Source organism: Bifidobacterium sp. M0404 (genome assembly GCF_016101415.1).
Lineage (GTDB): Bacteria > Actinomycetota > Actinomycetes > Actinomycetales > Bifidobacteriaceae > Bombiscardovia > Bombiscardovia polysaccharolytica.
In genome coordinates this window covers 576,716-627,765 of record NZ_JACFQP010000002.1, presented here as the reverse complement: position 1 = coordinate 627,765, position 51,050 = coordinate 576,716, and the positions used below count along the sequence as shown (strand labels likewise).

General features: G+C 60.3%; 48 protein-coding genes, 2 tRNA genes and 2 pseudogenes (1 of these 52 cut by a window edge). 23 read left to right on the top strand and 29 right to left on the bottom strand.

Annotated elements, in window-relative coordinates; translation table 11 throughout:
* Window positions 1–107: 107 nt before the first annotated feature.
* From H3T93_RS06860 to H3T93_RS06850, 3 genes are all read right to left on the bottom strand, one after another.
* Complete coding sequence (locus H3T93_RS06860; RefSeq protein WP_144178515.1) at window positions 108–647, bottom strand: low molecular weight protein-tyrosine-phosphatase; 540 nt, start codon at window positions 645–647, stop codon at window positions 108–110.
* A complete protein-coding gene (locus H3T93_RS06855; protein WP_144178514.1) occupies window positions 647–1,315 on the bottom strand; it encodes a dihydrofolate reductase in 669 nt (222 codons plus the stop codon). Before H3T93_RS06855 ends, H3T93_RS06860 begins: the two co-directional genes overlap by 1 nt.
* An 89-nt stretch (window positions 1,316–1,404) precedes the next feature.
* Window positions 1,405–2,280 carry a thymidylate synthase gene (locus H3T93_RS06850; RefSeq protein WP_110425686.1) on the bottom strand — a complete coding sequence of 292 codons (876 nt, stop codon included), beginning with the start codon at window positions 2,278–2,280 and terminating at the stop codon, window positions 1,405–1,407.
* Window positions 2,281–2,422: 142 nt separating this feature from the next.
* On the opposite strand from H3T93_RS06850, the gene H3T93_RS06845 reads away from it, so the two are divergent.
* Window positions 2,423–2,836 carry an OsmC family protein gene (locus tag H3T93_RS06845; RefSeq protein WP_144178513.1) on the top strand — a complete coding sequence of 138 codons (414 nt, stop codon included), beginning with the start codon at window positions 2,423–2,425 and terminating at the stop codon, window positions 2,834–2,836.
* 90 nt (window positions 2,837–2,926) lie between these two features.
* On the opposite strand, the gene H3T93_RS06840 is transcribed toward H3T93_RS06845, so the two are convergent.
* From H3T93_RS06840 to manA, 4 genes are all read right to left on the bottom strand, one after another.
* Complete coding sequence (locus H3T93_RS06840) at window positions 2,927–3,973, bottom strand: universal stress protein (RefSeq protein ID WP_046323252.1); 1,047 nt, start codon at window positions 3,971–3,973, stop codon at window positions 2,927–2,929.
* Window positions 3,974–4,145: 172 nt separating this feature from the next.
* The gene (locus H3T93_RS06835; RefSeq protein ID WP_198191428.1) at window positions 4,146–4,874 is read right to left on the bottom strand and encodes a C40 family peptidase; all 729 of its coding nucleotides are present in this window, start codon (window positions 4,872–4,874) and stop codon (window positions 4,146–4,148) included.
* Window positions 4,875–4,944: 70 nt separating this feature from the next.
* Window positions 4,945–5,856, bottom strand: coding sequence for a CHAP domain-containing protein (locus tag H3T93_RS06830; protein ID WP_144178512.1), 912 nt, complete (start codon window positions 5,854–5,856; stop codon window positions 4,945–4,947).
* Between the two features lie 293 nt (window positions 5,857–6,149).
* Window positions 6,150–7,535, bottom strand: a complete 1,386-nt coding sequence (manA, locus tag H3T93_RS06825; protein ID WP_144178510.1) for a mannose-6-phosphate isomerase, class I — start codon at window positions 7,533–7,535, stop codon at window positions 6,150–6,152.
* Window positions 7,536–7,674: 139 nt separating this feature from the next.
* Between manA and H3T93_RS06820 the strand changes: the two genes are divergently transcribed.
* Window positions 7,675–7,962 (top strand): hypothetical protein, encoded by a 288-nt coding sequence (locus H3T93_RS06820; RefSeq protein WP_046323256.1) that lies wholly within the window; start codon window positions 7,675–7,677, stop codon window positions 7,960–7,962.
* On the opposite strand, the gene H3T93_RS06815 is transcribed toward H3T93_RS06820, so the two are convergent.
* Window positions 7,895–9,145: a sensor histidine kinase gene (locus H3T93_RS06815; protein ID WP_232348709.1), complete on the bottom strand. Its 1,251-nt coding sequence runs from the start codon at window positions 9,143–9,145 to the stop codon at window positions 7,895–7,897. The genes H3T93_RS06820 and H3T93_RS06815 overlap by 68 nt on opposite strands.
* A 201-nt stretch (window positions 9,146–9,346) precedes the next feature.
* Between H3T93_RS06815 and phoU the strand changes: the two genes are divergently transcribed.
* A complete protein-coding gene (phoU, locus tag H3T93_RS06810; protein ID WP_046323257.1) occupies window positions 9,347–10,024 on the top strand; it encodes a phosphate signaling complex protein PhoU in 678 nt (225 codons plus the stop codon).
* 181 nt (window positions 10,025–10,205) lie between these two features.
* On the opposite strand, the gene H3T93_RS06805 is transcribed toward phoU, so the two are convergent.
* From H3T93_RS06805 to lysS, 4 genes are all read right to left on the bottom strand, one after another.
* Complete coding sequence (locus H3T93_RS06805) at window positions 10,206–10,946, bottom strand: phosphoglyceromutase (protein ID WP_024626731.1); 741 nt, start codon at window positions 10,944–10,946, stop codon at window positions 10,206–10,208.
* A gap of 63 nt (window positions 10,947–11,009) precedes the next feature.
* Window positions 11,010–11,957, bottom strand: a complete 948-nt coding sequence (menA, locus tag H3T93_RS06800; protein ID WP_144178508.1) for a 1,4-dihydroxy-2-naphthoate octaprenyltransferase — start codon at window positions 11,955–11,957, stop codon at window positions 11,010–11,012.
* 66 nt (window positions 11,958–12,023) lie between these two features.
* On the bottom strand, window positions 12,024–13,004 hold the full coding sequence (menA, locus tag H3T93_RS06795) for a 1,4-dihydroxy-2-naphthoate octaprenyltransferase (protein ID WP_144178507.1): 981 nt from the start codon (window positions 13,002–13,004) through the stop codon (window positions 12,024–12,026).
* 24 nt (window positions 13,005–13,028) lie between these two features.
* Window positions 13,029–14,657 carry a lysine--tRNA ligase gene (gene lysS, locus H3T93_RS06790; protein ID WP_144178506.1) on the bottom strand — a complete coding sequence of 543 codons (1,629 nt, stop codon included), beginning with the start codon at window positions 14,655–14,657 and terminating at the stop codon, window positions 13,029–13,031.
* A 128-nt stretch (window positions 14,658–14,785) separates the two neighbouring features.
* Here lysS and H3T93_RS06785 point away from each other — a divergent pair.
* Window positions 14,786–14,859 (top strand) — tRNA-Pro (locus tag H3T93_RS06785).
* 38 nt (window positions 14,860–14,897) lie between these two features.
* Here H3T93_RS06785 and H3T93_RS06780 read toward each other — a convergent pair.
* Together H3T93_RS06780 and H3T93_RS06775 are read right to left on the bottom strand one after the other, a co-directional pair.
* Window positions 14,898–15,134 (bottom strand): annotated as a pseudogene (locus H3T93_RS06780) (tyrosine-type recombinase/integrase); the annotation flags it as partial.
* A 108-nt stretch (window positions 15,135–15,242) separates the two neighbouring features.
* On the bottom strand, window positions 15,243–15,626 hold the full coding sequence (locus tag H3T93_RS06775; protein ID WP_144178504.1) for a hypothetical protein: 384 nt from the start codon (window positions 15,624–15,626) through the stop codon (window positions 15,243–15,245).
* A gap of 338 nt (window positions 15,627–15,964) precedes the next feature.
* Between H3T93_RS06775 and H3T93_RS06770 the strand changes: the two genes are divergently transcribed.
* From H3T93_RS06770 to H3T93_RS06735, 8 genes are all read left to right on the top strand, one after another.
* On the top strand, window positions 15,965–16,447 hold the full coding sequence (locus tag H3T93_RS06770) for a hypothetical protein (protein WP_232348708.1): 483 nt from the start codon (window positions 15,965–15,967) through the stop codon (window positions 16,445–16,447).
* Entirely contained in the window at window positions 16,444–16,704 is a 261-nt protein-coding gene (locus H3T93_RS06765; protein ID WP_110425697.1) for a hypothetical protein, read from the top strand. The genes H3T93_RS06770 and H3T93_RS06765 overlap by 4 nt, the downstream gene beginning before the upstream one ends.
* Before the next feature lie 364 nt (window positions 16,705–17,068).
* On the top strand, window positions 17,069–17,212 hold the full coding sequence (locus H3T93_RS06760; RefSeq protein ID WP_198214745.1) for a hypothetical protein: 144 nt from the start codon (window positions 17,069–17,071) through the stop codon (window positions 17,210–17,212).
* Between the two features lie 399 nt (window positions 17,213–17,611).
* On the top strand, window positions 17,612–18,814 hold the full coding sequence (locus H3T93_RS06755; protein ID WP_144178501.1) for an AAA family ATPase: 1,203 nt from the start codon (window positions 17,612–17,614) through the stop codon (window positions 18,812–18,814).
* 210 nt (window positions 18,815–19,024) lie between these two features.
* The gene (locus H3T93_RS06750) at window positions 19,025–19,390 is read left to right on the top strand and encodes a hypothetical protein (RefSeq protein ID WP_144178499.1); all 366 of its coding nucleotides are present in this window, start codon (window positions 19,025–19,027) and stop codon (window positions 19,388–19,390) included.
* 187 nt (window positions 19,391–19,577) lie between these two features.
* Complete coding sequence (locus H3T93_RS06745; protein WP_232348744.1) at window positions 19,578–21,557, top strand: DUF4037 domain-containing protein; 1,980 nt, start codon at window positions 19,578–19,580, stop codon at window positions 21,555–21,557.
* A gap of 12 nt (window positions 21,558–21,569) precedes the next feature.
* Window positions 21,570–22,226 (top strand): DUF4125 family protein, encoded by a 657-nt coding sequence (locus H3T93_RS06740; protein ID WP_144178497.1) that lies wholly within the window; start codon window positions 21,570–21,572, stop codon window positions 22,224–22,226.
* Between the two features lie 44 nt (window positions 22,227–22,270).
* On the top strand, window positions 22,271–23,827 hold the full coding sequence (locus tag H3T93_RS06735) for an alpha/beta hydrolase family protein (protein ID WP_144178496.1): 1,557 nt from the start codon (window positions 22,271–22,273) through the stop codon (window positions 23,825–23,827).
* A gap of 355 nt (window positions 23,828–24,182) precedes the next feature.
* On the opposite strand, the gene H3T93_RS06730 is transcribed toward H3T93_RS06735, so the two are convergent.
* Complete coding sequence (locus H3T93_RS06730; RefSeq protein WP_144178495.1) at window positions 24,183–26,087, bottom strand: PspC domain-containing protein; 1,905 nt, start codon at window positions 26,085–26,087, stop codon at window positions 24,183–24,185.
* A 140-nt stretch (window positions 26,088–26,227) separates the two neighbouring features.
* On the opposite strand from H3T93_RS06730, the gene H3T93_RS06725 reads away from it, so the two are divergent.
* Window positions 26,228–27,514: an ATP-binding protein gene (locus H3T93_RS06725; RefSeq protein WP_144178541.1), complete on the top strand. Its 1,287-nt coding sequence runs from the start codon at window positions 26,228–26,230 to the stop codon at window positions 27,512–27,514.
* 98 nt (window positions 27,515–27,612) lie between these two features.
* Window positions 27,613–28,314, top strand: coding sequence for a LuxR C-terminal-related transcriptional regulator (locus tag H3T93_RS06720; RefSeq protein ID WP_046323273.1), 702 nt, complete (start codon window positions 27,613–27,615; stop codon window positions 28,312–28,314).
* 8 nt (window positions 28,315–28,322) lie between these two features.
* Here the strand turns inward: H3T93_RS06720 and H3T93_RS06715 are convergent, their stop codons facing one another.
* Window positions 28,323–29,042, bottom strand: a complete 720-nt coding sequence (locus tag H3T93_RS06715; RefSeq protein WP_144178494.1) for a hypothetical protein — start codon at window positions 29,040–29,042, stop codon at window positions 28,323–28,325.
* A 172-nt stretch (window positions 29,043–29,214) separates the two neighbouring features.
* Here H3T93_RS06715 and H3T93_RS06710 point away from each other — a divergent pair, with 172 nt between their 5' ends.
* The gene (locus H3T93_RS06710; RefSeq protein WP_144178492.1) at window positions 29,215–29,826 is read left to right on the top strand and encodes a Type 1 glutamine amidotransferase-like domain-containing protein; all 612 of its coding nucleotides are present in this window, start codon (window positions 29,215–29,217) and stop codon (window positions 29,824–29,826) included.
* Between the two features lie 10 nt (window positions 29,827–29,836).
* Here H3T93_RS06710 and H3T93_RS06705 read toward each other — a convergent pair whose 3' ends face one another.
* The 7 genes from H3T93_RS06705 to H3T93_RS06675 all read right to left on the bottom strand — a co-directional run bounded on the left by H3T93_RS06705 (window position 29,837) and on the right by H3T93_RS06675 (window position 36,024).
* Entirely contained in the window at window positions 29,837–31,396 is a 1,560-nt protein-coding gene (locus H3T93_RS06705) for a ClC family H(+)/Cl(-) exchange transporter (protein WP_232348742.1), read from the bottom strand.
* 130 nt (window positions 31,397–31,526) lie between these two features.
* On the bottom strand, window positions 31,527–32,126 hold the full coding sequence (locus H3T93_RS06700) for a YbaK/EbsC family protein (RefSeq protein WP_144178490.1): 600 nt from the start codon (window positions 32,124–32,126) through the stop codon (window positions 31,527–31,529).
* A gap of 10 nt (window positions 32,127–32,136) precedes the next feature.
* Window positions 32,137–32,634 carry a hypothetical protein gene (locus H3T93_RS06695; protein ID WP_046323277.1) on the bottom strand — a complete coding sequence of 166 codons (498 nt, stop codon included), beginning with the start codon at window positions 32,632–32,634 and terminating at the stop codon, window positions 32,137–32,139.
* A 190-nt stretch (window positions 32,635–32,824) separates the two neighbouring features.
* Window positions 32,825–32,909, bottom strand: a tRNA-Ser gene (locus tag H3T93_RS06690).
* Window positions 32,910–33,002: 93 nt separating this feature from the next.
* Window positions 33,003–34,289 (bottom strand): serine--tRNA ligase, encoded by a 1,287-nt coding sequence (serS, locus tag H3T93_RS06685; RefSeq protein WP_046323278.1) that lies wholly within the window; start codon window positions 34,287–34,289, stop codon window positions 33,003–33,005.
* A 169-nt stretch (window positions 34,290–34,458) separates the two neighbouring features.
* On the bottom strand, window positions 34,459–35,334 hold the full coding sequence (gene sdaAA / locus H3T93_RS06680; protein ID WP_144178488.1) for an L-serine ammonia-lyase, iron-sulfur-dependent, subunit alpha: 876 nt from the start codon (window positions 35,332–35,334) through the stop codon (window positions 34,459–34,461).
* A gap of 12 nt (window positions 35,335–35,346) precedes the next feature.
* Entirely contained in the window at window positions 35,347–36,024 is a 678-nt protein-coding gene (locus tag H3T93_RS06675) for a serine dehydratase beta chain (RefSeq protein ID WP_144178486.1), read from the bottom strand.
* A 220-nt stretch (window positions 36,025–36,244) separates the two neighbouring features.
* Between H3T93_RS06675 and H3T93_RS06670 the strand changes: the two genes are divergently transcribed.
* From H3T93_RS06670 to rpiA, 4 genes are all read left to right on the top strand, one after another.
* A complete protein-coding gene (locus H3T93_RS06670) occupies window positions 36,245–37,339 on the top strand; it encodes a diacylglycerol/lipid kinase family protein (RefSeq protein ID WP_046323281.1) in 1,095 nt (364 codons plus the stop codon).
* Window positions 37,340–37,401: 62 nt separating this feature from the next.
* A complete protein-coding gene (gene pgm, locus H3T93_RS06665) occupies window positions 37,402–39,075 on the top strand; it encodes a phosphoglucomutase (alpha-D-glucose-1,6-bisphosphate-dependent) (RefSeq protein WP_144178484.1) in 1,674 nt (557 codons plus the stop codon).
* A gap of 83 nt (window positions 39,076–39,158) precedes the next feature.
* Entirely contained in the window at window positions 39,159–40,193 is a 1,035-nt protein-coding gene (locus H3T93_RS06660; protein WP_144178482.1) for a ribonuclease H family protein, read from the top strand.
* Window positions 40,194–40,299: 106 nt separating this feature from the next.
* Window positions 40,300–40,998, top strand: coding sequence for a ribose-5-phosphate isomerase RpiA (gene rpiA, locus H3T93_RS06655; protein ID WP_046323284.1), 699 nt, complete (start codon window positions 40,300–40,302; stop codon window positions 40,996–40,998).
* Window positions 40,999–41,136: 138 nt separating this feature from the next.
* On the opposite strand, the gene H3T93_RS06650 is transcribed toward rpiA, so the two are convergent.
* Complete coding sequence (locus tag H3T93_RS06650; RefSeq protein ID WP_004268639.1) at window positions 41,137–41,226, bottom strand: 30S ribosomal protein bS22; 90 nt, start codon at window positions 41,224–41,226, stop codon at window positions 41,137–41,139.
* Between the two features lie 67 nt (window positions 41,227–41,293).
* Window positions 41,294–41,947 carry a hypothetical protein gene (locus H3T93_RS06645; RefSeq protein ID WP_144178480.1) on the bottom strand — a complete coding sequence of 218 codons (654 nt, stop codon included), beginning with the start codon at window positions 41,945–41,947 and terminating at the stop codon, window positions 41,294–41,296.
* A gap of 90 nt (window positions 41,948–42,037) precedes the next feature.
* Between H3T93_RS06645 and radA the strand changes: the two genes are divergently transcribed.
* The 4 genes and pseudogenes from radA to H3T93_RS06625 all read left to right on the top strand — a co-directional run bounded on the left by radA (window position 42,038) and on the right by H3T93_RS06625 (window position 46,081).
* The gene (gene radA / locus H3T93_RS06640) at window positions 42,038–43,447 is read left to right on the top strand and encodes a DNA repair protein RadA (protein WP_046323286.1); all 1,410 of its coding nucleotides are present in this window, start codon (window positions 42,038–42,040) and stop codon (window positions 43,445–43,447) included.
* A 188-nt stretch (window positions 43,448–43,635) separates the two neighbouring features.
* Window positions 43,636–44,434: pseudogene (locus tag H3T93_RS06635) on the top strand (ABC transporter substrate-binding protein).
* A gap of 25 nt (window positions 44,435–44,459) precedes the next feature.
* Complete coding sequence (locus H3T93_RS06630; protein ID WP_046323287.1) at window positions 44,460–45,317, top strand: amino acid ABC transporter permease; 858 nt, start codon at window positions 44,460–44,462, stop codon at window positions 45,315–45,317.
* Window positions 45,314–46,081, top strand: coding sequence for an amino acid ABC transporter ATP-binding protein (locus tag H3T93_RS06625; protein WP_046323288.1), 768 nt, complete (start codon window positions 45,314–45,316; stop codon window positions 46,079–46,081). Before H3T93_RS06630 ends, H3T93_RS06625 begins: the two co-directional genes overlap by 4 nt.
* 21 nt (window positions 46,082–46,102) lie before the next feature.
* On the opposite strand, the gene H3T93_RS06620 is transcribed toward H3T93_RS06625, so the two are convergent.
* The 4 genes from H3T93_RS06620 to infB form a co-directional block, all read right to left on the bottom strand.
* The gene (locus tag H3T93_RS06620; RefSeq protein ID WP_144178478.1) at window positions 46,103–47,236 is read right to left on the bottom strand and encodes a riboflavin kinase; all 1,134 of its coding nucleotides are present in this window, start codon (window positions 47,234–47,236) and stop codon (window positions 46,103–46,105) included.
* A gap of 118 nt (window positions 47,237–47,354) precedes the next feature.
* Window positions 47,355–48,383 carry a tRNA pseudouridine(55) synthase TruB gene (truB, locus tag H3T93_RS06615; protein ID WP_144178540.1) on the bottom strand — a complete coding sequence of 343 codons (1,029 nt, stop codon included), beginning with the start codon at window positions 48,381–48,383 and terminating at the stop codon, window positions 47,355–47,357.
* A gap of 40 nt (window positions 48,384–48,423) precedes the next feature.
* On the bottom strand, window positions 48,424–48,927 hold the full coding sequence (rbfA, locus tag H3T93_RS06610) for a 30S ribosome-binding factor RbfA (RefSeq protein ID WP_144178538.1): 504 nt from the start codon (window positions 48,925–48,927) through the stop codon (window positions 48,424–48,426).
* Between the two features lie 129 nt (window positions 48,928–49,056).
* Window positions 49,057–51,050: the 3' portion of a translation initiation factor IF-2 gene (gene infB / locus H3T93_RS06605; RefSeq protein ID WP_144178476.1), read on the bottom strand. The gene runs 781 nt beyond the window's last position; 1,994 of the gene's 2,775 nt are visible here — the last part of the coding sequence; the start codon falls outside the window, past its right edge — the gene reads right to left on this strand; its stop codon occupies window positions 49,057–49,059.

Below are 51,050 nucleotides of genomic sequence, written 5' to 3'. Positions count from 1 at the left end.
AGTCAGATACCCCAACACCACACTCTGACCAACACACAACCAAACCCACACACAGAACCTAAAACAACGCGTTTAGTTCCTATAGGCCCATTTCATGCATCTATCGTTCAGGACAACTGTCTGGCCACCCAGTCGACGATGTAGGGCGCGGTGTGCTCAATCTGATCGATGGCCACCTCGAACTCATGTGGGCCGCCATACCAGGGGTCCACCAGATCGATTTGGCTTTCCCGGCCCGGCGCTGGCTTGGGCAGATCCGGGTCGAAGCTGCGGTACAGGTGCACATCGGATCGCTTGCCTGAGGGCAACAGACGCAACAGGGCGCGCATATGGTCGGCCGTCATGGGCAGGAGCAGGTCGGCGTCTTCGGCCTCCTCCCGGGTAATCCGGTGGGCGAAGTGGTCAGCCGGCACCTCGTAGCCCCGCTCGCGCAGAACCTTCTGAGCACGCCGATCTATCGGGTTGCCAAACTCCTCGTCGCTGACCCCGCTGGATTCCACCCTGACCTGGTCCTCATCCAGTCCGCGATCTTGGAAGAATTTACGCAGGATGATCTCAGCCATGGGTGACCGGCAGATGTTGCCGGTGCAGACGGTCATGACGTTGTAAGGGCCCCGTGAAGCCTTTCCTTTAGAATTCTGGGCCATCAACGCACCTTCCCATAGGTGATGTACCGGAAGCGCCGGATGGCATCCGCCTGGTCTGGTTTAGCAGGGGTCATCCAACGGCTCTCGTCGCGCACCTGCCAGAACCGCTTGCTGACAAGCTCCTCCATATCAGGCACAAAGACATCAGCTGGAGTCCGCAGGTCCAGGTCGGTCACATAGGCCGCATCAGCCAGCGGAAAGAAGGTGCTGAAGACCCCTGCGCCGCCGATGATCCAGATTTCGCTACGATCCATCCCATCATCAGGAATGGCTTCCTGCCTAGCCAGTTCCAGAGCATCGTCGGCCGCAGATACCACAGTGGCGCCTGGTGCATGGAACCCTGGGTCACTGGATAGAATGATGTTGTCCCTCTTGGGCAGGGGTCGCTCCCCCATGGAGACCCAGGTCCGCCGCCCCATGATGACAGGATGGGATACGGTCAGCTCCTTGAAGTGCTGCATATCCTCGCTCAGATGCCAAGGCAGCGCATTGTGGTAACCGATGGCGCCACGCCGACCGTCAGTGGCCTGCGCCTGCGCCCAGATCATATTGACCGATGAGCGGCGGCCTATCTCTTCTTCCTGATGCCGCCAATCCTCATCGCCTAGAAGCCCGGCCTGACCGGGCTCGGGTTCGTGATAGCCACTTCGACTATTGTCATGCTCCATCTGTTGCGTTCACTCCTCATAGTGAGTAGATATACGAGAACATTCTAATCTTCGGATTCGACGGTGCCCGTATTCGGCTCAGCGCACCTTCAGACCGCCACCGGGGCCTTGATGGCGGGGTGGCATTGATAATCCACTACCTCGAAGTCTTCATACTGATAGGAGAAGATGGAGTCGGCCTTGCGGATGCGCATGGTCGGGTAGGGATAAGGATTGCGCGACAGCTGCTCCAGAACCTGCTCCACGTGGTTGTCGTAGATGTGGCAGTCGCCACCGGTCCAGACGAATTCCCCAGGTTCAAGATCGGCCTGCTGGGCCATCATCAGGGTCAGCAGGGCATAAGAGGCGATGTTGAAAGGCACCCCCAGGAACATGTCGCAGGAACGCTGGTAGAGCTGGCAGCTCAACTTGCCGTCGGCCACATAGAACTGGAAGAGCGCATGGCAGGGTGGCAGAGCCATGCTGTCAACCTGGGCTGGATTCCAAGCAGTGACGATCATTCGACGGGAGTCCGGATGGGTACGTATCAGATCCAGCACTTTGGCTATCTGGTCAATGGTGTGATGGGGATCCTCCGGCGTCGGTGCGGGCCAGCTGCGCCACTGGACCCCATAGACCGGACCCAGATCCCCGGTTTCCGGGTCGGCCCACTCGTCCCAAATATGCACGCGGTTCTCCTGCAGCCAGCGCACATTCTGCGATCCCTTCAGGAACCAGAGCAACTCGTAGGCGATTCCCCGGAAGTAGACCTTCTTGGTGGTGATCAAGGGAAAGGAATGCGACAGATCGAAGCGCATCTGCCGCCCGAACAGGGATATGGTGCCGGTCCCCGTCCTGTCGGACTTCAGGGTGCCCTCGCGCAGGATGGTGCGCACCAAGTCCTCATAGGGGGTGGGAATGTCCGAGTCAGGACGCTCAGGGATACGTGTACGAATACGCTGCAGTTCTTCGGGAGTCAAGGCCATGCGGCCATACTATCAAGTCCTCGGTCAGCTGAGCGCGCCCCGGTGACGAATTGCACAGTCCGGGTTAGATTGGAGGAACAGGTCCGGCTACAGGGTCGGATCCGGATGACGCACCCATTGGGTGCCGGACAAGGAGGAACAGATGGGCAAGAGACTTTGGGTCGAACGCGACAAGGACGGCACCTGGAACGCCTATGGCGACAATGGGGCCCACATCACCTTCGGCAAGGGCGAGGATCAGTTCAACCCGGGCGATCTGATGAAGATCGCTCTGGCCGCCTGCGGAGCCCTCTCCAGCCAGTTCGCCGTGGAGAGCGCCCTAGGCAAGGGCAAGGGGGCGAAAATCGTGGTGGACGGCACCTATGACTCCGACGACGACGCCTACCTGAGCTTCGACGAGCAGGTGGATGTCGATGCCACTTCGGCCAGGCTGGCCCAGGAGGATGCGGACAAGCTGGAGGAGCGGATCCGCCGCCATATTGCCAAGTCCTGCACTGTGGCGCATACCTATCAGCGGGAGACCCCGGTCAGGATCTCCGTCAAGGTTCGCCACTGATCTGATAGCCATAAAAGAGCGGGGATCCCCAGGTTCATTGAACTCCGGGAGTCCCCGCTCTTCGTCGATGTTGCCGTTGAATCGACCGCCTTACTCCTTATGCTCGGGATCGATGGTCGACTCCAGATCAGCCAGTTGCTCGGGTTTGGCCAAATCCACAGAGATCTTCTCCACTCCGGTGATATCGGCCACATCCGTGCTTTCTGCCGCGTCGGCTGCGGCTTTGAGACCGGATTCCTCGGCCTCCACATATTTGCGCGGCACCACGTAAACGGGGCTGACCGCATGCTGCAGGAGGCCCTGGCTGGTAGATCCCAGCAGGAGCCCAGTGAAGCCGCCGCGGCCCCGCGAGCCGACTACGACCACGTCATGAGTCTTGCTGGCCTGGGTCAAGGCCTCTACGGCAGACCCTGGCACCACGGTCTTGTTGATGCGCAGATCGGGATAGGTCTTCATGAGCGGAGTGATTCGGGTATTGAGATCATCCAGATAGGAGTCCATGACGCTGCGCTCCTCGGCCGAGCCCGTGCCGGTCAGTCCGGAGATATTGGGCACTGCCGACATCACATCCAGCTCGGCATTCCAGCTGTCAGCGAAAGCGGCGGCAATCTGCAATGCCTTAAGACCCCACTTAGACTCGTCGGAACCCACGGCAACCCGCTTGATGTCGTTGCTCAGATGCATCAGGTTGCCATCGTCGTCGGTGTAGGGAACGACCACGATAGGGCAGTAGGCATAGGCGGGCAGACTGGAGCTTGTGGTGCCCAGCAGCCGCTCAGCCAGGCCGCCCTTGCCCCGGTTCCCGATGACAATCAGCCGGTAGTTGCGGCTCAGCTCCACGAAGACCGAGGAGGGATCCCCCGTCACAATCAGCGTGGCTGCACCGACACCTTGTTCATCGGCGATAGCCTTGGCCTTTGAGAGAATCTCCTGGGCGTCGTTGTGAGCCGCTACGTCGTCTCCCATGGTGGTGTAGGTCGCGTCGAAAGAGACAGCCGCATAAGAGGGAAGGGAATATGCGCAGACGATTTGCAGGGTCAACCCTGCATGCTTAGCGTAGTTGGCGGCCCACCACGCCGCCTTGTAGCTGGCGTCCGAGCCATCGACGCCTACCAGAACAGCCTTGTCGTTGCTCATCCGACGACCTCCTTTAAACTTGGCGATGACAAACCGACACCGCTCTTTCTGCCAGAATATCGCATGCAGACCTGATCGATAAGTTGGCAAGGGCCAACACGCGAGGAACTTCGACTCTGAATATGCAAAACGCCCCACAAGGGGGCGTTGAGGTTACATGCACAAATGTGTCTCAGACCAGACGACGATACTCGAAAGCCCGATAAAGCTTCTCAACTGTTACGGTCCGACCGACATCCGGGGCATGAATCATGCGGCCACCGCCAACATAAATGCCCACATGGCTGCCCTCAGGGGTCACAATCAGGTCGCCAGGAGCAGGATCCGTGACCGGCACACCCACTGAACGTTGCGCATCGGCTGTGCGGGGCAGGCCGATGCCGAAGTGAGCAAACACATACTGGGTGAATCCAGAGCAGTCAAAACCCGTGGCCGGATCGGTCCCACCAAACACATAAGGAACCCCCTGGAACTGAAGAGCATAGTTGACCACATCTGCGCCCCTGCCAGTGGCCGGCACTTCAGTGATTGTGCTGACTGTACTGCTACGAGCAGCCGAACGACTGACCTGCTGCGAGGACTGGTGCCGACTGGCTGCAGCCTGGGCCTGTTCCTGAGCCTGCTGGGCCTTGGCTTCCGCATCCTTCTCGGCCGGAGACTTGGTGGCAGGAACGTTCAAAGACTCGATGCCACCCCAGCTGCTGTCCTTTTCGACGGTAGTAGCCGTCGACTCGGTCAACAGGTCGGCACGCACCTTGCTGCCGGGGGTGAATGAACGCGACGAAGTGACTGCGGCTTCACTGCCGTCACTGGCCTGGGCCACGGCGGGTATACCGATGGAAAGCATGCCACAGATTGTGGCAGCTGCCATCATGCTCACATACTTGCGTGTCTTTTTCATTGGTCACAATTCTATCACGTATCTGGCACAGGGATCAAACACAAGAGGACACGATCCGCGCAGTCAAGGATCAGTAGTGGATGTAGTTCAGAGCGTGCACATTGGACAAGGTGCGAGAGTATGTCTTTCCGTTCATGTTGGCACTGCACTCGGAGGTGACAATGGAACCATCGGGATTGATCTTCTCCACGATGGCCACATGGCCATAGGTGGAATCCGAACCCTCCTGGCCGGCCTGGAAGACCACGATGTCGCCGACATTGCGCGGCGTATTGTCCACCCAATAGCCCAGGGTGCGTGCAGAGCCGGTCCAGTCCTTGGCATTGCCCATGTGCGAGCCCACCGGTAGTCCCAACTGGTGACGACGGACGTAGACCCACCATGTGCACTGGCTGAACTCATAGGCGTTGCCCACATCTCCAGTGACATGGTTGGGATTGAACCCTGCCGGCAGTACTGATTGGTTGGCATCCATCAGCACAGCCACGACTGGATTGTTGGCCAGGGATTTGGACATCTGTCCGGCATCGAGTTCGGATTCGCCCAGCTCCCAGCTGCCCTCGTTGCGTTGCGAGGCCGTGGGCAGGGGCTGGCGGTAATCAGAACGGGAGACCCTTGCACCACCAGTTGCGCTGGAGGAGCCGGTAGAGGATGAGGGGGTGACCAAATTGATTGCGACACTGTCGGCCAAAGGCAAGGACCAGTCGCCCCGAGCCTGGCTGACCGCCATAGAGGAAGCGGCAGCACCGACCAGGACGGTCAGGGCCGAACCGGTCATGATATGAGAGCGACGGGCTGAGGCCTTAGCCGCCAGACGGATAGAACGACGGGTCCGAGGGGCTACCTCGTTGAGCTTGGCTGCCAGGGCATCATCAAGACCCTCAATGCCAGCTGCCTGGGTTATGCCCGACGATCGACCGGTCGACCGACTGCCGACACCTGTGCCCCGCCTGGCCGAAGCCCCGTGCGCAGCATGCTTCATCTAGAATCACTCCCGTTTATGTTCCGACGCGACTTTCGTGCCGTACCACGAACCATCACAAGGGAACACCATAACGCAAGCGAGAATCCAGGCCAAATGACCTGAATTGTCCATACTGGTGTACTCAAGCATGGCTTCGGTGGTCGCTCATCTTCGACAACCACGGAATACTCTAGGATTATACGGACATAATGCGGACATGAGCAAACCCGCATGCGTGCCGTCCGCCACGGCGTGTCCCACAGTTTTGAACCCTGCATGGTCCACCCTGAGCGAACCGGACTCATACCAGATCAGACCGGAGTCGAGGCCAGGAGGAAGGATCCGCCGGCATCGTTGGAATCTTGAGGCATGGTGATGTCGACACGGCCGTCCTCGGAGGGAATGAAGAGGGCCCGCCCCTGGTCCAGCACACAGGACTGGTCAGCGGCCGTGCAACGGATCCGGCCATCAGTGCAGACGATGATGCGTGGTCCGCGGCGGGGAATCATCAGGTGGCGGGGCCCCAGACGCTCTATCAGATCCCCGTAGCGCTGCTGAAGCCTATTGAGCAGGGGCCAAGTGGCTCCACCCTCCTCCACATGCCCGTAGACCAGCATGTATTCGTTGATCTTGGGCCGGTAGGTCACCATATTGTGCATGATCAGGGTGGCGATCATGGAGCTCGATGGATCAATGGGGGCCGAAGGCTGGCAGTCCAGGCTACGTAGGAGGTTGGGAATGTCCCGATGTTTGGGGGTCATGCCGGCCCTGAGCACATTGTCGGAGTTGGTCATAATCTCTGCCGCAGTGCCGTGGATGTATGCGTGAGGGGTCCCGGCGGGGATATAGACCGAATCGCCCTCCTCCAGATCCACGGGGTTGAGCATAAGCAAGCAGAGCACAGCGGGGTCATCCGGAAAGGCTCGTGCGGCACACAGGGCATGGTCCAGCACGGCTCCCGCCCGCCTGGACCGCAGCCTCCCGGCAGCAGCCTCCAAGGCTTCCTCCAGGCCTCGGGCTGTTTCTGGCTCGGCAGTCACGGCAGCGTGGAAGGCCCGGAAGATACGTCGGCGGGAGTCCGGCCAAATCAGGGAGGAGACCGGCATCATGGCATCGGCAGAAGCGAAGCGGGCCGGAGGAACCCCCAGGTGGAAGGTGCGGGCGGTCAGCGCCTCGGTCATCAGCTCGGCCAGAGGGTGATCCACGGCGCGCAGGAGAGTCAGCTGGGTGGAGATGGTCGCAAAGCCTACACAGGCCTGAAAAGGCTCCAGGGCCACTACCATTTCGTTCTTGGCCAGACTGTCGTGAAAGGAGCGGCTGGGATCGTCGTCCGGCACTCCCAGGGCATTTTCACGATTGAAGCCGGCACGGGCTTCGAAATCCAGGGGATGCACCTGCAGAGACAGAGGGATGCGGGCCGAGATGATCTTGAACAAGTAGGGCAGGGTGGGGCCGAAGAGGCGAGAGTCGCGCTCCCCCAGCATGGCCATGGGATTGCGGCGGATGGCCACGGTCAGAGGCAGCAGCGAGCCGTCGGGCAAGGTCAGGGGCGAGGGGGATTCGGTGTGTCCGCTGAACCACATCTCCGCCAATGTATCCCCCGGGCATCCGTCTGACTCATCCAGATGGAACATGCGCTGCAGTCGGTCATATGAGCCCCAGGCGTAGTGCTTCTCCACAGCTTGGATCGGATACACGCACTCCCCTTTCCACGGGAAATCCCTCCATGGGCCGGTGCATACGAACCCACCAATCCCCGTCATGATAAGACAAGGGCCGAGGCCTGGGCAAGGCGAGAGGGTCGCCGCATGTCATTGCGAACGGTACAGTAGGGGTATGAAGCTGGCTCCCATTTTCGACCCGGATGCCCGCAGGCCTTCGCCTCGGCCCGTGCAGGTGGACCTGCGACGCATCTTCCTGCTCGGTACTGGCGCATGGATTCTGGCCTTGGCCGTGGTGGGCATTCTGGCCCTGACCGGAATGACGGTCACCAAGCCTCTGATTGTCTGCCTATCCGGGGTTGGCGTTGGCATTCTGCTGTTGATTTGGGAGCATTTCAATCGCTGGGATTATCGCCGCCTTGCCCAGCAACCGGACCCTGAGCCAGAGGAAGCATCAGCGTAAATGTGCTCCCCTCTCCCGGCGCGCTCCAGACCGTGACCGAGCCATGGTGGGTCAGAGCCACATGCTTGACGATGGCCAGCCCTAGGCCGATGCCTACGGCAGTCTCTTCACTCTGATTGTCGGCACGGTAGAAGCGCTCGAAGATCCTGTCTTGGTCCGCCTTGGATATGCCTCGGCCGTGGTCTACCACCCTGATGATTCCGTAGTGCCCATCCTTGGAGGCCTGTGCCACCAGGGAGACGGTAGAGCCTGAAGGCGAATAGGAGATAGCGTTCTCCACCAGCTTGGCCAGAGCCACTCTGATCTGCTGCCCGTCGCCATGAATCGTCAGCGGCTGGTCGCATCGCCATCGCAGGGTCACATGGGCCTGATCCGCTCCATTCTGCTCATCCTGCACCACTGCAAGTATTTGCTCAGCTACGTCAAGCACATTCTCCCTGCTGGGCTTGATCCGCTCCTGAGCCCGGATCAGCAAAAGAAGATCCTTGAGCACATGCGCCAGATAGGCGCTGTATCGCTGGACAGAAGAGGCGTCCTTGGAAACGCTGCGCAGGTGGCTGCGAAGCAGTTCTGGGTCATCCCCCTCCAGATGGGAGGTGGTTTTGAGCTGTGCCGCCAGCTCCTCCAGGGCCTGGACCGGCTTGAGCATCTGCTCGGATACATTGGTCATGAAAGCGTCCCTGGTCCGGACAAACCTGACCGAATCGCTCACGTCATCGATAAGCACCACCACCAAGGACCGGTCGATCCGCCCCACAGTGACCTTGAGCCAGTTCCTTCTGGAAACCGCCTGGGCCTGAACATGGGTCGCGTCCCCGGGATCCTCGGCCTCGTCGATATCCCAATTATCGGATTCCACGCTCTCAGCTGCGACATCCAGAGCAAATTCGGTAGGTGTTCGCGTAATCAGATTAAAGCTGCGTCGACCGCCCGAACGCCGTACCTGCGCGACAGCTTCGGTGATCTTCGGATTGGAGATCTCGTCGTTGCTGACGATTCCCAGCCTGTAGGCATCCGGGCTGGAGCGCACAACCTCGTCATCGCCATCGACCACAACGGTGGCGGCGGGGATAAGTGCCAGCAAGGCCTGGGTCGAGCCCTCCAAAGCCTCACCGTCGGCCTCTTCGCCATCCTTGCTCCGGTTGCCCATAAGGCTGCGCAGGCGGTCCATGAACCCTCTCATAAGGACTTCCCTCCAGTCCGGCGCCGACCCCGGACACTGCGACATCAACCAAGTCTCGTCGGCCGTTCCGGCTTTATTCTCGCATACCCGACAGTGATTGCCGCTCCAATGGCCCGACATTCTTCGGGGCTGGCTTTTTCTTGCCACCCTGGTCACATAGACTGTAGTCATATCGTTGACCGAGGCCGAAAGGGAAGAACAATGCGCGTGATTTTCAACGAGGAGCTGGGGCTGGTCGCCGACGATCTCGATCGGATGGCTGCCAAGGTTCGCGATGCCATCAAAAAAGCGGGACGGTCCCTGATGGACTGCGACGTGGAAACGGCCCAGGAAGTCATCGACGGGGATGCCGATATAGACAACCTCCAGGCCAGCATCATCGATCAATGCATCAGGCTCCTGGCCAAGCAGAGCCCTGTGGCCACTGATCTACGGGTGGTGGTCTCCACCCTGAGCCTGTCGGCAACCTTTGAGCGTATGGGAGACCTGGCCAGGCACATTGCTGAGACTGCAAGGCGCTCCTACCCTGAACCGACCCTGCCCGCCGAGGTCATTCCCCTGTTCAAACAGATGCAGGACTTTCTGGATGTCATGGCCGACCGTCTGGTCGAGATGCTCTCCGACAGGGACACGACCATAGCCGAGCAGATCATCGTCAGCGATGATCAGATGGATAAGCTCCACCAACAGACTTTCAGCTATGCCCTCTCAGACGACTGGAAGGGGTCCAGGCAGCAGCTGATCGACTTGATTCTGGTGGCACGGTTCATGGAGCGGCTGGGAGACCACGGCGTATCGGCGGCCCGCCGCGTGGTCTACATCGTCTCGGGCTTCGACCCCTCAAAAGACCCCAAAGATCTCGACCTCGATCTGGACTGAACATATATAGCAAAAGGGCTACTCATCACCTGACAGCTGGTCGGGTGGAGGCCCTTTTTACTTCCATAACTTCCAGGGAACACCAAAGGTGGTGCCCTCTACAAAAGCAAGGACACCACCTCAACAACTTTGGATGCTCTGTATCCAAAGTCCGGCTCACATCATCGGATGAATTTGGATGTCACTTTTGGCCCTGGGCCGCCACAGCAGCAGCACCGGCGGCGGCTGCCTCAGGATCCAGGTACTCGCCGCGAGGCTTGATGGGCTTGAAGTTCTCATCCAGCTCATAGACCAGGGGGATGGCCGTGGGGATGTTGACCTTGGCGATCTCGTCCTCGGTCAGGTTATCGAGCATCTTGACGATGGCTCTCAGCGAGTTGCCGTGGGCGGCGATCAGGACGGTCTTGCCGGTCTTGAGCTCAGGAACAATATCGCTCTCCCAGTAGGGGGTGACGCGCTTGACCACGTTGGCCAGTGCCTCGGCGCGGGGCACAGGAGCTCCGGCATACCGGGGATCATGGGACTGCGAGTATTCGTCGTCAGGGTCGATTTCAGGCGGCGGGGTGGCATAGGAACGACGCCAAAGCATGAACTTCTCGTCGCCGTACTTCTCGCGGATCTCGGTCTTGTTCTTGCCCTGCAGAGCCCCGTAGTGACGCTCGTTCAGCCTCCAATCGCGCTTGACGGGGATCCAAAGGCGGTCGGCCTCGTCCAGGGCGATGTTGGCGGTGTTGATGGCGCGGCGCAGCAGGGAGGTGAAGACGATGTCCGGCAGAACACCCTTATCCTTGAGCAGCTTGCCGCCCTTGCGGGCCTCCTGCTCGCCCTGCTCGGTCAGCGGGACGTCCACCCAGCCGGTGAACTGATTGGTGTTGTTCCATGCGCTCTGGCCGTGCCTGAGCAATACTAGTTTGTAGGTCATACTGCAAATTCTAAGACTTAAGAGGGACTGTTTGGCGGACCTTCCCCGCCTTAGAACAGTCTCTTAAAACAGGCAGACGCCCAACCAGCAGAACCCTGTCAGCAGATCGGTATAGCCCGACAGCGCAAAGGCCCTGCTGAAGCGGTTCCGACAGCTGGCTACCGTGGTGGCAACAGTCATCACCAAAACAGGCAACAGACAAAGCAGGCGAGGCCAGGCGGCGGCTAGGGAACCGCCGGACAGGGACCATGATTCGACGATTCCCAGAATCACAGCCAAGGCATAACAGGACCCCATCAGAATCAGCGTGCCTTTGGCTCCGATGAAGGAAGACAGCGTGTACTTGCCAGCCAGAGGATCCGCATCGATGTCACGATAGTTGTTGATCTCCAGAACAGGAATGCAGATAAGACCACCAACCAGCGCGCCGATGAACCCGTGGCGGTCGATGCTGCCAGTCTCCAAGTACTGGGTGGCCAGCACGCCCACCAGGCCGAAGAAAATCATGATGCTCAGCTCTCCCATGGCCCTATAGCCGTAAGGGTGTTTGCCACCCGTGTAGAACCAGGCACCCAGCAGACAGAAGATGCCGACCAGAATCATCCACCAGTGGCCAGTCACCCAGCAGAGAATCAGACCAGCCAGGCAGGCCATAAGGATGTTGAGATAGGCAGACAGCAGGACCTTGCGAGGCTCCACGCCACCGGCCACGCCTCTTCTGGGCAGATCAGGCACCGAACCGTCAGCCCCGGCGCCCGAAAGACTGCTACGACCTTCGTCAGTACCCCTGATTCCGTCAAAGTAGTCATTGGCGAGATTGCAGGTGCTGTGGATGAACACAGCCGTCAGACAGCATAAGAGAGCAGTCAGCCAGAAGCGCACATCCGGCCCAAGCCCTTGGTTGAACAGTTGCCGGAGGGCCACCGCTGTGCCAATCAGAACCGGCGTGGGCGAGCAGAGCAAGGCCGAGGGTCGCAGCGCGTCCTTGTATTCCCGAAGTGTGATGAACATGATTGCCTGATTATCCACCAAATCGCTCGAAAGTCGGACCGCTCCCTTATGAGGGTATCAAGATTTTCATAGCTGCAGGAGTAGGCCCGCCGACCAACACAGGGCGGAGACCAGGGTGCCTTTACCCGCCATGCCAAAAGCCTTGGGCACCTGGCCACGAGCAAAGGCTCGACAAATCAGCAGAAAGACAACGGCCACTGGCAGGAGGATCAGCACAAGAGGGAAACCGGGCAGGCCACGTCGCATGACAGCCGGAACGAACTGAATCAGGCCCAGAACCAGGCTCAGGATGTAGACCAGGTAAATGGAGATCGCCGCTGCGCGCGCCCCCACAAGAACTGCATATGTGTGCTTGCCGGCAAGGCGGTCGTCGTCCAGGTCACGGTAATTGTTGAGCATGAGCAGGCCCACGGCATTGAGCCCGCATACGCAGGCACCCAGGATGCCGGCGGCATCGACCCTATTAATGAGGAAGTACTCGGTACCCAGGGTGGCCACCAAACCGAAGAAGATGAAGACGCTGACCTCGCCCAGCCCGTGGTAACCATATGGGTGCGGGCCGCCCACGTAACACCAGCCAGCGATCAGGCAGCAGACCCCGACCAGGATCATCCACCAGTGGCCGGTCAGTGCCATGACGGCCAGACCCATCAAGCAGGTGAAGGCCGCCGAGATCATGGTGGCGTAAAGCACCTTCCTGGGCGGCACTCCGGCAGCCACAAGACGTCTGGGTCTGCCGGCCGTGGCCTCCTCGCCGCCACGGCCGGAATCAGTGCCGCGAACACCATCGGCATAGTCATTGGCGAAGTTGGCTGCTATCTGCATAGACAGGGCAAGTAGGACCAGCAAGACCACGATCAAGGCCAGTCGTCCCGGTGTGGCCGCCTTCAGGGCAGGGTCGACAGGAGTGGGCGAGCAGGAACTGGTGCACTGTTCCAAGATCCGTGACCGCTCCAAGAGTGCAGCCGAAGCGCCCACGCAGACAGGTGCCACCGAGGCAGGCAGCGTCCGGGGACGCATGCCATCCATCCACAGCCTGATATTCATGACCGTCCCTCCCCTCTTATCATCTCAGACCAGCGGCTTGACCAGGGGGAAGGTGATGGTCTCGCGGATGGATGCACCGGTAAGGGCAATCAGTAGACGATCGATGCCCATGCCCATGCCGCCAGCGGGAGGCATGCCTACGCCCAGGGCCTCCAGGAAGTCCTCGTCAATGTCCATGGCCTCGACATCGCCGCGGCTGGCCATCTTGGCCTGCTCGACGAACCGCTGCCGCTGGACCACCGGATCGTTGAGTTCGGAGTAGCCCGTGGCCAGCTCGAACCCGCGAACGTAGAGGTCCCACTTCTCAACAACGCCCGGCTTGGTGCGGTGGGCCTTAACCAAGGGCGAGGTCTCGACCGGGAAATCACGTACGAAGGTCGGCTCATACAGCTTGTCCTGCCAGAAGTGCTCCCAGAGGTGTTCGACCAGCTTGCCGTGGTTTTCTGCAGGCTCCTCCTCCAGGCCCAGTTTGTCAGCGATGGTCCGCAAATGGTCCACGCTGGTCTGCGGGGTGATCTCCTCGCCCAGGGACTCAGAAAGGGAATCATACATACTGATCTGGCGCCAATCACCGCCAAAGTCATACTGGCTGCCATCCTGCAGGGTCACCTTCAACGATCCAGCCGTGGCCATGGCCGCCTTCTGTATCAGTTCCTTGGTCAGTTCCCCGATGGTGTCATAGGTGCCGTAGGCCTGATAGGCCTCCAGCATGGTGAACTCCGGAGCATGGGTGGCATCCACGCCCTCATTGCGGAAGTCGCGATTGATCTCGAAGACCCGCTCAATGCCGCCCACCAGGCAGCGCTTGAGGAAGAGCTCAGGGGCGATGCGCAGGTAAAGGTCGATGTCGAAGGCGTTCATATGCGTGGTGAATGGCCGGGCCGCAGCGCCGCCATGCACGGTCTGAAGCATGGGGGTCTCGACCTCCATGAAGTCGTGGTCCTCGAAGGTACGCCTCAGGGAGGAAACGGCCTTGGAACGGCGGCGGACCATGGCCCGCACGTCCTCATCGGCGATCATGGCCAGGTAGGGCTTGCGGGTGCGCTGCTCCTCAGTCAGTTCCTTATGCAAGGCTGGCAGTGGCTGCAGGGCCTTGGCCGCGATGTTCCACTCAGTGGCGAAGACGGAGAGCTCTCCGGTCTTGGAAGCGACCACACGACCACGCAGGTAGAGGTGGTCGCCCAAGTCGACCAGCTGCTTGAATCGCTTCAGAGAATCAGCACCTATCTCACGCTTGGAGATCATGCCCTGTATGCGGATGCCGTCGCCCGCCGCCAGCTGGACGAAGCAGAGGCCGCCGCCGTTGCGCAGGAAAAGGACTCGGCCGGCGATGCCAACTACATCCTCGGTCTCCTGACCCGGCTCAAGGCGGTCCTGATACTTGCGGCGCACATCCTCGATGCGGTCGGTCACATCCAAATGAACCGGGTAGGGTTCAATGCCCTCCCTGAGCATGAGCGCCCTCTTGGCCACACGCATGCGCACCTGTTCGGGATGGCCTTCAGCGCCGTCCGTCAGGTTGCCGGGATCGATGGCGTCATCCAGCTGGGCGCCCTGATCGATCTTCTCAGTAATGGCCATATCCTGATCAAGCAGCGCCTGGGCGCGTTCGACCGTCGTCAGACGAGGGGTTTCTTCCGATGAGTCATTCATAAATCGGTATTTTACGCATGAGCCGGTACTTGGTCCCGGTTGCCGCCTAACGGCAAGCGGCTGAATGGCTGCGCCGCGCAGACGATAGCGTTTGGCCGACGGTACGTGTACTATATAGAACGTTGTCACGGGGTATAGCGCAGCTTGGTAGCGCGCTTCGTTCGGGACGAAGAGGCCGGGGGTTCAAATCCCCCTACCCCGACAAATTATCCTGGTCCGAGTGGGCCGGGATTGCAACGTTTAGAGCACATCACGCAGCCGGCGAAACCGATTTTGAGCGCACTTTGCAGTAGCAACTCGTTCATCGACCCCCCCCCCCACCGAATCCAGGTCATCGTCGAACAGATCCGCATACGCATCCAAGGTCATCGCGGCCGACGTGTGCCCCAGCCGCCGCTGGATGGCCTTCACGTTCGCCCCGCTCTTGACCATCAGGCTGGCCACCGTGTGTCGTAGGTCATGGATGGTCATCCGTTTTCAACCCGGCCGCATCGCACGCACGGGCAAACCACTTGCCACCGTCCTTCGGCGACACCGACTTCATATATCCATGGAAGCTCCCTCTGAATCTCAATCTCGTGGGGTCTACCTTTCCATCGCCACATTGGGATCATGTAGAGCGGCTATATCGAAATCTTCCGGATGATCCGCAACCCGATCCAGCTTCGCTGCTCTGCTCTTTTGTTCTTCGTTTTGCCGGCTTAGCTGCAATACTTGCTCTAGCGTTGAGGCTGGATTGAGATTGAAGAATTGGCACAGCGCTATAAACTCACGCAAAGAAGGCGACCCATGCCTGCAATTGAAAAGGTCGCTGACTCTTGGCGCACTTACGTCAATGGCACGGGCGAGCGCGCGGTCTGATATTTGAAACGGTGACTCATCCCGCTTTTCGGAAATAAGTCCCATAACCGTAATATCAGCCAACGTCCAAACGCGCGCGTACTTTGTCATGGCAATCAGATCAGACATGTAACAGCTTTTTATAAATCGCAACGCGAGTTTAACATAGTAAAAGAATGCTCTTATAGACTTGCTGCTCGGGCCATAGACGTGCTTCGCAAAACGGCACTGACAAACAAGCAATCCAAAACCGAACTGACATCAGCGCTGCACATAGCCAGGCCCACATTGAACGCCCGGTTTAAGCCGGCGACATGATGCTCAGCAAGTTCATACAGCAGTCAAAAGAAGTCGGTGTCGATCCATGCGAAGCACTCAATGACTGCGACGGGGAGTCTCCGGCATCATCATTGCTCGCAGGGAAGGAGAAGCGATGAAAAGGCTGGTCTTGCCCAAATCTTTTTGACGTGCTCGCGGATCTTGACGACGTGATAAGGGCAGATCGTCATTGCTGGGCGACCAGAGCCTCTGAAACAGGAGCAACCCGTGCCCTTTCTGCGTCATGCTGGTCGGCAGGGGCTTCCACCCTCGGCGGCTCCTTCCACAACGGGCGCTGCACGCTGTCCAAGCCGTGGCCCGACGAGGTCATCCAGCCGTACCGGCAGGTCTGGGAGCACATCCTGGGCAACCACAGGCCAGGGACCTTCGTGCCCGGCAAGACCGCGTTCCCCTCCTCGTGGAGCGAGAAGCGCGTCAGGCATGAGGTCCTGGAGACCGTGGCGGCACCCGACCTTGTCAGGAGCATGAAGGACGGGAACCGGGAGGAAAGGTATAGGCTGGTCGGTGAGGAGATCATCCGCGTGTGGCTGCGGAAGAAACGGAACACCCGCGGACGATACATGATCAACACTGCGTTCCCGACGGTGGGCGAGGAAAAGGAGATGGCATGACGACTGATCAGGAAGCAGCACAGGCTTTCCGCCGGCTGAGGCCCTACCTAGCGCCGGTCATGGACGAGTGGGAGCTCATCGCGCTTGACGGCGGTTTCGAGGCCGGGGAGCCGTATTTCGCCTTGTCCTACGCCGTGGCGTCCATCCCCTCGTACCAGGTGGACGTCCCCCGCGACGTGCTCGTGCAGGCGTTCTCCTGCCTCAACGAGGACGACCGTCAGGAGTACGCGGACATCCTGAAGGGCGCGACGGCCTAGCCCGGGCACACTTGTAATTGCTTTCCAGGCCATCCCTTACCGGGGTGGCCTTTTCCATGCCCTGACGGGCCATCGAGTTTTCCGCGGACCCTGCACGCCGCGTCGCTAATCGTGCGTCCGATTACCAAGGAGCAACCATGCCCATGCATTTCATCCACCGTTTCGACAGGCTCCACATGCGTCTGGCCGACTCCCCGCAGGGGAAGCCGGTTCCGGCGGAGGCCAGCCCAGTCCGGAAGCCGGCATCGACCCGGATAACACGCGGATCCTCGCACAATTTGAGACTCAAGGCACAGCGACAGCCACCTCCAGCATCTACGCGGTACGATACGGCTCCTCGGAAGGCGACCAGGCGGTCACCGGCTTGACCAACGAGGGCGTCAACGTGCAGGATCTGGGCCGGCTGCAGGACAAGCCCGCCTACCGCATCCGCATCGAGTTCTTCGTCGGGCTGGCCGTTTTCGGCGGCAAGGCCGCCGCACGCCTGAAGGGGGTCATCAATGGCTAGCAGGAAGACCGCCGTGCAGCGGCCAAGAAGCAGGCTGAAGCGGAACCGACCCTGGCCGTCACCCCGAACGAGCCCGTGCAGGAGGTCACCGCTCAGGAGCCCGACAAAGAGAAGGAGCCGCCCGCGGCCCCCGACTGTTCCGCGGCGGTTGCGCCCGCCGGCCGTTACGAGACTTTTGAAGACGGATGTATGTAAGAATACTAACCTCGCTATTCTCTTTCTTTTCTTAAAAAGCAAAAGCGATTCTCGTTTTTCTCGCGTTTTATAAGTTCAAGGATCACAGCCCCGACAATTCTGGAATTGCCTACTGCATTAATATTGAGGTTCATCGGCACATAACAACCAATCACCAACCTTCAGGTGTAGCATATAAACAGATATTCTGTTCAAAGGAGCATAATGCGGATCTTAGCCTTTGACCTCAAAGGACTTCGTTTATACGACAAGGGCGCACTACGCATGATCATGTTCGCCGAGGATAGGATTACCGATGGCAGCTTCACCCATCGCCTTCAGGGCACCACCTCACCGCTTGGCATCGTCACAGCCATTGGCATCTCCGGCATCAATGCCTCCGGCAAAACCACTGATCTACGCCTGCTTTCTCTAATCATCAACATTGCCAGGGGCGCCTCATTGGGTACTCAACGCTCCACCATCGATTCGCTGATGGACATTCTTGAGCCTACGATTACAGCACGCATTATCTTCGAAGAAGACGGCGATGCTTGGCTACTCAATGCCACACTTCGACGCGCAGATCAGAACGAGGCCACCGCCGACTCTCCCTTGGTTTTTGAAAAGGAACGGCTGTGCCAGTATGCGGGCAGAAGCCTGAGCAAGATTCGTTTGAGAAGAACCATTGATGGCGATGAAGAATCCTGGGTGACTGTAGCGACTCGGGGAATGAACAAGTCCGGCGACGAAAAGGAGCTGGCTGAGGACGTCAAGAGATTCTTACCCCCCGATCGCTCTCTGATGAGCGGGATTTTGCGGGCCAAGGAGACCATGGTCACCATCTGTCTGCAAAATCCGCTGCAAATGTCCATTACCGTCACTCCTCCATCCCAAGTGGTGCGTCTATTCGATCCGACCATCGAACACTTAGAGGTAAGCGATCACCAATTCCATATCAAGTTCCGCAACGAAAAGCTTGAACGTAATTGTGATCCCTCACAAGCTATGGCCATGATATCGGCGGGAACATTTCGCGGAACATCCCTGGCGCAGCATGCTATCGAAACACTTGCACAAGGAGGCTACCTACTATTCGACGAAATCGAAAACAGCATAAACAAGCAGTTGGTATTCGCCATCATCGATTTGTTCTCCTCTCCCGCCACTAACCCGCATGGGGCAGTACTCGTTTTTTCTACGCACTACCCTGAATTGCTGGATCATTTCACCAGAAAGGACAACATCTGGTTCGCTGTCAGACATGAGAACGCGGGATTCCAACTGGTCAGATACAACAAACTTGTCACACGCGGTGAACTGAAGAAGAGCGTTCAGTTCATGTCAGGTGCCTTGCAAGGAACGGCACCCTCAGCCGCTTCCATTAGCGCCCTGCGGAGCTACGTCAAGGATACGGTTCATGGATAGTCAAGCAATATATAACCAACCTACCTTGGTTATCTCTGCGAGGGATCTGCCGAAAGCGTCATCTTTGAACTCCTGCTGGCAGAAGGAAAACTGATCATTCCTAAAGATTCGCTTATTGAGGATCCGCAGACTGGTCGGCTTTATACCCGCTGCCGGAAGGATAGGGATATCGAGGAACGGTTCCTTTCCGTTACTTATGGTTCTTCGTGCTTGAATATCGTCCGTATTATCGACTCGCCAAATGAGCGCTTTCACTTGTCGCCTCTGTACCAGTCTAAAGCCCGTGTATTTACACTGACTACCCGTCCGGAGATCGAGATCCTGGCCATCATCAAAGAGGGGGCTTATAGGGCCTGGACGCATGTCAATAACATGAAACCCAGCGAATTCTGCAAGGAGAAACTGGGGTTGCGCAAGATCAAGCAGTATGCTTTCCTACGCCAATATCGGAATGATGCGGATGAGCTCTGCCGTGTCATTGAGCAGTACCGAAGAAACCATCACTTCCAAAACCACGAGCGATGTTTGGCCGAGATACTCGTTGATTATTCAGACAGCTGCACCGAGCATGTGTGACCTAGGCGACATAGCCGACTAAAGTCCATCAAAGACCATCAGCCTAGACTGATAGATAGAAGCGACCAGGCGCTAGAGCTCCACGAGGAACCGGCACCTACAGATACCCTGACAGCAAGGGAGCCACATGAGCCAGGACCAGACACCGATTTTAGGCAGCAGGCAGAAAGAACCCCAACAGTCCTACATGCAACCGGACGGCACCTTCGACACCCAAGCCTTCCTCGACGGTCTGGATGCCATCTTCAGCGCCGGCAAGGCCCGCGACGAGGCTGAGCCCTACCTGCAACAGGCGCTGGTGGATGCGGAGAATGCAGGTGACGATGCCGGACTGCTGACCGTGCTTAACGAAACCATGGGCTTCTACCGGTCCCAGGGCCGCCACCAAGAGAACATGTGGATGATTCAGCGCGCCATCGAGCTGGCCTCACGAATGCGCATCGAGGGGTCCGATGCCTGGACGACCACCCTGATCAATGCGGCCACAGGTCTGCGGGCAGCCAAGAAGTACGACCAGGCCAAAGACCTCTACCGGCAGGCGCTTGCCTCTGCAGCCAAAACGCTTGGACCCAAGGACCGCCGGCTGGCGGCCCTGCACAACAACCTGTCCATGCTCTACAGCGAAACCGACAGACCCGACCAGGCCGAGCAGGAGCTGCGGCAAGCCATGGACATACTGGAGAATTCCAGCACCGATCCTTCCCGGGATCTGGACCTGGCCTCCACCCACACCAATCTGGCCCTCCTGCTCATGCAGCAAAGCGACAGTCCGCAGGCTCTGCAAGAAGCTTGGGATCAGGCTCGCACAGCTTTGGACATCTATGGAACCGGCCACCTGGAGAACAGCGCACACTATGCCTCGGCCCTTGCAGGCTTTGCCCAGGTCTGCTATTTGACCGGCCGCTTCAGGCAGTCGGTAGACACCTACCGCAAGGCCCTGACCATTATTGAGGACCGGTACGGCAAGAGCAGCGACTACTACCAGATCACCAAGGCCAATCTGGACCAGGCTCAGGCCGCTGCTGAGAAAAACGGGGACGAGGACCAACCAGACCAGACTGACGAAGTATTATCCAACCAGCCGAAGACCAGCTCAAACCAGACCCCGATCAGGAATCAGAACGATGAAAACGATCAACATGACTCCCGCCCGGATATTCAAGGGCTGGACCTGGCCAGGGCTTACTGGGAACAGGTGGGCCGTCCCATGCTGGAGGAGCGTTATCCCCAGTATCGCAACCGGATCGCCGTGGGCCTGATGGGCCATGGCTCGGACTGCTACGGCTTTGACGATGCCATCTCCCGGGATCACGATTTCGGCCCCGGCTTCTGCCTGTGGTTGACCAGCGAGGATTACCAGGCCATCGGCGACCAGCTGCAGAAGGACTATGAGTCCTTACCTACTGAGTTCATGGGATTCGGTTCGCGGACCGACAGCGTCAGGGCAAAGGGAGCCAACCGCCGCGTGGGCGTCTTCGAGATCGGCGCCTTCTTCGAATCTCTGACCGGCTACCGGCAGGCGCCCCCGGAAGATCACCCCCACGAGTGGCTGCTCCTTGACGAGGCCACGCTGGCGGCAGCCACTAATGGCAAGATTTTCGCGGATCCTCTGGGACAGATGCTGGCCACCAGGCAAGGGTTCAAGGCCATGCCCGACGATGTGCGCTTCTGCCTGATCTCCCGCCGGCTGGGCATGATTGCTCAGGCGGGCCAGTACAACCTGCCGCGGAGTCTGCAGCGGGGTGATGGGGCTGCAGCTATGCTGTCAATCAACGAATTCGTCAAAGCCTGCGCCTCCCTGATCTTTCTGATCAACAATCCGCTGACAGTCGGTTATCTGCCCTACTACAAGTGGACCTTCGCGGCCCTTCGCCGACTGAGCGGACGAATGGCCACCAGGCTGTCCGACCTGACCGAGCACCTGGAGGACATCCTACGCCTGGCTTCGGCTGCCTGCTACGGGGGGCAAGGCTTTGGCGAAGGCGGCAAGGGAGCTCGGCCGTCCGCCGAACGCATTACCAAGCTTGTAGAGTCAATCTGCGCCAGAATCGTAGAAGAGTTGCAAGCGGAGGGCTTGACCAACAGCCCGGAAACCTTCCTGGAATGGCAGCGCCCCTATGTCGAGGCCCACATTTCCAGCGACGATCCGGTTCTGCACAGCATCTGAAAGGAGCCAAGGATGGCAAACGACAAGCAATGTCAGGATGATGAGTCCTTGCGTGAGGGGATCGTCCGCCACGAATGGGAACAGTTCCAGCAGGTCAACAACGAGGGTGGCCCGGCCAACTGTCAGGGCAACTGGCCCATGTTCCATCAGATGCGCCTGAGCCAGTTTCTGACCTGGCCTTATCCCCTGCTGGCCAGTTATGCAGACGATCTGGATCAGGCTGACGCACAGGGACGCAACCTGCTGACTGAAAAGTATGGGCGGATGATGGAATCCACCGCCCCGGACCAGTACCACAGCAGCATTGCCCCCTACCTGCCCAGGCTGGGCCTGGATCGCCAGGAGCAGCAGGAGCGCATCATCGACCGGCAGGTGGCCTGGGCCAAGGACTTCCGCGAGCGCTACCCCCGTCTAGGTCAGGAGATGCGCGTCCTGCGCACCAGTGAAGACACTCCGGAGGCCACCTCCTTCGAAACCTACCTGCGCGGCGAACTGGGCACCTATTCGGCCCGGACGCTGGATCTCTACCAATCCATGGTGGACCGGATCGAGGCCCGGGGCGGCAACCTGACCGAGGAAACTATCCTGGCCACAGTGCAGATGAACGGCTTTGAAACCCTCGACGAAGCCGAACAGGCCCAGAACCGACCACCTGAATCACAATCATGAAGTCCATCTGACCAACCAGTCGAGCGGTCGGGTAGAGTTGACGGGTGCAAAAGCTGAAACGGGCGGGTTTCACCGCCGCCTCCTTTGTGGTCATCCTGTTGGTCATGCTCCTTTTGGGCCAAGCCATGACGCCGGACTGGCGGGTGGAACCCTACCGCGACCATCTGCGGGTCTCGACCCGCTCCACTACCGTCGCTTCGAGTTTGGGCCCCACGACCCCTGAGGGTACCCACCCAGTCAGGGAGCAGAAAATCAGCATCACTTTGGCTGGCGGAGTTCGTATCCAGGCCATCGTCAGAGAGCCAAGCGACCGCAAGGGCACAGGACCAGCCTGCCTGTTCATCCATGGCGCCGGAACAGGCAAATCCTCCGAAGTATTTGGCGACCTGGCTTCAGCCATGGCCTCAGCCGGCATCACCACACTGGTGCCAGACAAGCGTTTGGACACCTACACCACCTTCCACCGCGACTATCAGGCCATGGCCGTCGACTACGGGCGTTCCCTTGACCGTCTGCGATCCTGGCCGGGCGTGGATCCAACCAAGGTGGGCCTGTACGCCGAGTCCGAGGGCACTTGGATATCGTCCATCATGACCGCCAAGGATCCCAGCATCGCCTTCTCCATCCTGACTTCGCCTCCCGTCTACCCGGGACGACGGCAGATGGCCATGGCGGCCACCAGCTATTTGGACTTGATTGGCGCGCCTAAGGGGATTCGCAACGTTATACCGCGTCTCATGGGCATGGACCTGTCCCTGCTGGGTCTGGAGTACGCCGACTTTCCCTCTCTGCCCTATCTGGATCAGCTGCGGGTGCCGGTCATGATCAACTTCGGCACCATGGATGTCTCCATGCCGGTAGAGCAGGGTGCGCGCGATATCATCCGCAGAACACATGCGAGTGGCAACGACAACGTGACCCTGCGCTACTACCCCACCAACCATCAGATCCGCACCGGCAGCCGGCTGGCCAAGGCCGGGTTGCCCCTTGAACCCAGATATACCCATAATCTGGAAGACTGGATCAACGCCGTGGCAATGGGCACCAAAGCCGATCAATGGTCAACGCCTATGATTGCCGGCAGCCAGCCCCATCAGCTCAATCAAGTGCCCAAGCACACGAATACAGGGTTGATACCTTCGCTGACCGCCCTGTTGACTCTGATGGCCAGTGGTCCCATTCTGCTGGCTGCTGCCCTGGTATCTGCCCTGATTGGAGCCTTGAGCTCACATCTGCGAGCTCGAGGCAAAGACCACCGACAGTCAGGTTTCAGCAAAGGCCTGACCGGACGGCTCTGGTCGCTAGGCCTGCTAGCCGCAGGACTTATGGCTGCCCTGCTGGCCTATGCCTTTACTGTGGTCCGCCAGGCGCTAGACCTTATGCATCTGTCATCGATGATGGCATCATGCTGGCCCCTGTTGTCCGTCCTGTGTCTGGTACTCATCCTGCTCTTGGCGAGCACCCTGACCTCTGTCTTCAGCCGATCTGACGGCAAGCCAGCTGTTGCCGGGGCTGGCCACTGGTTTACCCTGGCCCTGACCCTGCTGGGGTCTCTGACCATCCTTGGCAGCCTGATCTTCTGGAATATCCTGGTCTTTTGAGACAGAGCGGGTGCGCCTTGCTGATGCCAGCCAGGCTAATACAGACGCGCCAATCAGCACCACGCCCAGGGCGGCAAAAATCAATGGAATAATCCGCTGCCAGGGTATGACTATGGTCAGATCCGTACCGTAACGCAGAAAGACCAATCCTAAAGCCAACATGGTCAGAGCCAAAAGTCCAACCAGGGCGCCAAAAATGATGGTCGGCAGGCTGGGGCCGCTAGGACGGACCGGCTCCGGCGGCTGCATCCGAACCTGATATATCGGAGGTGCCTGCGATTCAACCGGCATGACCTTGGTGGTGCGCTCCTGACGATCCAGCGGCTGGGGCTGGCCTCCTTCTGGTTGCTGTATATCAGTCATCTTCCTGATCCTCCCCAAACTGCCATGGATTGTAGCTATAATCCCAATATTCATTGATCGAGCCGCTGTAGAGCTGCGCCCGCTTCGGCTGGGTAGCACTCCCCTGGGCTTGCACGGTGACCCGTGCACCGTCCATGAGATTGGCTTCGACGATCAATTCGGGATCGTCGGGCATATGCCACTGATCCTCCTTGGACGCTCGCAGGGCTTCCTCCCAATTGCGTCGTTCAGCTGATGACGACGTATTGCCCCACCACATCCGGTTTCCCTGTTCCGTCTCGGTTATCCAGTCAGCCGCGCCTGATCCCAAGACCCTGTAGAGGTCGGTGTGTTCCCTATAGGACAAACTGCACCCCTTAGGAATGAGCAAGCGAACGTCAGCATAGGCCACAGCCAGGCGCACGGTGCCCGTCGGGCAGCCTGAGACTGTACTCACCGCATCATCCATAATCTGAACACGATGGGTACCGTGTTCCCGCTCATAACCAGTCAGGTCAATGACGGCACTTCCCTGATCCTGCGGGTCTCCGACCAGCGCGGTGCCGCGGCGATAACGCCTCATGTCCGCACTGCTCGCCCCCAACGAGCGCCCATAGTTGTTGCCATTAACTTGAACTGTGGCGTAGTCGGCCAAGATCCTGCGGTTCTGGGTTTGCTCAATGCCGGGTATGGCCGAACCGGTAGCCAGAATCAGGACAACCAGGCAGGCCATCAAGGCAATAGGGGTCAATCCTCCTGACCTGCGGCCCATCAAGCCCAGGATCAGTATGACCACGCCAAGTGTCAGCGTGACGCCTCCAGCCCAGATCAGAGCGTAGGCCAAGGTCGCATTCAATCCGCGATAGGGGCTCGTGGCCATCCACCAGACCCCTGCTCCGGAGACCAGGATCAGTCCCGACAGAAGACTGACCAGCATAGGTCCGGCGGGACGACGCCTCAGCCGGGGCGGAACCGACGGACCCTGACGGGCTATTCCCGGCCCTGTCGAGAATGACCCGGCTGTGCCATAGCCCGGCCAGGCACTGAATCCATACGACTGATTCTTGTTCCCAGCAGGTTCTGCAGGGCCTTCTGCCCCTGTCCAACCTCCGGGAGCTGCACCGGCGCTGGGATTGCCCCCATCTTGCGTATTATTCGAATCGCTGCCGGCGTTTGCCGAATCCTCTGTCTCAGAGATGGGTCCAGGAGAGGCTACCTCCCCCTGTTGCTCCGAAGTTACATACGAATCGGAATGCTCTGGCTGGTCCTTGTATCCTTTCGAACTCGCATCACTTGCTGTCTGTGCATTGCTTCGCGTCCCTGTGTAATCCTGGTATCCCTCATACCCTGAAAAGCTCGGATACTCAGGCTGATTCGAATACCACTGCGAACCTGTACCACTCGGCCGTTCCGAATACTGCGGTCCCATCACCCAAGGATCGCCCGAAACCGGCCTGCCGGCATCCGGCCCAGCCCAGTACCCTCTCTGGTACTCCAGGGCCTTATTGCGACTCCACCGGATAAGGAGATACAAAATCAATGCACCCAAAGCCAGGGAAACGATTCCGACTCCAGGAATCAGGATGGCCAGCAGCCAGTAAATGATGATACCCACCATGGAAGCATGCCAAATTCCGTGAATCAGCTCCTGGGCGATAATGACCCCACGCCGATCCGGCAAGACGAACCAGGCAAAACCATAGAAGGCGGCACCAGTGCCGAAGAGAAAGACCGCCAAAATCATCAGCGCTCTGACCAGGGTTACGCTCCAGCCCAGCCGACGGGCCAAGGCTACGCAGACGCCGCCGATCCATCCCTGGTCGCGGATCAGATAGGACTCCCTGCAGGCGCGGAAGAACTTGTCGGACTTCCACCGCCAGCCGTTATCAGGGCCATTGCCGTTCATGTCGCTACTCATGTCTTCATTACAACACCCAGCGAGCGCAAATCTTATGGGGGAACACCCTGATTCGACCCTGATTTCTTCCGTTTATCGCCTTATCGGCACCATCCGAAAACGATAATGGAAGCATGAACGCACCCATGCAGGAACAGCGAATGCTGAAGGAACCACCTCCTCTGCACCCTGCGCGCATGCCCCTGATGAGGCCGCACAAGGGCAGGATCCTGTGCGGAGTCTGCAAGGGCATCAGTTTGCACCTGGGTATTCCCGTCTTCTGGATACGCCTGGTCATGGTGCTCCTGGCCCCCAAAATGATCACCTGCGTGGTCTACTGCTTCCTTTGGTTGATACTGCCCCAGGGCGATCCCACCCAGGCGGTCCAACCGAATGACCCGCGGTCGGCTCCGCTGGCACCCAGCATTCTTACTGGACAATCGGGTCAGAAGGAGGACCACAACATCACCCCCGGGCGGATAACCAGACTGCTGGCAGGCCTAGGCATCATCCTCCTGCTGACCACGGTTTTTCTGCTCAACAGCGGTATGCGCCCCGCCTTTGTCGTCCCCTGCCTGCTTTTTTGCGCTGGGCTGGTTCTGGCCTGGCTGAGGCCGGAAAACCAAGGAACCGGCTACCACCTGCCGGCCCTGATCGGCAGCCTGGCCCTGATCCTGTCTGCTGCGATAATCTTCCTGCTCTCCACACAGGAATTGCATTGGGCCCTGACCCTGATAGTCCTGGCCGGACTGCTGCTTGTGGGCGTGACAGCAGTGGTTGTGCCCTGGGTAGGCTCAATCATTAGCCAGCTGGGCGATGAACGCGCCATGAAGGAACGCGAGGAGGAACGGGCCGATATGGCAGCCCATCTGCACGATGGCGTCCTGCAGACCCTGGCTCTGATTCAGCTGCATGCCGATGACCCGCATACCGTCTTCACCCTGGCCCGATCCCAGGAGCGCGATCTGCGCAACTGGCTCTATCAGGAACGCACTCCCTCAGACCGGTCCGTCAGCACTGGGCTGAGCCAGATAGCCGCACAGGTGGAGGATGATTCAGGCAAGCCGATCGAGGTGGTCACCGTGGGCGATGCCATGCCCTGCGCGCAGACCGACGCCCTGCTCAACGCGGCCCAGCAGGCCCTGGTCAATGCGGTCACCCACGGTGGCGAACCCATATCCGTATATTGCGAGGCTCGCAGGAATCAGATTGAAGTCTACGTGCGCGACCACGGTTCTGGCTTTGATATGGATGCGATTCCAGCTGACCGTCTCGGAATTCGAGAGTCCATCATAGGTCGGATTCGTCGGCGTGGCGGCAGGGTCGAAATCGTCTCCCGCCCGGGCTGGGGCACCGAGGTCAGAATGCACATGCCGCTGTCCGAGGCCAGCCAGCATCAGGAGGGCGAGGTTGATCAGGCTGAAAAAGGGACTGAGGCACAGCAATGATAGGATACGTGGTGAACCATTCATTCACAGACGCATGCCGGTCCGATTCCACCAACACTTGAGGACCCGCGTCGGGAAAGGCGGGCTGAACCACGCCCATGACCACGACTGCAGCAGAGCCCCATCAAGCCGAGGATGGGCCCGCAAGCATCCGCGTAGCCGTCGTCGACGACCATGAGATGTTCCGTACCGGCGTCATCACCACCCTGCAGCCGCATTTCCACGTCGTGGGCCAGGCGGCAGACGTGGAGTCCTCCATTCTCATGGTCGAGCAGACCCGTCCCGATGTGGTTCTGCTGGATGTTCACGTGCCTGGCGGCCAGGGCGGCGGAGGCGCCGAAATTCTGAGCCGTTCCCATCCACTCTCCCCACGGTCGGTCTTTCTGGCTCTTTCCGTATCCGACTCGCCCAGGGACGTGGGTTCAGTCATCCGTGCCGGAGCACGTGGCTACGTGACCAAGACCATCTCCGCCAAGGACCTGGTCTCCTCAATCCGTCAAGTTCACGAGGGGTATGCAGTCTTCTCCCCCAAGCTGGCGGGATTCGTGCTCTCCGCCTTCCAGGAGGACGAGGCCGCAGATGCCGGTCGGGTGGAAGATGACGAACTGGATCGACTCTCCGCGCGCGAGCAGGAGGTCATGCGCCTGATCGCCCGGGGTTACACTTACCGCGAGGTAGCCTCCGAGCTTTTCATCTCCATCAAGACGGTTGAGACCCACGTCTCCAACGTCCTGCGCAAGCTTCAGCTTTCCAACCGAACCGAACTGACCCGCTGGGCCGCAGACCGCCGCATCGTCTGAACGTCCGCTCAGCAGTCAATGCCCCGCTGATGAAGGAGCTGACGCAGACTGCTGATGTCACGGGCAACAATCCCCTCCATACCCAGTCTGTCTGCCATAGCCACATGCTCAGGATCCGCATCGACGAAGATTGTATGCCCGGGGCTGATGGCGAAACGACGCAGAGCCAGACGATAGAAGAGCGGATCGGAAAGATCCAGATGCTCCTCGGATGAGATCAGAACACCTTTCAGAGCAGAGAGGGGCGAGAGGGCGTCTGACACCGCTTCGGTCAGCTTACTGGTCGTCGCCGCCAGGCCCCAACGGGTCAGGCCGGCTCGCCGCAGATCCCCCAGCAGATCCGATGCTCCAGGAAGCAGGCCCTTTACTGCCAAGGTGTAGTTTTCCAGACAGACGCGAACCACCCAAGCGACCGCAGGTCCGTGAGTGGTTTCATAATCGGCCAATGCCTGCTGTGGGTCCACGCCCAGATTGATCTGCCTCCTGACACAAGCGAAGCCCCAAGGGTCCTCCGGGTCCAGAACCATATCGACCACCCCGTCAGGATAATGCCCGACCAAGGCTCGGCGCGGGTCCCAGTCCACCAGGGTCCCAGGCAGAGCGAAGAGGATGCTGCCACCTGGGGCCGCTGGGTCGGGGCGGTCATCGTTGAATATATCCTCACCTGGCAGGTCGCCCGATACGCCTTGGCTTAATCCCTGCCGGAACTCCCGATGCTGCCTTGCCATGCCCCCAGAATAAACATCTGGACCTACAGAACCTGTGGCAGAATCCAGAAGGCACGTGGTCAATCACTAGGTGAAGGCCACCGAATGGATATATTGAAGCCAGCAATGGTCGAATCTTACGTTTTGCGACCTGCCCAGGGCGGAAGTCCCGCCGGGCACGAAAGGAGCCGTTATGTGTCGGCTGCTGCTCACATCCTCATTCTCCGCTACCGCTGACAGGCTGCCCGCTTTCCTCGAAGGCTCGCCCGAAAATCATACGGTGGCCTTCATCCCCACGGCCAACCTTCCACAACGTTCAGATAGCTATGTCCAGGAAGCTCGCCAGGCTTTCACCAACATGGGCTGCCGGATCGACGACTTGGAAGTCTCGACCGCCGATCCGGAGACCATGCGTCGCAGTCTGGAGAAGGACGACCTGATCTATCTATCCGGCGGCAACACCTTCTTCCTGCTGCAGGAGCTGCGTCGCTCAGGTGCTGCTGATTTGATCAGGCAGCAGGTGGGTCAGGGCAAACCTTATATCGGCGAATCGGCCGGCGCTGTGGTGACCGGTCCCGATATCGGCTTCCTGGATGCCATGGATCCGCGCTCAGCCGCCCCGGATCTGGACTCCACCGCAGGGCTGGGCCTGGTGGACTTCCGCCTCCTGCCCCATCTTGATTCCGAGCCCTTCGCCGAGGTGACCAGAAAAATTCTGGACCGCTACGGCGACGATGAGCCCATGGTGGCCATCAGCAACACCCAAGCCGTGGCGATTCGCGGGCAGTGCCTGACTATTCTTTAGAGAACGCCAGTCATCGACAGAGACCTTCCATGACCTGACGGGCCTGGTCCAGACGATCACCCGGACAGAGCAAGATGACACCATCCCCAGCGAGCAGCCGAAGATCACCAGCGGGAATTAGCCTATGCTCGCCCCGGCGAAGACCGATAACGGCGCATCCATGCGGCCAGGGGACCTGTCCCAGCAGACGACCAGCCGCTGGACTGCCATGCTCTATGGGAAACTCCACAGTGACCCTGTCAGGAGTCTGGGCATCGGGAGCATGTCCGCGTCGATAACACTCCAGCAGAGCCTCGTAAATGGGCTCGACTCGCAGCAAATCGGACACCATCAGGGCGGTGAAGGCGCATAGAGCCACGGGAAGCATATGAACCAGGGATCCAGACATCTCCACCGTCAGCAGGATGGATGTTATGGGAGCCTTGACCGAGGCCGTCAGGGTGCCTGCCATGGCGCAGACCGCGCATACCGGAATGATCCGGACGGGCATTCCGAGGGCGGCTGCACCCATACCGCACAGGGACCCAGTCAGCGTGCCGACTGCCAGGATGGGCATAAAGATGCCGCCGGGGGCGCCGCTGCCGAAGGAACTGGCCGTGAAGAGCATCTTGACCAGAAGCAGAACCAACAAGTTCATGGCCACCGACCAGGCCAGCTCGCGAACGCCTTCCGCCTTGCCGATCAGGTCCTCGCCGCCACCCAGGACGGCAGGCAGCAGCAATCCGACCGGCAGAGCCAGGAAGAGGGAGACCACCGGTCCCAGCTTTGAGGGCAGGTGGCTGTAAAGACTCTGAGCACCCAGCAGCAGGCGGTTCATGGCAGCTCCCACCAGACCTGCCACCAGCCCAAGGGGGATCATCAGCAGATACTGGCCGATGGTCAGCTGTGGCATAGCAGTGAAGTCCAGGACCGGACGCAGGCCGAAGCGGTTCTTGGCGATGAAATCAGCACTCAGGCAGGCCATGGCCGCCGAAAGAAGAATCATGGGAGAAAAAGACCTGTGAATCTCCTCCAACGCGAAGACCATCCCCGAAAGCGGCGCATTGAATGCTGCAGACAGACCGGCCGCCGCACCGGAGGTCACCAGGCAGGTCTCCTCCACACGGTCTCGGCGCAACCCACGGGAAACCAGTTGGGAACCGGCCGCGCCGATCTGCACCGAGGGTCCCTCGCGCCCCAGAGACAGGCCGAACATACCGCAGGCCAAACCGCCCAGGAATCGTACGCCAAGCACAGGCAGAGCAGGCATGCGCATGCCGTGGATGACCACTCCCTCCACCTGTGGAATGCCGGAGCCGGAGGCCATGGGAACCCGGCCGACCATCCAGGCCAGGGCCAGCCCGACCAGCAGGGCGGCCAGCAACCAAGGAAGGATCATCAGAGGCTGATCACGCATCTGCCCGTAGGCCCATCGAGCGAACCGGGTGCCATAGCCGATGCCTTGCCGGTAGAGCACCACCAGTACTCCCACCAGCAGTCCGCAACAGGCGGCCCTGAACGCTACCAGCCACCGGCTGGCTCGACCCGGCCTGGTCGCCTGGACCGGATCGTAACGATTGTCCTGATCCATCTCATCCGCCGACGGCCCTTTCCTCCAAGACAGATTCAGCCTCACCGGCCTGCTCCTTCCCTCCTTCGCACACAACGGTTTCCAGCTTCTCCCAGGGCAGAGACCAGAAGCAATGACTGAGCCGACGGCTTCATCCCTCTGGCAGTATGAACACCTGGGATGCCAGCTTCCGAGCAAGATCCGGCAGGCAGGAGCCGGGCAAGCAGACAGACACGTCGTCAGAGCCTAACGGCAGTGCTGTCTGTTCGTCAGTTGCCGTCAGACTACCGTCCAAGACAACGGTGTTCACCTGGCCACGATGACCCACCAGATCCAGCAGCGAGACCCTACCTGGCACCGTACCCAGGCACTCGCTCAGGGTGGCAGCTGAGGCCATGTGCAGCCTCCGGCAACCGACCACTGCTCGCACCTGGCGCAAATCCGGTCGCCTTATGCCCCTGGCCACTAGGAGTATCAGCAGACCTCCAGCATCCTCCAGCAGCAGGAACTTGGAGAGGTTTTCCACAGAGAGCCCCAGCAGGTCAGCAATGCCCAGCTCCATGCCTTGGTCGATGGTATCCAAGGGCGGGTGTTGAACGACACGCCAATCTGTTCTCAAACCATCCAGAAGCTCTCGCACCGGCAGGGGAACCATCCTGTCCCCCGAGTCTGATGACCTCTTATCCATACCGACCTGGGCATCAAGGCCTACTCTGGCTGCAGGATCAGCGCTGCCATTGCCTGGTCTCATGGGTGCCTCGTCAATCGTTGGCCACCTCAGAGTCGGGCTTCAGTTCCTCCTCCTTCTGGCCTATACGCTTCCTGTCTATGCGATAGTAGGCGTTGAAGAGACCACCGGAGGTCAGCAGAACAATCAGAAGAACCAACAGCCATATGTTCTCTTTGGCTTCGTATGTTTCAAGCAATTCATAAGAGGAGGAAACCATCTTCAGCCAGCCTGCGACCGACACGAAGTACCAGGCCGTTGCCTGATCGAGGAAGCTTAGCGCCCGTCGACGTTCTGATCTGGTCCTGGTAGCCTGACGGAGAATTTCGTGCCCGCGTTTGCGCTCCAGTTGAATCTTGACGATGGGCACCAGCCACCACCAGGGCGAGACCTCATCCCAATTCTTGCTGAGCTGATCAAAGTCGTCCAGAAGCTCCTGATATTCCTGCAGCTCCATCAGCCCCTGGAAGAGCGGGAATGTGAAAAGCAGCCAATCCCCGATCAGAGAGACAATGGCGATGAATTGATCCACGACCCGACCTTTCCCTTGCAGAGTCGGCACCCAAGGGTCGGCTCACGTGATTAAGCATGGCTACCATCCATCATTGTAGACACCAAGTTCCAGCCCAAACCGCTGTCTCAACCGCTGACCTCAGTACTGGGAACATAGAACTCAGCGAATACAAGAATGCCCCGGAGATAGCTCCGGGGCATCAGCCAGGCGGACAGGGCGGGATTCGAACCCGCGGTGGCTTGCGCCACAACGGTTTTCAAGACCGTCTCTTTCGGCCGCTCAGACACCTGTCCAAAAGACGTGCCAATCAGGCACGTCACTCATCATACGACATCAAGGTTGGTCTAACCAGCAACGGAATGTCGGTCGCTTCCAATAGAGGCGGCTCAGGCCTCCCAGGTCTGGGGCTCGATGACTTCTTTCCCACCCACGTAAGAGCGCATGGCCTCGGGGATGACAATGGAGCCATCGGCATTCTGGTGGTTCTCCAGGATGGCGACCAGCCAACGGGTGGTGGCCAAGGTCCCGTTCAGGGTGCTGACAGGGCGCGTGGAGCCGTCCTCCAGCCGCTCGCGCTCGTTGAGGCGGCGGGCCTGGTACTCGGTGCAGTTGGAGGTTGACGTAAGTTCCCGATAGCGACCCTGAGTGGGCACCCAGGCCTCGCAGTCGAACTTGCGCGCAGCCGAGGATCCCAGATCTCCTGCGGCGGTGTCGATGATCCGGTAGGGCACGTCCACCTTGGCCAGCATTTCCTGCTCCATGGCCAACAACTGCTTGTGCTGGTCGCGGGAGTCCTCCTGCTTGCAGTAGACGAACATCTCCACCTTGTCAAACTGGTGGACACGGATGATGCCCATGGTATCCTTGCCGGCAGAACCAGCCTCTCGCCGGTAGCAACTGGACCAACCGCAGTAGCGCAACGGACCCTTGCTCAAATCCAGAATCTCGTCCTCGTGCATGCCAGCCAGAGAGACCTCGGAGGTGCCCACCAGATACTGGTCGTCAGGCTCACGCAGACGGTAGATCTCGTCGGCATGGGCGTTCAGGAAGCCGGTGCCGGCCATGACCTCGGGCCGGACCAAAGTGGGGGTGATCGTAGGAATGAATCCATGCTCCATGGCCTGGTCCACAGCCATGGTCAGCATGGCAATCTCCAGCCGGGCCACATCACCGCGCAGGAAGTAGAATCTGGATCCGGAGACCTTGACGCCCCTGCGCATGTCGATACCAGCCACGCCAACGCCCAGGTCCAGGTGGTTCTTGGGCTCGAAACCCTCCTTAGCGAAGTCGCGCGGAGTGCCGACCTTTTTGACCACCACGTAATCATCCTCGCCGCCCTCGGGCGCCTCAGGCTCCACTACGTTGCTGAACTTCCACATCAGATCGGTGTACCTGGCGTTGGCCTCGTCAGAGGCTGCCTTGCAGGCGTTCACCTTGTCCGACAAACTCTTGGTCTGGGCCAGAAGGTCGGCTTTCTCATCAGGAGAGGCCGAACCCATGCGCTTGCCGAGCGACTTCTGCTCGGCCCTGCGGCTTTCGTAATCCTGGAGCGCCGCCCTGCGCTCGCTGTCCGCCTTCAGCACTTCGTCGACGAGCTCGACCGATTCGCCGCGTTTGCGCTGTGATTCACGGACAACATCCGGATGTTCCTGAATGAACCTGATATCTAACATATCTGAATTCTATGACTTTCGGGGGACACGAAAACCGGCCCCGCACAACTCTTCCCAAGCCTTATGGCCTCTGTCGCAACCGGCCGACCGCCGCCGACCAGCCTGGAAAAACAGCCGAGGCAGGAAGGCGGACGGGAACCATCCGTCTTTTATATACATCTGCCCCGCATCACTTGCCGAATACGGTCTTGCGGAACCGTTTGCCGGTGGGAGTACCCGCAAGCCCGCCAATGCCGGTCTCCCTAAGTGACGATGGCATGCTCTCGCCGATGGACTTCATGGCTGCGATGACCTCATCGGGCGGGATTCTGCTGACGCCACCCGATAAGGCAATATCAGCAGCAATCAAAGCGTTGGCAGTGCCGATGGCGTTGCGGTTTACGCAAGGCACCTCCACCAGGCCGGCCACGGGATCGCAGACAAGGCCCAGCAGATTGCTCATGGCTATGGCGAAGGCCTGGGCGCAGGCATCAGGATCGCCTCCAGCACCCTCAACCGCTGCAGCGGCAGCCATGCCGGATGCGCTGCCCACTTCGGCCTGACAACCGCCTGTAGCTCCGGAGATCATCGCCTTGTTGGCGGTAACCAGACCGAAAGCCCCTGCCGTGAACAGGCAGCGAATCAACCCATCGTCATCCAGCCCCATTCGATTCTTGAGCACTGTGAGCACGCCGGGCAGAGTGCCCGAAGAGCCGGCGGTAGGAGTCGCACAAATGATGCCCATGGCCGCGTTGACCTCATTGGTAGCCATGGCGGCCTCAACGGCCTGCAACATGGCGTCACCGCTCAGGCTGGTTCGCGTCTTCCGATAATGCGCCAGCAGAGCCGCCTGGCCACCACTCAGCCCAGTCTTGGAAAACACGCCATCGCCCTGGGACCCCCTGGCAACAGCAGCCTGCATGACCTGCAGATTCCTGGCCATTCTTGCCCAGATCTGCTCACGGGTCTGGTGCGAACGTCGCACCTCCTCGTCGATGGCCACTTCAGATATCGACGATCCACGCTCTTCGGCCATACTCACGAGTTCAGCAATCGAAGTGAACATGCGCCATGCCTCCTAGTCGATATACATCATCCGGGACGAGTGACCCGCGATCTGCTTCTGTTGCTGCGTGGACAGCGGATTGTCCAAATCGAACTCGTACACCGCCACGCCGGCCGGACCCTCGGGCTCATACCTGGTCTGCTTGGTCACACCCTCTTCTCGAAGCAGATCGCGTATACGCTCCAATCGCCGACCTGCGCCCTTTTCGGATTCATCCACTTCCACCAGCAGGATGGGCAGAAGCCCTGGAGGAGTGATCTGGCAGCCGTCCAAGTTGATACGCCGTACTTCAATGGTCCCGCCCCCGATGGAACAAGCCGCGTATATCACCCGACCGGCTGGCCCCCGCAAGTCCAGGACAGCGGTATTCGGGTGGTCGATGGGGCTTGGTTCGTCCTCCTCGTGGAAGGTCAGATCCATGCCCTGCCTGCGTGCGATGCCAACGGCATCAGGCACCCGGGGGTCATCCGGCGCAAAACCTAGCAGGCCACTGATGATGGCGTAGTCGGTACCGTGGCCGCTGTGCGTGCGAGCGAAAGAATCATAATAATGAACATCAGCACGACTCGGAACACCCCCGGCAAGGATGTGGCCAACCCGACCAATGGCCACGGCCCCGGCTGTGTGCGAGCTGGAGGGTCCAATCATGATGGGACCTATGATGTCGAACACGCTCTTGTATTTATCCATGCCTGCCTCCTCTTCCCATACCCCCGGGCTTTCCCGGACTTCCAGCGCACGAAGCCGTTGCAACTCCAGACCGAAGGGACCACATGGACCGAGTGCCATCTTAACTTTACGGTTTTCACTACTCAATCGGCTCATACTGTGAGCGTGATTGCTGTAGAGGGTTCGTTCACGTCGGACACACCCAGAAGATTCGGGTCGGCAGGGCGCGCAAAATAGAGTCATGCCAATTCCAGCGGTCGTCATCCTCGCCATCCTGGCAGCGGCGGCCATTGCCGTCACTGCGGTGGTGCTGATCGTCCGCGCCCAAAGACGGCATAAGTTCGCCATGCAGATACTGGCCCGGGACGACGACCAGCTCAGCTACGCCTTCGTCATCAACCCCTCCAAACCCCAGGCTGCTGCCGCCCGCGAACGCATCCAGCAATACTGCCGAGACAAGGGCATCCGCGAATTCAGCTTCATCGAAACCCAGTTGGATCGGGACGGCAGGGCCTGCGCCCGCATGGCACTGGAGCGTGGGGCCAACGTAGTCGTTGCCGTGGGCGGGGACGGGACTGTACGCACCGTAGCCAGCGCTATGGCTTCCAGCGATCATGTCATGGGCATCATCCCAATCGGGACCGGAAACCTGTTCGCACGGAACATGGGCATTCCAGTAGGCGATCTGGACGCCGCCCTGGCCGTGGCCACCTCGCACGGGTCCACCCAGGTGGATGTGGGCCGCATGACCCTCCTTGACGCAGACAGTAAGGAGCAAGGTCGTGGTCACGCCTTCCTGATCATCGCTGGCATCGGCTTCGATGCTCTGATGATTGACGACACCGACCCTAATCTGAAGAAGACGGTCAGCTGGCTGGCCTACTTCATCAGTGGCGCCAAGCATCTGTTCGCACCCAAGTACACGGCCGACATCTCCATCACCCGGCCCGACCAGGTCACGCAGACCAACACATCGGTGACCTTCCGCACCTTCATGGCCGGCAACTGCGGGGAGATTCCAGGATTCTCCCTGATGCCCGATGCCTCCTACGATGACGGCATCCTGGACTTCGAGATCATCGACACCTCCGCCGGCTTGATCGGCTGGGCCAACCTCTTCGGGGACGTGATGCATCAGACCATCACGCGCAAGACCAGCCAGAGCCCCCTGTCAACCAACTCCACCATCGTCCAGCTGCAGGGGACCAAGGCGGAGATCCGCCTGGAGAAGCCGGCCCTGGCTCAGGTGGACGGAGACATTCTGGGCGAGACCTGCCACATCGCACTCAGCGTGGAGCGTCAGGCCCTGGACGTGCGGGTGCCCCAGTCCGACTGAGACCAAAAGAGCCTGTTGCCCATCTGTCCGCTTTCTCATGCCGGGATGGCATGATGGGAGCCATGACAGCACAGAATGCGGGCAAGCCTGCCAGCCCAGAAGATCTGATCAACGTCGACGATCTGATCGGCAGGTACTACGATCTCATCCCCGACCCTTCAATTCCCTCCCAGCGGGTGTCCTTCGGCACCTCCGGGCATCGTGGCTCCGCCCTGACCACCTCCTTCAACGAGGCCCACATCGTGGCTATCAGCCAGGCCATTGCCGAACAGCGCACCAAGGACGGGATCACTGGACCGCTCTACCTGGGCCGTGACACCCACGCTCTTTCCCTTCCCGCCTGGAAGACGGCCATCGAGGTTCTGACCGCAAACGGAGTACGGGTGCGCATCGATGCCAATGATGACTACACTCCCACCCCCACCGTCTCCCAGGCCATCCTGACACACAACCGGGCGGCTGACGGCACCCAGCGCTTCTCCGGCGGGGATCTGGCCGACGGCATCGTGGTCACCCCCTCCCACAACCCGCCCACCGATGGCGGATTCAAGTATGACCCGCCCACAGGCGGTCCGGCTCCGGCCGAAACCACCAACGCCATCGCCCAACGGGCCAACGAGCTCCTGGGCGACTACAGGCAGGTCAAGCGGATTCCTTTTGAGGATGCCATCAAATCCGACCTGGTGGAGCGCTTCGACTACCGGGAGCATTACGTGACCGACCTGGGCAATGTCATCGACTTCGATCTGATCAGATCCTCCGGAGTCCGTCTGGGCATCGACCCGCTGGGCGGCGCCTCAATCAACTACTGGCCGCTGATCAATGAAAAGTACGGCCTGAACATTGGTGTCGTCAACCAGCAGGTGGATCCGACCTGGCGGTTCATGACCATCGACCATGATGGAAAGATCCGCATGGATCCCAGCTCCCCCTATGCCATGAAGGGGCTGGTGGATCGCCTCAACGCCGGAGCTTGGGACTCCTACGACCTGGTGGGGGGCACCGATCCGGACGCCGACCGGCATGGCATCGTCTGTCCAGGAACGGGGGTCATGAATCCCAACCACTACATCGCCGTCTGTGTGGAATACCTCTTCTCGGGCAACCGTCCCGGATGGCCCCATGGTGCCGGCATCGGCAAGACCCTGGTTTCCTCCTCCCTGATCGACCGCGTGGCCGCATCCATCGGTGCCAGGCTGATCGAGGTACCTGTGGGTTTCAAGTGGTTTGTCGACCCCCTCTTCAAAGGCGAGGTGGCCTTCGGCGGCGAGGAGAGCTCCGGAATGAGCTTCCTTCGTAGGGACGGCCGTGTCTGGACAACCGACAAGGACGGGCTGATCCCCGACCTTCTGGCTGCTGAAATCACAGCCAAGACCGGCAAAAATCCGGCCCAGCTCCACCAGGAGCAGGTGGAGCGCTTCGGCCAAAGCTGGTACAAGCGGGTGGACACCCCGACTACATTGGAGCAGAAGCAGAAGTTCACCCAGCTGAACGGCGACGATGTGACGGCCTCCACACTGGCCGGCGAACCCATCACTGCCAAGCTGACCGAGGCTCCGGGCAATGGGGCCAAAATCGGGGGCATCAAGGTGACTACCCGGAACAACTGGTTCGCTGCCCGCCCCTCCGGCACCGAGAACATCTACAAGGTCTATGCGGAATCCTTCGTTTCGCCTGAGGCCCTGGACCAGGTTCTGGACGATGCTGACCAGGTGGTCGCCAAGGCCCTGAGCTGAGTTCCAGGCAAGACCGCATGCACCTGCCCGCAGTACTCATCGCCGGCACGGGTGCTTTCTATCTGTCTGTCTAGGCTGGAGCCATGACCAATGACAAGAACCTGGTCGTCTCGACCGACGGCAGCGCACTGAGCAACCCCAATGGCCCCATGGGCTGGGCCTGGGCCGATCACGAGGGCAGCGACGCAGATGCAGGCGGCGCCAGCAATGGCACCAATCAGATTGGCGAGCTATGTGCCGTGCTGCAGGCGTTGCGAGCCCACCCAGGCGAGCGCCCGCTAGTCATCGAAACAGACTCCCAATACGCCATCAACTGCTCCACCACCTGGGTGCCCGGATGGAAGAAGAAGGGCTGGAAGAACTCCCAGGGCAAGCCGGTGAAGAACCGTCCCCTGATCGAAGCCATCGACCAGGAGATCCAAACACGGCCCGGGTCGGTCAGGTTTGTCTGGGTCAAGGGCCACGCCGGCGACACCTTCAACGAGAAAGTGGACACTCTGGCCCGCGGCTACGCCACAGCTGCAGGCAAGGGCGAACGGGAAGGCCGTCTGCCCATCGAGGGCTGGCGTTCGCTGCTGGCCTCTCCCTATGCCAAGGGCACGCAAGTGCCGTCCGCAGTCAAGGCTGAACTGGACGGAGGACCCCAAGTTCTGGACAGACTGGGCCGCAAGAAGGTCGGCCTGGACCAGGAGGAGCAGAAAGACCTGGCCGAAACCGCCGTCGAAGCCGAATCTGTGGAAGCAACATTCCCCCAGTCGCCAAAGACGTGGGATATCGAAGAAAGCCAAACCACAGTAACGGACCCAGGCGATGAGGCCATCAATGGCACACCCGACCCCGACATAGCCGATGGTCAGGAAGACGAACTCGCGCCGGCTTTCAAGGACACCTCAGATGCCGACACGGCTGACCAAGGGACCAAGAACTCCGGCGCCCGGGGACTGAGAGCCAGCGGCCGCGTCCGCATCACGCCGCCCCCATCCGGCAGCAGCATGTTCACGGGACAGGATCTGCATATCGTCGGGAGCATCGATATAGATGCAGACATCGATCCTGACGGCTACCTGACCATTCAGGAGTCACCTTTCCGCCTGCACGCCATCGAAGTGGAGGATTGAGCGGCTCATGGACCGTCAGGGGCCATCGTCTAGACTGGAATGAACCTGAATCAACAAGACCCGCAGACATCAGCAGTTGAGCGCATGCGGGCATGAAGGAGCGTGTATGGACAAGACCGAGCAGGACAGACTGAAGAAGGCCGCCGGCGTCGAGGCGGCCAAGCTGGTCGAGAACGGCATGACCGCCGGACTGGGCACCGGATCCACGGTCCGGTTCTTCGTGGATGAACTGGGACGGCGCGTGAAGGAAGAAGGTTTGGAGTTCACCGGCGTGACCACCTCCCGGCGGACCAAGGAACAGGCCGAAGGCTACGGAATCCGCATCGTCGACATCGACCAGGTTGATCACATCGATGTCACCATCGACGGGGCCGACGAAGTCGACAAGGACTTCAACGGCATCAAGGGCGGCGGCGCAGCCCTGCTCTGGGAGAAGATCGTAGCCGTCAACTCTCGAAGGATCGTCTGGATTGTGGACGAGTCAAAAGTGGTCGACACCATTGGCCGCTTCCCGCTGCCTGTGGAGGTCATCCCCTTCGGCGAGCGCCACGTCCTGGATCGTTTCAAGGAGCGCGGCTACAACCCAGCACTGCGGCTGGACGGCCAGGGGCAGCCGGTTCTGACGGACGAGCACAACCACATCATCGATCTGCATCTGGATCGGATCGAGCACCCGCAGGATCTGGCCCAGGACCTGATCACCACCGTGGGTGTCGTGGAACACGGCCTCTTCCTCAACATGGTCGACACAGTCATCGTGGGCGACCCCAACGGGCCCCGGGTCATGACCAACGCCAACAAGTGAGCGTCAGCAATCATCCCCTCCCCTACTGGTTGGAGGCATCCGGCTGGCCACGCTGACCGGCGATGATATACACGAAGCCCCCCGCGTCCATTCGATGCGGGGGGCTTCGTTGACCCTGATGGGCCATAAGTCATAAAGCTACTTGCGCTGGTGACGAGTCTTGCGCAGCAGTTTGCGGTGCTTCTTCTTGCTCATCCGCTTGCGGCGCTTCTTGATGACAGAACCCATCCGAGCCTCCGATCCTTAGTTACCTGGAAGTGTCCAACTTGCTTATCGTACACCGCTTGCGGGACGACTAAAGCGGAAAGGCCTTGTAAAAAGCCTCCAGCGCAGTCCGCTGGCCCTGGGCGCGGAAAACCACCGTATCATTCTGCCAGATGACCAGGGCCTTGTGCTCGTCGTCGGCATCCGCCTTCTCCAGGTAGGATCCGGTGACCGTGCCGCCGCTGCGAACATTGCCCGAGGCCAGCTCCTTGCCGGACATGCCCGTGGACTGGCTGTCATAGAGCGCCTTGGCATCCTCGCTCCTGGACCACTGAGCCAGGTGGAGGGTCACATCCCCGCCCGACTTGCCGGATGAGTAGACCAGGTTGTACTCCTCAATAGGTGTACGGGTGCTCCACTCGCTGTCGGAATCCGCTTTGACGCGGGCGAACTCGCCCACCGTATCAGGCATTGCCTTGAGCAGCTCGGAAGCCGAATCAGGCAGGGGAACCACCTTGGCCTTGGGACTGCTGGCTTGCGAGGGCTGTGAGGAGGCGGAAGCCGAGGCCTGGGCGACGGGCTCTTGACTGCGCACCGCCCAGTGGGGCCAGACGAAAGCCGATAGGAGCACCAGGACCACCACTGCCGCCAGGGCGATGACCAGACCGATCCGTCGACGGCGCTGCTTGGCATGCGCGGAGGAATCAGAGGAAGAGGACACGGGTGCAGAAGGATTCTCAGCCATACCTCCATTCTCTCATGCGCAGGGTGTCGGCACTGCGAAGATGACGTAAAAGCCCAGCTCCTCGTCCCTGAATCCCGATAGCGTGCAGGTATGGCCAAGACGACGACGCAATACGTGTGCACGGAGTGCGGCTGGACCGGCGGCAAGTGGTTCGGACGCTGCCCTGAATGCGGCCAGTGGGGAACCATCGAGGAATTTCATGAAGCCCGTGTCGTAGGTGCAGGCGGTGGTCTGTCCTCCTCTGGCGGCAGCCATACGGCACCTGCGCCCCCGAAGACCGGCCTGGCCCGGCCCATCACCCGTGTAGGCACGGACCAGGTAAAGCGGATACCCACGGGATTCGAGGAGTTCGACCGAGTCCTGGGCGGGGGTATCGTACCCGGGTCGGTCATTCTCTTGGCCGGCGAGCCGGGCATCGGCAAGTCCACCCTCCTGCTCGAGACCGCTGGCCGTGTGGCCGACCGGGGCGACCAGGGAGGCAAGGTGCTCTACATATCCGGCGAGGAGTCCCAGGCCCAGGTGCGAATGCGGGCCAGTCGCGTGGGAGCGCTCAAGGATTCACTGCTGCTGGCTTCGACGACCGACCTGGCCACGGTACTGGGGCTGATCGAGCGCGAGAAGCCGGCACTGGCCATTGTGGACTCCGCCCAGACCATAGTCTCTAGCCAGGTCGACGGCATCGCCGGGGGCTCCACCCAAGTACGCGAGGTAGCCATCAGCCTTATCGACATGGCCAAGTCGCACGATATCCCCATCCTTTTGGTAGGCCACGTGACCAAAGACGGCTCCATAGCCGGGCCGCGGACTCTCGAGCATCTGGTTGATGTAGTCTGCCAGTTCGAGGGCGATTCCCAGACCGCTTTACGCCTGCTGAGAGCCGTCAAAAATCGGTTCGGCCCCACCGACGAGGTGGGCTGCTTCGACATGGGCGAGCAGGGCATCGAAGAGGTCAGCGATCCCACTGGGCTCTTCCTGTCCACGGCCGGGCAGGAGGTGGAGGGCACCTGCGTGACCTTTACCTTGGATGGCCACCGCAGCCTACCCATCGAAATCCAAGCTCTGGTCACCTCCTCGGTTCTGCCCACTCCCCGCCGCAACACCAACGGAATCGATGCCAACCGCCTGGCCATGCTGGCCGCGGTGCTCTACCGCCACGGCCGGGTCAACCTGCTGACGCGAGACCTGTATGTGTCCACCATCGCCGGCGGGTTGGCCAAGGAACCTGGATGCGACCTGGCCATCGTGGCCGCCCTGGCCAGTGCAGCCAAGTCCCGGCCCATCCTGCGCACCACCTGTGCCATGGGCGAGATATCACTGACAGGACAGGTCAGGCCTGTGCCTCAGCTCAACCACCGACTGCAAGAAGCCGCTCGCCTAGGATTTACACGAGCACTGGTCCCGCCTGATCGTCACTCAGGAGGTCGAAAGCCCATTCAGGGATTGGAAGTGATCGAAGTCACCTATCTTGCCGAGGCTCTGGAGGCTCTGGGGCTGGTCTGAAAAGTGGCCGCTGGTCCCCTATCGCACCATATGGCGTTCACCTGCCGACTCGTTAACCTGCCGGACTAGGATGGAGTCGCCGGAAGACCGACACTCATTATCATCGCGAGGAGCAGATCAGCATGACTATCTTCACCAGGAAAACCATACGCAGGCTGACGGCGGCCGCACTCACGACAGTCACGCTCATGGCCGGCGCGGCCTTGTGGCTCCTCATCGAGCAACAGTGGGCAGTCAGCGGACAAGCAGGACATCACCCAGCAGACCATCAATCCCGGCACCCTGACCATTGCCACTGGAGACCCTGCCTACGCCCCCTACGTGCAGGACAACAAGCCCGAATCCGGCAAAGGCTACGAGGCTGCCGTGGCCTATGCAGTAGCAGAGAAAATGGGATTCGACAAGGCGCACGTCACCTGGACCAGGACCACCTTCGACGCCGCCATCGCACCGGGAAGCAAGGACTACGACCTGAACATCCAACAATTCTCCATCACCCCGGAACGTCGGCAGGCCGTGGACTTCACTCCCAGCTACTACAACTCCACCCAGTCGCTGGTGGTCAGAAACAGCTCTCCATATGCCTCCGCCACCTCCCTTGCGCAGATCAAAGACGCCAAGATAGGAGCCATGGTCGGCTCCACCTCCTACGAGATGGCCCACAAGCTGGTCAAGCCTGACATCGACACCTTCAACGACGACGTGGCCTCGTCACAGGCCTTGGACGCCAATCAGATCGACGCGCTTGTCGTGGACACCCCTTCAGCCGTAACCATGGTCGATTCCGGGCAGGTCAAGAACGCCAAGATTCTCGGGCAGATCAAGGGCTCACAGGACCCGGAGGGCATGGGCATAGTTCTGCCCAAGGGCTCCAAGCTGACCTCGGCCGCTTCCAAGGCTGTCACCACCCTGAAGAAGGATGGGACACTGGACAAGCTGCAGAAGCAGTGGCTGCACGTCTACACCTCCCTGCCCACCCTGGGCTGAGAGAAGAAAGGAAACCTTGTCGTTCATGGCCACCTCGGCACAGGACGCGGTCAGCGATATTCAACGGGAACGGGAACGCTACGGCCGTCGACAGAATCTGCGCTCCGTGGCAGTCAGCATCGCCAGCACGCTTGTACTGGCTCTGCTGATCGCCCTTGGGTTGCACGCCTCACCCGGCTGGCCCCGAGTCAAGCAGTCGTTTTTCTCCGGCGCCTACTTCGCGAAAGCCTTCCCTAAGGTCCTCCAGGGGCTCTGGCTCAATCTGGAGGTCCTTTTCTTCGCGGTCATCGGCGTGGCCCTGCTGGGCACCCTCCTGGCCATGATCCGCACCAGCCGGAACCCGCTGCTCTTTCCCCTGCGGGTGCTGGCCCAGGTCTACACCACAATCATGAGGGGCATCCCCATGATTGTGGTCCTCTACCTGATTGGCTTCGGCATTCCCGGACTGGCCATCTTCAACCGGATTCCGGCAGCCCTGCTGGGCACCGTGGCGGTCATCCTTTCCTATTCGGCCTACATCGCCGAGGTACTGAGGGCCGGCTTCCAGGACGTCGGCCCCTCCCAAAGGGCGTCAGCACGCTCACTGGGCCTGACCTCGGCGCAGACCATGCGTCTGGTCGTCATCCCCCAGGCTCTGCGCAAGGTGGCTCCGGCACTGATGAACGACTTCATCTCCATGCAGAAGGACGTGGGGCTGATCTCGGTTCTGGGAGCCGTCGACGCGGTCAGGGCGGCCCAGATCATCGTGGCCACCTCCTACAACTTCACCCCCTACGTGGTGGCTTCAGTGCTCTTCATCGCCACCTCGGTCCCCTTCATTCTTCTCAACGACTGGTATTCCAACAGGCTGCGCAAACGTGAACAGAGCGGAGGCATGGTATGAGCGAGCAGGCAGGCGCCAATCAGAACCAACCGGTGCTCCGTTTGGAGGACGTGCGAAAGACCTACCCTGGGGGCAACAAGGTCCTGCGCGGCATTTCCATGACCATCATGCCTCATGAAACCGTGGCCCTGCTGGGTCCCTCCGGGTCGGGCAAGTCCACCCTGATGAAGTGCATCAACCTGTTGGAGACCGTCAACGATGGACGGATATGGCTGGGCGGCACCGACATCACCGATCCCAGGATCAACCAGGATGCCTGCCGGGCCAGAATCGGCGTGGTCTTCCAGCAGTTCAACCTCTTTCCCCACATGAACGTCCTGAAAAACGTGACCTTGGGGGCCATCAAGGTTCACGGCATGCCCAAGGACCAGGCCAGGGAGCGGGCCCTGGATCTGCTGGATCGAATCGGCATGAAAAAGAAAGCCGGAGCCTACCCCGACCAGCTCTCCGGCGGCCAGCAGCAGCGGGTGGCCATCGTCCGAGCCCTGATGACCGACCCGGAACTTCTCCTGCTGGATGAGATCACCTCAGCCTTGGACCCCATGCTGGTAGGCGAGGTCCTGGCCATGGTTTCGGAGCTGACCGCCGGGGGCACCACCATTCTCATGGCCACCCACGAGATGAGTTTCGCCCATCATGCGGCCAACCGGGTTGTCCTGTTGCTGGACGGTGTCATCGCCGAGAACGGAACGCCGCAAGAGGTCATGGACGAGTCTGAGAATCCGCGAACCAGGGAGTTTTTCAGCCACTTCCGAGGGCTGTGAATTCCAAAGTTCCTACAGTCTTCAGTTGACGGAAAACACTCTTCCTGCTGCTTTGGTCAGCTCCAGGGTGCGATCGGCATCCAGGGCCAACTGTCGTTTGAGGGGCTCCTCGCCCGCATACCGTTTCTGACTGCGCAGACGGCTGAGGAATTCCACCCTGACCCGGTGACCGTACAGGTCCACCCAATCCGGCCGGACGGCATTGGCCTCCAGGACTCTTGGCATCTGCTGGCCAGCAGCCAGGAAGGTCTCCTTGGTGCCGATGGAGATGGCGGCAGGCATCCGCCAGGGCGAACCCTGAGCCAGCCGCCCCTCCCGTCCCTCCGGCGTCGCCATAGGATCCGTAGGCAGACCCAGGTCAACCAGCCAGCCTGCATAGACTCCATCTGCGGGCATCATCCCCTGGCTGTCGGGAGCAAGATTGGCAGTCGGGAATCCCAAGCGGCGACCCCGCTGCTCCCCATGGACCACTGTGCCTTGAACCATGTGCGGCCGGCCCAGAATATCCAGGGCCGCATCCACATCGCCGTCCAGGATCAACTGCCGAAGGTGGGAACTGCTCCAGGCTCGTACACGACGTCGCTCCAGGCCGTCAGCGTCAGGCAGAGTGCAGTCGCCAGGTCCCTGGTCGTCCACTACCTTCAGGTTGAACAGTCCTGTGTCCGCCAGGTCGCCAATCGCCTTGATATCTCCGATCCGCCCTGCGCCCATCTGCGCATCGCGGCCCAGGACCAGCGTTCGCATGGCCAGCTGTTCGGTAAGCTGCTTGAGGAAGAATCGATAGGACTTGGCTGCAAAAGCCAACGTGTATCGCACCACCACAACCTGATCCAGCCTCAGCTGGGCCATCAGCCTCAGGCGCTCCTCCAGAGGCATGATCTGATCAGGGTCATGGCGAATCAGGTCCAGGGGCGGTTCAGTCATGTCATGGCCGTCAGCGTAGCTATGAACCAGTTTGGGACTTGGGTCGAAAACCAGGGTCATGGGCCTATCCTGATTCTTGGCAGCGAGTTCGACCACCCGGCGCAGTAGGGCCTGATGACCCCGGTGCATACCATCGAAGACACCGATGGTAACCACGCTGGACCGGGCCCCCAAGGTTCCCGGCCACCTGACAATGCCCGACTCGTCCGGGCTGACCTGGCTGACCTTCATCCGCTTCCCATCACTTAGTCATGGCGGCCCCCGAACCCGGGCGCCGAAAATTCCTTAAGCACTGTATTCCCACCGTCGCACCCTGGCAAGACCCTGGGGCTAAACACGACCTGCGCACTCAGGCCTCGGGGTGGAAGACCACATCCGGCTTGGCCCCGCCTCGTGAACCGGGCACTAGGATAGCAGCCAGCCGCTGCTTGCCCTGAGGCCCTGCCAGGGCAGCTGTGGGCCCAGTGACAGGCAGGTCCAAGAATCCGCCGTTGGAGACTCTGACGGCCTGGTCGGCATCCAGGTTCAGAACGGGCATGCTCATGCGTGCCGCCTGCACCAGGTCAAGCGAGCCATCCAACATCGCCTGCCGGTTGCGGTCCAGGACCATGCGACTGCGAACAACCGTCTGACCTTGGCGGTTCCGGTAGGTGTGAGGGACCACATGACCGCCCAGAACCCTGGATGCCAGGTCGGAATCCTCCAGGTCGAATGGACCCACTCGAATCCTTCTTAGGACCGTCAAGTGACCGCCCAGGTCCAGGCGTTCGCCCAGATCGCGAGCCAGGGCGCGGATGTAGGTGCCGCTGGAGCAGGTCACCTCCACATCCGCATCGACCACCTTGACTCCCTGATCAGGCAAATCCACACGGCGGAAGTCAAGCAGATTGAAGGATGCAATCCGAATGCGTCGGGGCTCCAGCTTGACCTCCTGGCCTGCGCGAGCCAGATCATAGGCTCGCTTGCCCTTGACCTTGATGGCAGAGAATGCATCAGGCACCTGGTCGATCCAGCCGGTGAAGCAGCGATCAATCAGATCCTGCAGACCCTGGGCTGTCAGATCATCCACCCTCTGCGCGGCTCCAGGACGCACCGGCAACAAATCCCCGTCCGCGTCGTCCGTGGTGGTGCCCAGTCCCAGGCGAACAGTGGCTCTATAGGTTTTATCATGGCCGACGATGACCGTCAGCAGGCGCGTGGCCTGGCCGAACCCTATGACCAGCAGACCAGTGGCCATGGGATCCAGGGTTCCGGCATGGCCTACGCGACGCATGCCAAGGCCAGAACGAACTGCAGCCACCACGTCATGGCTGGTCACACCGCTCGGCTTGTCAACAAGGATGATGCCCGAGGTCGGTTCACCGGTGCCGGACTCCATACCATCCGACGACTCGGAAGCCTCTGCCCCACCGATGCCTTCAGCGGTCGGTTTCATCCGCACCCTCTGCCGCAGGTTCATCAGTGACGAAATCCGACCCATCGGCCTCTTCCTCGTCGTCATGCCTGTATGGATCGGGGTCGCCGGCATAGCTGGCATTGACCCGGGCTTTGGCCATGGCCTCGTCCCGGTGACGGGCTGCGGTCAGCACATCCTCAATCTCAGTCGCCTCGGCAGGCACCTCATCGTAAATGAAGCGCAGGGTAGGCGTCAGCCGCAGACCGGCCCGAGCACCGACCAGCGTGCGCAGCCTGCCCGAGGCCTGCCGCAGAGCTTGCTGGGCGCGCTTGCGCTCCCCGGCCTCATGGCCCGACCGACCCAGCTGGGTCCAATAGATTTTGGCTATCTGCAAATCGTTGGTGACCCGAACCTCAGTGACGGTGACCCCTGCCAGGCGCTTGTCGTGCATCTGGGACTCCAGCGCAGAGGCTACGACCCGTTGTATCAGGGCCGCTATGCGTACAGCGCGGGGATTTCCAGCCATCATGATTCCTTTCTCGAACCGTCCATGACCAATCGTCGCATTCATGGACATCCGCCCCGGCCAGGGAGTACCCAGACCGGGGCGGATTGCCACGGACTCTCCGACATGTGGTCGGATGGTCAACAGGCTCTACTTACGTTCCACTTCCTGCATCTCGTAGGTCTCGATGATGTCGCCCACCTCGATGTCATTGAAGGAGCCCAGGTTGATGCCAGCCTCGTAGCCTTCGGATACCTCGTTGACGTCGTCCTTGAACCGGCGCAGGGAGGAGATCTCCAGATCGTTGACAGTGACCACCCCGTTGCGGGCGATTCGAGCCTTGGTGCCCCGCTTGACGGTGCCATCCTGGACCATGACGCCCGCGATGTTGCCGAACTTGGAGGAGCGGAAGATCTCGCGGATCTCGGAGTGTGAGGTGGTAACCTCCTCGTACTCCGGCTTGAGCATACCCTTGAGCGCGGCCTCGATGTCCTCGATGGCGTTGTAGATGACCGAGTAGTACTTGATCTCCACGCCCTCGCGGTCTGCCAGATCCTGGACCTGCCTGTTAGGCCTGACGTTGAAGCCGATGATGACGGCCTTGTCGACCGTAGCCAGGTTGACGTCGTTCTGGGTGATGGCGCCCACGCCCCGGTGGATGACCTGAATCCCGACTTCGTCGGAGACTTCGATCTTCATCAAAGAGTCCTCCAGCGCCTCGACCGAGCCGGAAGAGTCGCCCTTGATGACGATGTTGAGCATGTCCACCTCGGACTTGGCGAACTGCTCCTTCAGGCTCTCCAAGGAGACCACCTTGCGGCGCTTGGCCAGCTGAGCGGCGCGGGCCGAAGCCTCGCGCTTCTCGGCAATCTGACGAGCGGTGCGATCGTCGGGCGCAACCAGGAAAAGGTCGCCGGCGGTAGGCACCGAGGTAAGCCCCAGAACCTGGACGGGGGTGGAGGGGCCTGCAGCATCCATCTGCCGACCGTTCTCGTCCAGCATGGCACGCACACGGCCATAGGCCGATCCAGCCACAATGGCATCGCCCACATGCAGGGTCCCCTGCTGGACCAGCACAGTGGCCACAGCTCCACGGCCCTTGTCCAGACGGGCCTCGACCGTAGCGCCGCGAGCGTCCATGTCGGGGTTGGCCCGAAGGTCAAGGTCGGCATCGGCAGTCAGCAGGACGGCCTCCAGGAGCTTGTCCACATTGGTGCCCAGCTTGGCGGAGATGTCGACGAACATGGTGTCGCCACCATACTCTTCGGATACCAGGCCGAACTCGGTCAACTGACCGCGTACCTTCTGGGGATTGGCTCCCTCGACATCAATCTTGTTGACAGCCACCACAATGGGCACATGAGCTGCCTGGGCGTGATTGATGGCCTCCACGGTCTGCGGCATAACGCCGTCGTCCGCGGCTACCACCAGGACAGCCACATCGGTCAGCTCGGCACCACGGGCACGCATTGCCGTAAAGGCCTCGTGGCCAGGGGTATCCAGGAAGGTGATCTTGCGATCCTCACCGTCCAGGGTGACCGTGGCTTGGTAGGCCCCGATGCGCTGGGTGATGCCGCCAGCCTCCTGGGTGGTCGTGTTGGTCTTGCGGATGGTGTCCAGCAGCCGGGTCTTGCCGTGGTCGACATGGCCCATGACCGTGACCACCGGAGGCCGGGGCTGCAGGTTCTTGTCATCCTGGTCCTCACGTTCTTCGTCCAGGTTGATGTCGAACTGCTGAAGAAGCTCTTTGTCCTCCTCCTCGGCGGAAACGATGCGGATCTTCCATCCGATCTCGTCGCCCAGGATCTGGAAAGTGGCCTCATCCAAGGACTGGGTGGCCGTGGCCATCTCGCCCAGGTGGAAGAGCACTGTGACCAGAGCAGCGGGGTTGACGTTGATCTTGTCTGCCAGATCGGCCAGAGTAGCACCCTGACGAAGCTGAACGGTACGACCGTTTCCTGCGGGGATGCGCACACCGCCGATGACGGGTGCTTTCATCTCCTGGAATTCATGCCTCTTCGCCATCCGGTTCTTGCGAGCCTTGGAGGACTTGCCTCCCTGGCGACCGAAAGCTCCAGCAGCACCGCCGCGACCGCGACCACCACGGCCTGAACCGCCGCGGAAGCCACCTGAGGGTGCTGACG

What these genes read in the sequence shown, in the direction of transcription:
- H3T93_RS06860 (WP_144178515.1), bottom strand. Translation starts at nt 647, where the DNA reads ATGGCCCAGAATTCTAAAGGAAAGGCTTCACGGGGCCCTTACAACGTC.
- H3T93_RS06855 (WP_144178514.1), bottom strand. Translation starts at nt 1,315, where the DNA reads ATGGAGCATGACAATAGTCGAAGTGGCTATCACGAACCCGAGCCCGGT.
- H3T93_RS06850 (WP_110425686.1), bottom strand. Translation starts at nt 2,280, where the DNA reads ATGGCCTTGACTCCCGAAGAACTGCAGCGTATTCGTACACGTATCCCT.
- H3T93_RS06845 (WP_144178513.1), top strand. Translation starts at nt 2,423, where the DNA reads ATGGGCAAGAGACTTTGGGTCGAACGCGACAAGGACGGCACCTGGAAC.
- H3T93_RS06840 (WP_046323252.1), bottom strand. Translation starts at nt 3,973, where the DNA reads ATGAGCAACGACAAGGCTGTTCTGGTAGGCGTCGATGGCTCGGACGCC.
- H3T93_RS06835 (WP_198191428.1), bottom strand. Translation starts at nt 4,874, where the DNA reads ATGAAAAAGACACGCAAGTATGTGAGCATGATGGCAGCTGCCACAATC.
- H3T93_RS06830 (WP_144178512.1), bottom strand. Translation starts at nt 5,856, where the DNA reads ATGAAGCATGCTGCGCACGGGGCTTCGGCCAGGCGGGGCACAGGTGTC.
- H3T93_RS06820 (WP_046323256.1), top strand. Translation starts at nt 7,675, where the DNA reads ATGAAGCTGGCTCCCATTTTCGACCCGGATGCCCGCAGGCCTTCGCCT.
- H3T93_RS06815 (WP_232348709.1), bottom strand. Translation starts at nt 9,145, where the DNA reads ATGAGAGGGTTCATGGACCGCCTGCGCAGCCTTATGGGCAACCGGAGC.
- phoU (WP_046323257.1), top strand. Translation starts at nt 9,347, where the DNA reads ATGCGCGTGATTTTCAACGAGGAGCTGGGGCTGGTCGCCGACGATCTC.
- H3T93_RS06805 (WP_024626731.1), bottom strand. Translation starts at nt 10,946, where the DNA reads ATGACCTACAAACTAGTATTGCTCAGGCACGGCCAGAGCGCATGGAAC.
- menA (WP_144178508.1), bottom strand. Translation starts at nt 11,957, where the DNA reads ATGTTCATCACACTTCGGGAATACAAGGACGCGCTGCGACCCTCGGCC.
- menA (WP_144178507.1), bottom strand. Translation starts at nt 13,004, where the DNA reads ATGAATATCAGGCTGTGGATGGATGGCATGCGTCCCCGGACGCTGCCT.
- lysS (WP_144178506.1), bottom strand. Translation starts at nt 14,657, where the DNA reads ATGAATGACTCATCGGAAGAAACCCCTCGTCTGACGACGGTCGAACGC.
- H3T93_RS06775 (WP_144178504.1), bottom strand. Translation starts at nt 15,626, where the DNA reads ATGTCTGATCTGATTGCCATGACAAAGTACGCGCGCGTTTGGACGTTG.
- H3T93_RS06765 (WP_110425697.1), top strand. Translation starts at nt 16,444, where the DNA reads ATGACGACTGATCAGGAAGCAGCACAGGCTTTCCGCCGGCTGAGGCCC.
- H3T93_RS06755 (WP_144178501.1), top strand. Translation starts at nt 17,612, where the DNA reads ATGCGGATCTTAGCCTTTGACCTCAAAGGACTTCGTTTATACGACAAG.
- H3T93_RS06745 (WP_232348744.1), top strand. Translation starts at nt 19,578, where the DNA reads ATGCAACCGGACGGCACCTTCGACACCCAAGCCTTCCTCGACGGTCTG.
- H3T93_RS06740 (WP_144178497.1), top strand. Translation starts at nt 21,570, where the DNA reads ATGGCAAACGACAAGCAATGTCAGGATGATGAGTCCTTGCGTGAGGGG.
- H3T93_RS06730 (WP_144178495.1), bottom strand. Translation starts at nt 26,087, where the DNA reads ATGAGTAGCGACATGAACGGCAATGGCCCTGATAACGGCTGGCGGTGG.
- H3T93_RS06725 (WP_144178541.1), top strand. Translation starts at nt 26,228, where the DNA reads ATGCTGAAGGAACCACCTCCTCTGCACCCTGCGCGCATGCCCCTGATG.
- H3T93_RS06720 (WP_046323273.1), top strand. Translation starts at nt 27,613, where the DNA reads ATGACCACGACTGCAGCAGAGCCCCATCAAGCCGAGGATGGGCCCGCA.
- H3T93_RS06715 (WP_144178494.1), bottom strand. Translation starts at nt 29,042, where the DNA reads ATGGCAAGGCAGCATCGGGAGTTCCGGCAGGGATTAAGCCAAGGCGTA.
- H3T93_RS06710 (WP_144178492.1), top strand. Translation starts at nt 29,215, where the DNA reads ATGTGTCGGCTGCTGCTCACATCCTCATTCTCCGCTACCGCTGACAGG.
- H3T93_RS06705 (WP_232348742.1), bottom strand. Translation starts at nt 31,396, where the DNA reads ATGGATCAGGACAATCGTTACGATCCGGTCCAGGCGACCAGGCCGGGT.
- H3T93_RS06700 (WP_144178490.1), bottom strand. Translation starts at nt 32,126, where the DNA reads ATGAGACCAGGCAATGGCAGCGCTGATCCTGCAGCCAGAGTAGGCCTT.
- serS (WP_046323278.1), bottom strand. Translation starts at nt 34,289, where the DNA reads ATGTTAGATATCAGGTTCATTCAGGAACATCCGGATGTTGTCCGTGAA.
- sdaAA (WP_144178488.1), bottom strand. Translation starts at nt 35,334, where the DNA reads ATGTTCACTTCGATTGCTGAACTCGTGAGTATGGCCGAAGAGCGTGGA.
- H3T93_RS06675 (WP_144178486.1), bottom strand. Translation starts at nt 36,024, where the DNA reads ATGGATAAATACAAGAGCGTGTTCGACATCATAGGTCCCATCATGATT.
- H3T93_RS06670 (WP_046323281.1), top strand. Translation starts at nt 36,245, where the DNA reads ATGCCAATTCCAGCGGTCGTCATCCTCGCCATCCTGGCAGCGGCGGCC.
- pgm (WP_144178484.1), top strand. Translation starts at nt 37,402, where the DNA reads ATGACAGCACAGAATGCGGGCAAGCCTGCCAGCCCAGAAGATCTGATC.
- H3T93_RS06660 (WP_144178482.1), top strand. Translation starts at nt 39,159, where the DNA reads ATGACCAATGACAAGAACCTGGTCGTCTCGACCGACGGCAGCGCACTG.
- rpiA (WP_046323284.1), top strand. Translation starts at nt 40,300, where the DNA reads ATGGACAAGACCGAGCAGGACAGACTGAAGAAGGCCGCCGGCGTCGAG.
- H3T93_RS06650 (WP_004268639.1), bottom strand. Translation starts at nt 41,226, where the DNA reads ATGGGTTCTGTCATCAAGAAGCGCCGCAAGCGGATGAGCAAGAAGAAG.
- H3T93_RS06645 (WP_144178480.1), bottom strand. Translation starts at nt 41,947, where the DNA reads ATGGCTGAGAATCCTTCTGCACCCGTGTCCTCTTCCTCTGATTCCTCC.
- radA (WP_046323286.1), top strand. Translation starts at nt 42,038, where the DNA reads ATGGCCAAGACGACGACGCAATACGTGTGCACGGAGTGCGGCTGGACC.
- H3T93_RS06630 (WP_046323287.1), top strand. Translation starts at nt 44,460, where the DNA reads ATGGCCACCTCGGCACAGGACGCGGTCAGCGATATTCAACGGGAACGG.
- H3T93_RS06625 (WP_046323288.1), top strand. Translation starts at nt 45,314, where the DNA reads ATGAGCGAGCAGGCAGGCGCCAATCAGAACCAACCGGTGCTCCGTTTG.
- H3T93_RS06620 (WP_144178478.1), bottom strand. Translation starts at nt 47,236, where the DNA reads ATGAAGGTCAGCCAGGTCAGCCCGGACGAGTCGGGCATTGTCAGGTGG.
- truB (WP_144178540.1), bottom strand. Translation starts at nt 48,383, where the DNA reads ATGGAGTCCGGCACCGGTGAACCGACCTCGGGCATCATCCTTGTTGAC.
- rbfA (WP_144178538.1), bottom strand. Translation starts at nt 48,927, where the DNA reads ATGGCTGGAAATCCCCGCGCTGTACGCATAGCGGCCCTGATACAACGG.